This window comes from Burkholderia guangdongensis (assembly GCF_013403875.1).
Taxonomy (GTDB): domain Bacteria; phylum Pseudomonadota; class Gammaproteobacteria; order Burkholderiales; family Burkholderiaceae; genus Burkholderia; species Burkholderia guangdongensis.
The window spans coordinates 56,076-113,154 of record NZ_JACBNX010000008.1 but is presented as its reverse complement, the minus strand read 5'-3'; the positions used below and the strand labels follow the sequence as shown (position 1 = coordinate 113,154).

Below are 57,079 nucleotides of genomic sequence, written 5' to 3'. Positions count from 1 at the left end.
TGATGATTCAACACGGCAATCAGCGCGAGATTGACGACGGGGCCTACCACATCGTCATCAATGCGGATCCGCTGTATGAGGCTGCCGGTAATCCGCCGGCGATCCGCGGTTATGACATCACGTCGATCATTCAGCGCAAAGACGGCATGCCCGTGCATGGCCAGTACAGGATGGACGTGCGACATACTCCCGGCATTGGAATGACGTTGGATCAGGCACTCGATCACGGCCAGCGGTTCGCGGAAGAGATTATCGTTCTCGGCTTTTCACGAAAGATCCCGTGACGCGAATGGGGCCGAAATTGACGGACGCGTCGGACCTGCTGATCAGGCTCGCGTTCCCGCCGCTGCCGCGCGCCTGAACGTCTCGAGCGTGCCGCCGCTCGCTGCGGCTTCATTTCGCCGCCGAACTCGTTCTGACCACGCCCCCTGATGCATGATTGAACATGTCGTCCATCAGGTTCGCGACGACGCCGTCGGCGCTCGGAAACTGATGCAGCGGCGAATTGTTCCAGTGACCGGACGCGATCAATTGGCCGCCCGGCGCGGTGTAGAAGTGGATATCAACCGCCTTCAAGTACATGACGATGTCCCACCACCACTGGTCAGTGTAGGTGACCGTGAAATCGACGCCTTGAGTGTTCTTGTCGCAACCGGGAGCCGTCAGCACCGAGACGCCATGGTTCTCGAGGTTCTGCTGAATACGGGCGTCCATGTCAACGGAATTGCCGCCGTGGTTGACGAAGCAGGCCTTCGTCATTGGCACGCCGTTCGCCTGCGCGCCCTGCATGACGGACTGGCTGGTCGAACAGCCGGCGAGAAGGGCGAGCGCTGCTAGAGCGCATCCTGAGGTGATGGTTCGCATGGTCTCTTTCTTGTGGTTGATGTGCCTGGATAACGGCAATTCTCCGGCGGATTTTACGGGTAACGGCCGGCAACGCGCTCACGTTGGCGCCGCATTACACCCTGGCGGTCGGCTCGACGCCGTACACCTCGGTTGTGGTGCCGTACTCGATCCGGCCGCCGCATCGAGGTCAGCCTGGTGTGGGGTGGAAAGTCCGATAGAATGCGGACCATGATGTGGCGGTCGGGAAATCTTCCGGCTAGCAAAGAATGGTCGGCTCCGATAGCCAACCACTGCGCAGTCGACCAGACGGTATCGCTGGCGATACGAATATGACCATCTCTCGGAGAGCGAAGCTCCAAGCGGGCTCTTCATTCTTGTTGACGATCGAGCGGGGAGTGAGCAGGAGGAAAATCGCCGGGCTTGGGCGTGGAGAAACTGCATGAGCGACAATCCGGCTTCCCTGACGCCGCCGCCGGCAGGTTATGCCGACTGGCTGGCGGAGTTGAGAACTCGCATCCACGCTGCCCGGCAGCGTACGTCGCTGGCGGTCAACCAGGAACTGGTGCTGCTGTATTGGAGACTTGGCCGTGACATTTTGCAGCGGCAGGCCGAACAGGGGTGGGGTGCCAAGGTCATCGATCGGTTGGCGCATGACCTGCGTCGTGCCTTCCCGGACATGAAGGGGCTGTCGCCGCGTAACCTCAAATACATGCGTGCTTTTGCCGAGGCCTGGCCGGATGCCGAATTTGTGCAAGGGGTGCTTGCACAATTGCCTTGGTACCACCAGTTGGCCCTGCTGGATAAATTGCCCGGCCCCGAGACCCGGCGCTGGTACGCGGCCAAAGCCATCGAGCATGGCTGGTCACGCAACGTGCTGGTGATGCAGATCGAAAGCCGCTTGCTGGAACGCAGCGGCCAGGCCGTCACCAACTTTCCGGTCACCTTGCCTGCGCCGCAGTCCGATCTGGCGCGCGAATCCCTGAAAGACCCGTACCGTTTCGACTTCCTCGGATTGGGCGAGGAGGCGTTGGAGCGCGATATCGAGCACGCGCTGGTCCGGCATGTCACGGAATTCCTGCTGGAGCTGGGCGCAGGATTTGCCTTCGTCGGTCGTCAAGTGTTGTTGAACGTGGGCGGCGATGAGTTCTTTATCGACCTGTTGTTTTACCACGTGAAGTTGCGATGTTACGTGGTGATTGAACTCAAGGCTGGGGAATTCAAACCGGAACATCTGGGGCAACTGGGTTTTTACCTTACCGCTGTGGACAGGCAGGTCAAGGGCGAGCATGACAACCGCAGCCTTGGCCTGCTGTTATGCAAGGGCAAGAACAAGCTGGTGGCCGAATACGCGCTGAGCGACAAGAGTCAGCCGATGGGTATTGCCGAATTCAAGTTGTTACAGGATTTGCCGATCGAGTTGCAGACCAGTCTGCCGAGTATCGAGCAGATCGAGCGTGAATTGGGCGGCCTGGATGACGGGAATGAGTGAGTGGTCGGCATCGAACCCGAGTGCATGGTTTAACGTGGATTCGCCGTCCGCTGGATGTTTACTGTGGTCGGAATGAAAAAACCCGCGAAGCCTTGCAGCTACGCGGGTTTCAGGATGTGTTCGGAACATCCCGGAATATTCTTTGGTGGGCGGTACTGGGATCGAACCAGTGACCCCTGCCGTGTGAAGGCAGTGCTCTACCGCTGAGCTAACCGCCCAAAGAAGCTAAAATTATGTCAGGCTTTTTGGGGCTCGTAAAGTACTTTCTTCAAATTTTTATGCGTCCCCAGCCGATCCCGCATCGAGCGCCGCGCGTAGATACTCGGCGAACCGCAGCCCGACCGGCTCTGCCGGTCCGCTGCGCCTCAGCTCCAGCGTGCGCGATTCGAGTGTCGCGTCGGTGAGCGGCCGAAACGCCAACTGGTCGCTGCGCACCTGCGTCAGCACGCGCGGCACGAGCGCGACGCCCATCCCGAACTCGACCATCGACAGCACCGTCTGCCACAGCCGCGCCTCGTGGCGGATCAGCGGGCTGAAGCCGGCGCTCACGCACTGCGCGATGATCAGGTCGTGATAGTGCGGCGCCGCGTCGCGCGGGAACAGGATGAACGGCTCCTGCGCGAGCGTCGCGAGCGCGACCCGCTCGTGCCGCGCGAGCGGATGCGCGGCCGGCAGGCAGCAGACGAACGGCTCCGCGTAGATCGGCGTCGACTCGACCTCCGGCGGGAAGTGGCCCCAGTGCGCGTAGCCGAGATCGATCTGCCCGCGTTGCAGCGCCTGCACCTGCGCCTGCGTGTTCAGCTCGGCGAGCACGACCTCGACGCCCGCATAGTCGGCTTCGAAGCGCCGCACCGCGTCCGGCAGCCCGCGGTACAGCATCGAATGGACGAAGCCGATCCGCAGCCGCCCGGCAAGGCCGGACGCGGAGCGCACGGTCAGCCGCTCGGCCTCCGCCGCCTGCGACAGCAACCGGCGTGCCTCGCCGAGCAGCACCTCGCCCGCGTTCGTCAGCGAGACCGACTTGCTGGTGCGCGCGAACAACTGCACGCCGAGTGACTCCTCGAACTTGCGGATGTCGAAGCTCAGCGCCGGCTGAGAGATGAACAGCCGTTTCGCCGCACGCCCGAAATGCAGTTCCTCGGCGACCGCCACGAAATACCGCAGTTGCTTCAGTTCCATCGCGCGCCTCCGTCCCGTCGATCTCATCGATAAACACAGCTTATCGTACCGAATAAATCCTGTATTGGACGCTTATCGATCGCCCCTCTACGCTGCATGCACAACGAAGGAGACGAATCGATGACCGACACCGTTCTTGCGCCGCGCACCGGCGCCGACAACATCCCCGACAGCCGCGGCGCGGACTTTTTCGCTGCCGATCCGGATCTGGGCGCGCTGCTGAAGCTGCATCTGGGCGACGCGCACTATGCGGCGCTCGAGCCGCAACTGCGCGCGCTCGGCGCGCGCGTGTCGGGCGAGCTCGACGAGCTGGCCGCATGCGCGGACAAGCATCCGCCGCAGCTCGAGCACCGCACCCGGCGCGGCGAGTCGCTGCAGCGGATCGACAAGCATCCGGCGTACGTCGCGCTCGAGCGTGTCGCGTTCGGCGAGCTCGGGCTCGCGTCGCTGAGCCATCAGCCCGAGCCGGCGGCGCCGCTCGTCAAGTACGCGCTGACGTTCCTGTTCGTGCAGGCCGAATTCGGGCTCTGCTGCCCGGTCAGCATGACCGACTCGCTGACCCGCACGCTGCGCCGCTTCGGCGATCCGGAGCTGGTCGCGCGTTATCTGCCGATGCTCGCGTCGCGCGATCCGGACGAACTCTTTCAGGGCGCGATGTTCATGACCGAGCAGGCGGCCGGCTCCGACGTCGCGCGGATCGCGACGCGCGCCGCGCGCGAGACCGACGCCGACGGCAACGCCGTCTGGCGCCTCTACGGCGACAAGTGGTTCTGCTCGAACGCGGACGCCGATCTCGCGATGGTGCTTGCGCGGCCTGACGGCACGCCGGCCGGGATCAAGGGGCTCGCGCTGTTCCTGCTGCCGAAGACGCTGCCGGACGGCACGCGCAACCGCTACCGGATCGTGCGCCTGAAGGACAAGCTCGGCACCCGCTCGATGGCGAGCGGCGAGATCACGCTGGAAGGCGCGCAAGCCTACCTGATCGGCGAGGTGGGCCGCGGCTTCCACCAGATGGCGGACATGATCAACATGTCGCGGCTGTCGAACGGCGTGCGCGCGGCGGGGCTGATGCGGCGCGCGATGAACGAGGCGCTTCACATCGTCGCGCATCGCGAGGCGTTCGGCCGTCGGCTGATCGACATGCCGCTGATGCAGCGTCAGCTGATGAAGATGCTGCTGCCGACCGAGGCCGCGCGCTCGTTCTTCATGCAGATCGCGCTGCTGCTGCCGAAGGCGGACGCGGGCGACGAGGCGGCCGCGCGCTGCGTGCGGATCCTGACGCCGCTGATCAAGTTCCGCGCGTGCCGCGATGCGCGCCGCGTGACCGGCGACGCGATGGAGGTGCGCGGCGGCATCGGTTACATCGAGGAGTGGAGCGACGCGCGGCTCTTGCGCGACGCGCATCTCGGCTCGATCTGGGAAGGCACGAGCAACATCGTCGCGCTCGACGTCGCACGCGCCGCGCAGCGCGAGCAGGCGCTCGACGCGCTGCGCACGTTCCTCGGCGACAAGCTCGGCGCGGCGCCGCTGCCGGATGCGAGCCGCGCGGCGTTGCGGCGCGTGTTCGCGCGTGCGTGCGACGCGCTCATGCAGGTCGCCGAAGCCGGTGACGACGCGCTCGTGCGTCAGGCCAGCTCGGCGCTGTACTACGCGAGCGCCGCGATCCTGATGGCATGCGAGGGCGTGCAGCTCGCGCCGGACTACCGCCGTCTCGCGCTTGCGCATCTGATCCTGCGCTACAAGCTGCTGCCGGCCGATCCGCTCGCGGTCGTGCCGCACGCGAACGATGCGGCGGTGTTCGACGCACTGCTGCATGACCGCCCGGTGTCGCTCGACGCGGCGCTCGGCCTGCTGCCGGAGGGCGCGCAATGAACGCGCCGCATGAGCACGTGCCGGCGGGTGCGCTGGCCGGCCTGAAGGTCGTCGATCTGAGCCGCGTGCTCGGCGGCCCGTACTGTACGCAGGCGCTCGCCGATCATGGCGCGCACGTGATCAAGGTCGAGCCGCCGGACGGCGACGAAACGCGCGGCTGGGGGCCGCCGTTTCTCGGTGACACCGCGTGGTACTTCGTCGGCGTGAACCGGAACAAGACGGGGATCGCGCTCGACCTGTCGCGCGACGAAGGGCGCGCGATCCTGTGGCGGCTGCTCGAGGATGCCGACGTGCTCGTCGAGAACTTCAAGCCCGGCACGCTCGCGCGCTGGGGAATGGACTACGAGCGCGATCTGCGTCCGCGTTTTCCGCGGCTGATCCACTGCGCGGTGACCGGCTTCGGCGCCGACGGCCCGCTCGGCGGCCGGCCCGGCTACGATGCGGTGATCCAGGCGATGGCGGGGCTGATGAGCGTGAACGGCGAGCGCGACGGCGACGCGACGCGAATCGGCCTGCCGATCGTCGACATGGTCACGGGCCTGAACGCGCTCGCCGGCATCCTGCTCGCGCTCGCGGAGCGCGAGAAGAGCGGGCACGGCCAGTCGGTCGACGTCGCGCTGTACGACTGCGGCGTGTCGCTGCTGCATCCGCATCTGCCGAACTTCTTCGGCTCGGGCCGCGTGCCGGCGCGCAGCGGCAACGCGCATCCGAACATCACGCCGTACGACAGCTACCGCACCGCGACCGCGCCGATTTTTCTCGCGGTCGGCAACGACCGGCAGTTCGCGCGTCTCTGCGCGCACCTCGGTGCGCCAGAACTCGCAAACGATCCGCGCTTCGCCGACAACCGCAGCCGCTGCGCGCACCGCGCGGAACTGAAGGCGGCGCTCGAGGCGCGGCTCGCCGCGCACGCGTGCGAGCCGCTCGCGCGCGAGCTGATCGACGCGGGCGTGCCGTGCGGGCCGGTGCGGACCGTCGACGAGGTCGTCCGCGATCCTCACACGCTGCACCGGAACCTGCTCGTCGAGCGCGACGGTTATCGCGGCACCGCGTCGCCGATCAAGCTGTCGCGCACGCCGGCGACGTACCGCTCGGCACCGCCGGCGCTCGGCGCCGACACGCGCGCGGTGCTCGATCGGCTCGGCGTCGATCCGGCGCTGCAGCAGCAACTGCTCGACGCCGGCGTGCTGAAGGCGCCCGGCTGATTCCGCCGACAAGAAGCGACCGGCAAGAAACCACCGGCAAGAAACCGCCAACAACAAGCTGCCGGCCGGCGGCGATACCGGCCCCCGGACAACGCGTGCGTCAGTCGCGCGACCGGGACAACATTGGAGACATCGATGAACGATCCGCAATCCCGTGCCGGCGGCCGCCGGCAGCCCGCCCGCGCCGCGCTGGCCGCCTTCGTCGGCACGACGATCGAGTGGTATGACTTCTACATCTACGCGACCGCGTCCGCGCTGATTTTCGGCAAGCTGTTCTTCCCGTCGCACGAGCCGTTCTACAGCACGCTCGCGTCGTTCGGCACGTTCGCGGTCGGGTTCTTCGCGCGGCCGTTCGGCGGGCTCGTGTTCGGCCATCTCGGCGACCGGATCGGACGCAAGAAGGCGCTCGTCGCGACGCTCGCGATCATGGGTCTCGGCACGGTCGGCATCGGCTTTCTGCCGACCTACGCGAGCGCCGGCGTGTTCGCGCCGTGCGCGCTCGTCGCGCTGCGCGTCGCGCAGGGGATCGCGATCGGCGGCGAGTGGGGCGGCGCGGTGCTGATGGCGAGCGAGCACGCGCCCGCGGGTCGGCGCACGTTCCTCGCGTCGTTCGCGCAGCTCGGCAGCCCGGCCGGGCTGATCCTCGCGCTGCTCGCGTTCCGTCTCGCCGCCGGCCGCGCGCCGGACGCGTTCCTCGCGTGGGGCTGGCGCGTGCCGTTTCTCGCGAGCGCGGTGCTGCTGGTCGTCGGCCTGCTGATCCGCGCGGGCGTGAGCGAGTCGCCGGAGTTCGAGGCGGTGAAGGCCGCGCATCGCACCGCGCGCGTGCCGGTCGTCGAGGTCGTGCAGCGCGCGTGGCGCACGGTGCTGCTGTGCCTCGGCGCGAACGTGATCGGCGTCGCCGGCGCGTGGTTCGTGAATACGTTCATGCTGAGCTACACGACCGAGACGCTCGGCCTGAATCGCTCGATGGTGCTCGACTGCCTGTTCGTCGTCGCATTCATCCAGCTGTTCACGCAGCTCGCGTCCGGCTGGTTCGCGCAGCGCGTCGGCGCCGAGCGCTTTCTGAAGTGGGCCGCCGCGCTCGCGATGCTGTCGCCGTATCCGATGTTCGTGCTCGTGTCGACGGGCCGGCCGGCCGCGATCGTCGCCGGCACCGCGATCGCGGTGATGTGCATGTCGAGCTCGTATGCGGTGATGGCCGGCTTCATGTCGAACGCGTTCGACGTGCGCGTGCGCTACTCGGCGATCTCGCTGTCGTACCAGCTCTGCGCGGCACTCGCCGGTGGCCTGACCCCGCTCATCGGCACGCTGCTCGCGCACCGCTTCGCCGGGCAGTGGTGGCCGCTCGCCGCGTTCTACAGCGCGCTCGCGGCGGTCACGCTCGTCTGCATCGCGACGCTCGCGCGCGGCCGCCGCGCGAGCGCGCCCGCGCAGGCCGCGGCGCTTGCCGATTGATCTGGCCGATCGGTCTCGCCGGTCACGCTCCGCCGTCGGCCTCGGCCGCGCCCGCGCCCGCGCCCACCGGCGGGCCGCGCAAAAGAAAACGGCATCGCGTGTCGCACGCGATGCCGTTTTTTCCATCCGCGAGCGCGCGGACGGGCGCGTCAGGTTTCCGACGGCGGCACGTAGCCGGCCGCCTGATCCGCGCCGTCGCCGAAGAAGTACTTCTCGGTCTGCTTCAGCAGATACTGGCGCGCGCGCGGGTCGGCCATGTTCAGGCGGTTTTCGTTGATCAGCATCGTCTGCTGCTTGAGCCAGCCTTGCCACGCCTCCTTCGAGACGCTTTCATAGATGCGCTTGCCGAGTTCGCCCGGCAGCGGCGGAAAATCGAGCCCCTCGGCTTCCTTGCCGAGTTTCGCGCATTGAACCATTCGAGCCATCGTGGACTTCTCCTGTAATCGTCGGGGGAGGGCGGCGGCCGCTCAGAGCTGCTTCATCAGCACGAGCGACTTGCGCTGCCAGTTATAGAGTTTGCGGCGGTCTTCGGGCAGATCGTCGACGGTCACCTTCACGAAGCCGCGCTTCAGGAACCAGTGCTCGGTGCGCGTCGTCAGCACGAAGATCCGCGTGAGCCCGCGCGCACGCGCGCGCTGCTCGATCCGCTTCAACAGGCGCTCGCCATCGCCGGAGCCCTGCGCCTCGGGCGCGACCGTCAGGCACGCCATCTCGCCGATCCGCTCCTGCTGATACGGATACAGCGCCGCGCAGCCGAACAGCACGCCATCGTGCTCGATCACCGAGAAGTGGTCGATGTCGCGCTCGATCTGGTGGCGGCCGCGCCGCACGAGCGTGCCGTCCGATTCGAGCGGCTCGATCAGCATCAGGATGCCGCCGACGTCGTCCGGCGTCGCTTCGCGCAGGCTCTCGAGGTTCTCGTACGAGACCATCGTGCCGACGCCATCGTGCAGGAACAGCTCGAGCAGCACGCTGCCGTCGAGCGCGTGCGGAATCAGGTGCGCGCGGGTGACGCCGCCGCGGCACGCGCGGATCGCGTGCTTGAGGTAGAACGCGTCGTCGCCCTGCAGCTCGCCCGAGTCGAGCAGATCGGCGGCCGCGTCGAGCGACAGCTCGGTCACGAGGTCGCCCGCTTCGTCGACGAGGCCGGGGCCTTCGGTCAGGAAGATGATCTTGTCCGCGCGCAGCGCGATCGCGGCGGCCGACGCGACGTCCTCCATCGACAGGTTGAACGCCTCGCCGGTCGGCGAGAAGCCGAGCGGCGACAGCAGCACGAGCTTGCGGCTCGCGAGCGAGTGGCGGATCGATTCGGCGTCGATCTTGCGCACGACGCCCGTATGCGCGAAATCCACGCCGTCGACGATGCCGACCGGCCGGGCGGTCACGAAGTTGCCGGACACGACGCTGATGTGCGCGTGCGCCATCGGCGTGTTCGGCAGGCCCTGGCTGATCGCGGCCTCGATGTCGAGACGCACTTCGCCGGCCGCTTCCTTCGCGGATTCGAGCGCGCGCGCGTCGGTGATGCGCAGCCCGTGCGAGAACTCGGATTCGACGCCGTGCAGTCTCAGTTGCTCTTCGACCTGCGGCCGCGAGCCGTGCACGAGCACGATCTGGATGCCCATCGCCTGCAACAGCGCGATGTCGGCGACGAGCGCGTTGAGCAGGCCTTCCTGTACGACTTCGCCACCGAACGCGACGACGAAGGTCTTGTTGTGGAACGCGTGGATGTACGGCGCGACGGAGCGCATCCAGTCGACGAACTGCGCGTGGCCGACGGTCAGATCGTCGGCCGGCGCCGGTGCCGCGGTGCCGGACTGGGCGGGGGGGAGGTCGGTTTGGGAATTCATGGGCGGGATTATAATGCGCCCCCATGTCGAATGTACCTAAAAGTCCCGCCGCGCCGCGGGCCGACGCGCGCTCGAAAGCGCACCCGGACGGTGCACGCGCGCAGCCGGCGAAGCCCGCGACGCCGGACCCGCGCGCGCCGCGCGCCGAACGTGTGCCGAACCCCGGGCGTACGCCGAACCCTGAACGTACGCCGAACCCCGGACGTACGCCGAACCCTGAACGTGCGCCGAATCCCGGGCGTGCGCCGAACCCTGAACGTGCGCCCAGGCCGGCCCCGAATCCCGTCCCGCCGATCACGTTCCCCGAAAGCCTGCCCGTGTCGGGAAAGCGCGACGAAATCGCGCGCGCGATCGCCGGTCATCAGGTTGTCATCGTCTGCGGCGAGACCGGCTCCGGCAAGACCACGCAGCTCCCGAAAATCTGTCTCGCGCTCGGCCGCGGCCTCGGCGCCGGCGGCACCGGCCTGATCGGCCACACGCAGCCGCGCCGGCTCGCCGCGTCGTCGACCGGGCGGCGCATCGCCGAGGAGCTCGGCACGCCGTTCGGCGAAGTCGTCGGCTACAAGGTGCGCTTCACCGACAATCTCGCGCGCGGCGCGTCGGTCAAACTGATGACGGATGGCATCCTGCTCGCGGAGACGCAGGCCGATCCGCTGCTGCGCGCGTACGACACGCTGATCATCGACGAGGCGCACGAGCGCAGCCTGAACATCGACTTCCTGCTCGGCTACCTGAAGCAGATCCTGCCGAAGCGCCCGGACCTGAAGCTGATCGTCACGTCGGCGACGATCGACGCCGACCGCTTCGCGCGCCACTTCGGCACCGACGACAAACCCGCGCCGGTGATCGAGGTCAGCGGCCGGCTGTATCCGGTCGAGATGCGCTACCGGCCGGTCGCCGAGGATCGTCCGGCCGTCAAAAACGCGGAAGGCACCGCGAGCCGAGACCGTGTGAAGACCGCGCGCGAGGCCGAGCGCGACCTGATGGACGCGATCGTCGACGCGGTCGACGAGCTGTGCCGCGAAGGCCCCGGCGACGTGCTCGTGTTCCTGCCCGGCGAGCGCGAGATCCGCGACGCGGCCGAGGCGCTGCGCAAGCACCATCCGCCGCACACGGAAATCCTGCCGCTGTTCGCGCGGCTGTCGGCCGCCGAGCAGGACAAGGTGTTCAAGGCGTCGAACGCGCGCCGGATCGTGCTCGCGACGAACGTCGCCGAGACGTCGCTGACCGTGCCCGGCATCCGCTACGTCGTCGATACCGGCCTCGCGCGCGTGAAGCGCTATTCGTACCGGAACAAGGTCGAGCAACTGCAGGTCGAGGCGGTGTCGCAGGCGGCCGCGAACCAGCGCGCGGGCCGCTGCGGCCGCGTCGCGGACGGCGTCTGCATTCGGTTGTACGAAGAAAGCGATTACGTCGCGCGGCCGCGCTTCACCGATCCGGAAATCCTGCGCTCGTCGCTCGCGTCGGTGATTCTGCGGATGAAATCGCTGCATCTGTCGGCGATCGAATCGTTCCCGTTCCTCGAGCCGCCGCCGGGCCGCGCGATCGCGGACGGTTATCAACTACTGAACGAGCTCGGTGCGGTCGACGACGACAACGAACTGACGCCGCTCGGCCGCGAGCTCGCGCGGCTGCCGCTCGATCCGCGCGTCGGCCGGATGATCCTGGCCGCGCGCGACCAGCAGTCGCTACGCGAGGTGCTGATCATCGCGAGCGCGCTGTCGGTGCAGGATCCGCGCGACCGGCCGCTCGAGGCTCAGGAGCAGGCGGACCAGGCGCATCGCCGCTTCGCGGACGAGCGTTCCGAATTCATGCAGTGGCCGCGGATCTGGGCGTGGTTCGAGGACGCGGTCGCGCACAAGAAGTCGAATCGTCAGCTCGTCGACGCGTGCCGGCAGAACTTCCTGTCGCACCTGCGGCTGCGCGAGTGGCGCGACGTGCATTCGCAGCTGCTGACCGTCGTGCGCGAGCACGGCTGGCGGCTCAACGATGCGGAGGCGACGTTCGAGCAGATCCATCTCGCGCTGTTGACCGGCCTGCTCGGCAACCTCGGGCTGAAGGCCGACGACGAGCCGTACTTTCTCGGCGCGCGCGGGATCAAGTTCCATCTGTGGCCCGGCTCGTCGCTCGCGAAGAAGGCGGGGCGCTGGGTGATGGCGGCCGAGCTCGTCGAGACGAGCCGCCTGTACGCGCGCGGGATCGCGAAGATCGAGCCCGAGTGGGTCGAGAAGGTCGGCGCGCATCTGCTGAAGCAATCGCTGTCGGAGCCGCACTGGGAGAAGCGCCCCGCGCAGGTCAGCGCGTTCGAGCGCGCGACGCTGTACGGGCTCACGATCTACGCGCGGCGGCGCGTCGCGTTCGGCCGGCAGGATCCGGCGCGCGCGCGCGAGCTGTTCATCCGCGGCGCGCTGGTCGACGGCGAGTTCGACACGAAGCTCGCGTTTTTCGCGCACAACCGCAAGCTGCTCGCGGACATCGAGCAGCTCGAGCACAAGTCGCGCCGGCAGGACGTGCTCGTCGACGACGAGCTGATCTTCGCGTTCTACGATCAGGCGCTTCCCGACGGCATCCACACCGGCGCCGCGTTCGAGCGCTGGTATCGCGACGAGGTGAAGAAGAGCGGGCAGCCGGAGGACAAGCTGCGCCTGCTGTACCTGTCGCGCGACGACCTGATGCGCCACGAGGCGGCCGGCGTGACGACCGAGCTGTTCCCGAAGCGCGCGACGATGGCGGGTGTCGAGATGGCGCTCGCGTACCACTTCGAGCCCGGCGCGCCGCGCGACGGCGTGACGCTCGCGGTGCCGCTGTTCGCGCTGAACCAGGTCGACGCGCGCCGCTGCGAATGGCTCGTGCCGGGGATGCTGAAGGAGAAGGTGCAGTTGCTGCTGAAGTCGCTGCCGCAGAAGCTGCGCCGTCATTGCGTGCCGTTGCCGGACTACGCGGCGGGCTTCGTCGATAGAATGGGGCGCGAGCGCTTCGGCGGCGGCGGGCTCGTCGAGGCGCTGATCGCCGACGTGCGGGCAGAGACGCAGATCGCGATGAAGACGAGTGACTTCAAGCTCGAGACGTTGCCCGCGCACCTGTTCATGAACTTCAAGGTGATCGACGAGCACGGCCGCCAGCTCGCGATGGGGCGCAATCTCGCGCAGTTGCGCGCGGAGCTCGGCGCGCAGGCGCAGCAGCAGTTCCAGAAGATCGCGGCGGCGTCGACGATGGTCGCGGCCGGCCTGGGTGCGGGCGACGATGCCGGCGACGGGTCGTTTGCCGCGCAGCGCGACGGCGGCGCGTCGGTGGGCGCGGCGAACGGCGGCACGAACGGCGGCACGAACGGGGGCACGAACGGGGGCACGAACGGGCGCGCGAACCGTGACATGAAGGGCGCGGCCCCCGGCCGCGCGAAAGGCGGTCCGGCCCCGCAAACCTCCGTGCAAACGGCCGCGACGTCCGACGCCGGCGCGACCGCGCTGTACGAGAACCTGACGACGTGGAACTTCGGCAAGCTGCCTGAGCTGCTCGAGATCCGCCGGCGCGGCCAGACGCTGTTCGGTTATCCGGCGCTCGTCGATCGCGGCACGCACTGCGACGTCGAGGTGTTCGATTCGCCGGAGGAAGCCGCGCGGATTCATCGCGCGGGGCTGCGGCGCCTGTTCGCGCTGCAGCTGAAGGAGCCGATCAAGTATCTGGAGAAGAACCTGCCGGGGCTGCGCGAGATGGCGATGCAGTACATGTCGCTCGGCACGCAGGACGAGCTGCGCGACCAGCTGATCGACACCGCGCTCGACCGCGCGTGCCTGCAGGATCCGCTTCCCGTCGATGACGCGAGCTTCCACGCGCGCCGCGACGAGGGCAAGAGCCGCCTGAACCTGCTCGCGCAGGAGATCGCGCGTCTCGTCGGACAGATCCTCGCCGAATATGCGGGGCTCGCGAAGAAGCTCGCGCAGGCAAAGCCGTTCGCGGCCGCGCACGCGGATCTGCAGCAGCAGCTCGCGGCGCTCGTCGGCAAGCGTTTCGTGATCGATACCCCATATTCGCAGCTCGCGCACTTCCCGCGCTACCTGAAGGGGATCGCGCTGCGGATCGACAAGCTGAAGGCCGACGCCGCGCGCGATGCGCGCCAGTTCGCCGACCTGCAGCCGCTCGCGCAGCAGTACCAGCGCGCGCTGTCGCAGCGTGGCGGCGTGGCCGATCCGCGGCTCGCGGAGTTCCGCTGGCTGCTGGAGGAACTACGGATCTCGCTGTTCGCGCAGGAGCTGCGCACGCCGATGCCGGTGTCGGTGAAGCGTCTGCACAAGGTCTGGGAGTCGATGCAGCGCTGACGGGTCGCGTCAAGATGGCACAGCCGTGGAAACCGTCAACCGGGAGCCCGGTCGGACGTTTACAATAACGCCTGTTCCTCGATGCGAATCTCCATGCGCCATTTCCTCTCTCTCGGCCGAGCGCTTGCGCTGGCCGCCGCTGTGCTGGCGCCCGCCGCGCACGCGAATAACGTGATCGTCCTCAATTCGGCCGAAGCGACGCTGTCGCTGATCGATCAGCAGACCCACCAGGTCGTCGCCACGATGCCGACCGGCAAGGAGCCGCATCACCTGATGGCGACGCCGGACGGCTCGTCGCTGATCGTCGCGAATTCGGTGTCGAACAGCCTGATGTTCCTCGATCCGAAGACGGGCAAGCTGCAGCGCACCGTCGAGGGGATCGAGGATCCGTACCAGCTCGGCTTCTCGCCCGACCACAAGTGGTTCGTGTCCGCGGGCCTGCGGCTGGACCGCGTCGACATCTACCATTATGACGGCCACGATCTGACGCTCGCGAAGCGCGTGCCGCTCGCGACGATGCCGAGCCACCTCGCGTTCTCGAACGACAACAAGACGGTTTACGTGACGCTTCAGGTGTCGGGCGAGCTCGCGGCGATCGACCTCGCGACGCAGACGGTCAAGTGGAAAATGCCGGTCGGCAAGACGCCGGCGGGCCTGTGGTTCACGCCGGGCAACAAGTACCTGCTGATCGGGATGACGGGCGCCGATTACGTCGCGGTCGTCGATCCGGTCAAGCGCGAGGTCGTGAAGACGATCCATACCGGCAAGGGTGCGCACAACTTCCGCTCGCTCGCGGACGGCACGCACGTCGCGGTCACGAACCGGGTCGCGAGCACGATCAGCATCATCGACGAGAACACGCTGACGAACGTCGGCGACATCACCGGCCTGTTGCCGGGCCCCGACGACATGGAGCTGTCGGCCGACAAGAAGACGCTGTGGGTCACGTTCCGCTTCGCGAAGAAGGTCGGCGTGATCGATCTGCCGTCGCGCAAGCTGATCCAGACGATTTCGGTCGGCCGCTCGCCGCACGGGATCTACTTCTACGATCGTGCGCCGTGGACGGCGCCGAACGGCGCGTGACGCGCGAAGGGGCCGGATCGTGTTCCACCTGATCGCCGCCGCGCTCGACGGGTTCGTGTCGAACCTGCAGACGTGGCTGTACGTCGACGTCGTGCAGCCGCTGCTGTTCAAGTTCAACCTGATGGACTACGACGAGGACACGTACGACGCGCTGTACTGGGTGATCGTCGGCGCGCTGCAGGTGGTCGCGATGGTCGCGCTGCTGCGTCCGCTCGAGGCGCTGCTGCCGGTCGAGCGGTGGCGCGACCGCCGCGCGGTGCGTGTCGACGTGCTGTACACGCTGATCTCGAAGCTCGGCATCTTCACGCTGTTCTTCTTCTTCACGTTCCAGCCGCTGTTCGACAATTTCCAGGCATGGCTGCACCTGCGCGGCGTCGACAACTTCAACCTCGATTACATCTGGCCCGGCGTCACGTCGAAGCCGCTCGTCACGTTCGCGATCTACGTGATCGTGCTCGATTTCGCCGGCTACTGGTATCACCGCTGGCAGCACAAGATCGGCATCTGGTGGGAGCTGCACGCGGTTCATCACAGCCAGCGGCAGATGTCGCTGTGGTGCGACGACCGCAACCATCTGCTCGACGACGTGATCCAGGCGTCGTTCTTCGCGGCGATCGCGCTCGTGATCGGCGTGCCGCCGTCGCAGTTCGTCGTGCTGACCGCGCTGACGAACTTCCTGCAGAGCATCCAGCACCTGAACGCGCGCGTGTCGTTCGGCCGGCTCGGCGAGCGGCTGCTCGTGAGCCCGATGTTCCATCGCCGCCACCACGCGGTCGGCTACGGCCACGAAGGCACGAAGTACGGCTGCAACTTCGGCGTGCTGTTTCCGTGGTGGGACATGCTGTTCGGCACCGCGTCGTGGAACCGCACGGTCGAACCGACCGGGATCCGCGAGCAGATCGAAGGCGTGTCGTACGGCGACGGCTTCTGGGCGCAGCACGCGCTCGCGTTCGCGCGGATCTTTCGCCGGCTGTTCCCGTCGAAGAAGGGCGGCGCGGCATCGGCCTGATGCGTTCGCGCGGTTGCCGCCGCCGATCGCGGCCCGCGTGCGCATGCGTGTGAGCATGAGCGCGTCCGGGCCGCGTGGTTTATCCTTTCCCCATTTTCCTCGTCGAGACGGGCCCGCATGAACGACCTGCTGCGCTCCTTCGTCCGCGCGTTCGCGAGTGCGTTGCACCCGCGGATGCTGTGGCTCACCTTCATGCCGTTCATCGTGGCCGCGGTCGGCTGGGGCGTGCTGCTCTGGCTCACGTGGCAGCGGCTCGTCGACGGCGCGCGCGCCGCGCTCGACGGCTTCGCGCTGACCGCGATGCTGTACCGGATGTTCGACGCGATCGGCCTGCCGCAACTGCACGCGGTCGTCGCGCCGTTCGTCGTCGTGTCGCTCGCGATTCCGCTGATCGTGCTGACCGTGCTGCTGCTGATCGCGACGCTGTCGATGCCGGCCGTCGTCAAGCATCTGGCCGGGCGCCAGTTCGCGGCGCTCGAGGCGAAGCGCGGCGGCACCTGGTTCGGCAGCGCGTTCAATGCGCTGTGGGCCGCGCTCGCGGCGGTCGTGCTGCTCGTCGTCACGGTGCCGCTGTGGCTGATTCCGCCGTTCTTCGCGCTGCTGCCGCCGCTGATCTGGGGCTGGCTCACGTATCGCGTGATGACCTACGACGCGCTCGCGCAGCACGCGAGCCGCGACGAGCGCGCGGCGGTGCTGAGCCGGCATCGCTGGCCGCTGCTCGGCATCGGAATCGCGACGGGGCTGCTCGGCACGGTGCCGACGTTCGTCTGGGTGTCGTCGGTCTGGACGATGGTGCTGTTTCCGTTCGTCGCGGCCGCGATGATCTGGGTCTACGCTTTCATCCTGGTGTTCTCCGCGCTGTGGTTCGGGCACTACTGCCTGCGCGCGCTGGAGGACCTGCGCGCGGCGCCGCGCGCGACGACGATCGACATGGGGCACGCATGAGCATCGGCATCATCATCATCGGCGACGAGATCCTGTCCGGCCGCCGTCAGGACAAGCATCTGGCGAAGCTCATCGCGCTGCTCGGCGCGCGCGGGCTCGCGCTCGACTGGGCCGAGTATGTCGGCGACGATCCGGCGCGGATCACCGCGACGCTCAAACGCACGTTCGCGTCGCACGACATCGTGTTCTCGACCGGCGGGATCGGCGCGACGCCGGACGACCATACGCGCCAGTGCGCGGCCGCCGCGCTCGGCGTGCCGCTCGAGCTGCATCCGGACGCGAAGGTGCTGATCCAGGAGCGGATCCGCGAAGTGCACGCCGATACCCACACCAATTCGTCGACGCCCGTCGACTACGATTCGGCGGACAACCAGCACCGGCTGAACATGGGCGTGTTCCCGCGCGGCGCGTCGATCATCCCGAACGGCTACAACAAGATTCCGGGCTTCTCGGTCGGCGATCACCATTTCGTGCCGGGCTTCCCGGTGATGGCGTGGCCGATGATCGAGTGGGTGCTCGACACGCGCTACGCGCATCTGCACCACGCGACGCCGCATGCGGAGCGCTCGCTCTTCGTGTTCGAACTGCCGGAATCGACGCTGACGCCGCTGATGGAGAAGATCGAGCACGATTTCCCGGGCGTGCGCGTGTTCAGCCTGCCGAGCGTCGGCGATGCGGAGCGGGGCGGCATCTACGCGCGCCGCCATATCGATCTCGGCGTGAAGGGCGAGCCTGAGGCGGTCGCGGCCGCGTTCGTGAAGCTGCGCGAAGGCGTGCATCTGCTCGGCGGCGACATCGTCGAGCCCGACGCGCCGCGCGGCTGAACGGCCGATTCTCTCCGCGAAATCCGCGAAAAACGCAACGGGCCGCACAACGCGGCCCGTCATCCACCTGTCATCCGGATGTCATCGCGCGGCTCGACGATGACGCGACGCGTGGCTACGCGCCGATCCACGGCAGCTTGTGCCGGCACCAGCCGTCGACCGTCTTCCGGTGGCCTTCGCCGTCCTTGCCGCCCTCGAAGCCTTCGAGCAGGTCGTACGCTTTCGTGAAGCCGGCCTGCATGGCCGCGACCGCGGCGAGCTTCGAGCGCGCGGCGCTGCGGCACAGGAACAGGATCGGCGTGCCGGGTTGCATGGCGGCCTGCAGTTGCGCGATGAAGTCGGGATTCGGCACGCCGCCCGGGTAGCGCGTCCATTCGATGTGCACGTACTGGCCGTCGCCGACCAGCGGGCGGCCGACCCAGTCGAGCTCGGCGCGCGTGCGCACGTCGACGAGGCGCGCGGACGGGTCGAGCTGCAGCAGTTCGAACGCCTCGGCCGGCAGCAGCGCGCCGGCGTAGTTCAGCGAGCCTTGCGCGCGGCGTTCGTCGGCCTTCGCGTAAAGCTGTTCGAGCGTGGTCATTGCAGGAGGTCTCCGTATCGATCAAACGAACATTCTAGCGCGGCGCCCGCCACCCGCCGACCGGCCCGGCGACGACGCGACGCGCACACGCAAGCCCGGAAAAGGTGCAAAATGACGCGCTCGCCCCAATACGGGGCTTTCCCGGTGCGGGGCGGCAGTGATTGCACCAACATTGTGCGTCAGTCGGCTTGCCCGTCGCGCGCGAAGCGCCGGAATTGCGCGGCGAAGCCCCGTCCCGGCGTGCATCAGCGCGGCCTGCGCCGATCTGGCGCATGCATGGCATGGAAGCTGCTATATAGATTCGGTCGAATCGGTGCGCGGTTCGCTGGCGCGCCGACCAGCTCGATAAAGGAGGCGGTCCCAGTCCGCCTGTATTTGTTCAATCAGGAGAAGAGGTTATGACTAAAACCGTCGGCGACGTGATGCAGCTCGTGAAGGATGAGGATGTCAAATTTATCGATTTCCGCTTCACGGATACGCGCGGCAAGGAGCAGCACGTGTCGGTGCCGGTGTCGGCGTTTGGCGACGACAAGTTCGAGAGCGGCCATGCGTTCGACGGCTCGTCGATCGCCGGCTGGAAGGGCATCGAAGCATCGGACATGCTGCTGATGCCGGATCCGAACGCCGCGTTCATCGACCCGTTCTATGAGGAATCGACGCTCGTCCTGACCTGCGACGTCGTCGAGCCGGCCGACGGCAAGGGCTACGAGCGCGATCCGCGCTCGCTCGCGAAGCGCGCCGAAGCGTACCTGAAGAGCACGGGCCTGGGCGACACGGCCTACTTCGGTCCGGAGCCGGAATTCTTCATTTTCGACTCGGTGCAGTGGAACACCGACATGTCGGGCACGTTCGTGAAGATCAACTCGGAAGAAGCGCCGTGGTCGTCGGCGAAGGAATTCGAAGGCGGCAACACGGGCCACCGTCCGGGCACGAAGGGCGGCTACTTCCCGGTCGCGCCGGTCGACTCGTTCCAGGACATGCGTTCGGAAATGTGCCTGCTGCTCGAGCAGATCGGCATTCCGGTCGAAGTGCACCACCACGAAGTCGCGGGCCAGGGCCAGAACGAAATCGGCACGAAGTTCTCGACGCTCGTCGAGCGCGCCGACTGGACGATCTGGTCGAAGTACATCATCCAGAACGTCGCGCACTCGTACGGCAAGACGGCGACGTTCATGCCGAAGCCCGTCGTCGGCGACAACGGCTCGGGCATGCACGTGCACCAGTCGATCTGGAAGGACGGTCAGAACCTGTTCGCGGGCAACGGCTACGCCGGCCTGTCGGAGCTCGCGCTGTACTACATCGGCGGGATCATCAAGCACGCGCGCGCGCTGAACGCGATCACGAACCCGGGTACGAACTCGTACAAGCGTCTCGTCCCGCACTTCGAGGCACCGGTCAAGCTCGCGTACTCGGCGCGCAACCGTTCGGCGTCGATCCGGATTCCGCACGTGTCGAATCCGAAGGGCCGCCGTATCGAGACGCGCTTCCCGGATCCGCTGGCGAACCCGTACCTGTGCTTCTCCGCGCTGATGATGGCGGGTCTCGACGGCATTCAGAACAAGATCCATCCGGGCGAAGCCGCGGACAAGAACCTGTACGACCTGCCGCCGGAAGAGGATGCAAAGATCCCGACCGTCTGCGCGGGCCTCGACCAGGCGCTCGAAGCGCTCGACAAGGATCGCGAGTTCCTGACGCGCGGCGGCGTGTTCACCGACGGCCTGATCGATGCGTACCTCGGCCTGAAGGAGCAGGAACTGGCGAAGTTCCGCATGACGACGCATCCGGTCGAGTTCGAGATGTACTACTCGCTGTAAGCGGCGATGGCGCTTCGACGCATCCGCGACCGAAGCGCCGCCGTTCCGGCGAGCCTGCGCCGTGCGTGCGCGACGCAGGCAGCGGACACTGAAAGGGGACGGCGCCCAGCCGTCCCTTTTTTGTTCCACGAATATTTTGGGGCGCGTGTCGAGCGCGATATGCACGCAAGATGGTCCTGAAGAATCTGATCAAGGCGAGGTTGGGCCAGCCCGAGCGTCTGACGGAAGACGAGCGGCTCGCGCGGTCCGGTCTGCTGGCCGGGCTCGAGGCGTTGCCGACGGTCGTGCTCGTGCTCGACCGCAAGACGCTCGAGATCGCATTCGCGAACCCGTCCGCGGAGGCGATGCTCGCGATCTCGCGCCGGCAGCTCGCGCAGCGGCCGTGGGGCGAGATCTTCCCGAACGCGAGCGAGCTCGCGGCGACGATCACCGCGATCGGCGAGGAGCGCTTCCACGCGACGCATCTCGACACCGTGCTCGACCGGCCCGGCCGCGAGCCGCTGCACGTGCACGCGATCGTCGGCTTCCTCGAGACCGCTCAGGACTTCGTGCTCGTCGAGCTGTTCGAGAACGAACGGCAGTCGCGTACCGACCGCGAGGAACGGATCCACGACCTGACCGCGGTCAACAAGCAGCTGATCCGCAACCTCGCGCACGAGATCAAGAATCCGCTCGGCGGCATCCGCGGCGCCGCGCAGTTGCTCGAGTTCGAGCTCGGCGAGCGCGAGCGCGGCGAGCTGCGCGAGTACACGCAGGTGATCATCAAGGAGTCCGACCGGCTGCAGACGCTCGTCGATCGGCTGCTCGAGCCGCACCGGCATCCGCACATCGTCGGCGACGTGAACATCCACGAGGTCTGCGAGCGCGTGCGCGCGGTGATGCTCGCGGAGTTTCCGCGTGGGCTGTCGATCGAGCGCGACTACGACGTCAGCGTGCCCGACCTGCGCGGCGACAAGGAACAGCTGATCCAGGCGCTGTTGAACATCGTGCGCAATGCCGCGCAGGCGCTGCGTGAGCGGATCGCGCAGGGCGACGCGCGGATCGCGCTGCGCACGCGGATCGCGCGCAAGGTCACGATCGCGAAACGGCTGTACAAGCTGGCACTGGACTTGCGTGTGATCGACAACGGGCCCGGCATCCCCGACGAGATTCGCGACCGGATCTTCTATCCGCTCGTGTCCGGGCGCGAGGACGGCAGCGGCCTCGGCTTGACGCTCGCGCAGACGTTCGTGCAGCAGCACGACGGGATGATCGAGGTCGAGAGCCGGCCCGGGCGCACCGAGTTTCAGATTTTGCTGCCGCTGGACCATTGAGCGGCCCACCGCTTTACCGATACTTCTGACCGACCTATGAAGCCGATCTGGATAGTAGACGACGACCAATCGATCCGCTGGGTGCTCGAAAAGGCGCTCGCCCGCGAGAGCTTCGCGACGAAGAGCTTTTCGAACGTGCGCGACGCGCTCGCCGCGCTCGACCATGAGACGCCGCAGGTGCTCGTGTCCGACATCCGGATGCCGGGTGGCTCGGGCCTCGAGCTGTTGCAGGCGATGCACGACCGGCTGCCGGGGCTGCCGGTGATCATCATGACCGCGTTCTCCGATCTCGACAGCGCGGTTGCGGCGTTCCAGGGCGGCGCGTTCGAATATCTCGCGAAGCCGTTCGACGTCGACAAGGCGGTCGAGCTGATCCGCCGCGCGGTCGAGGAGAGCCTGCGCGGCGGCGCGCCGGCCGACGACCGCGTCGCCGAGGCGCCCGAGATGCTCGGCCAGGCCCCCGCGATGCAGGACATGTTCCGCGCGATCGGCCGGCTGTCGCACTCGGCCGCGACGGTGCTGATCACCGGCGAATCGGGCACCGGCAAGGAGCTCGTCGCGCGCGCGCTGCATCGGCATAGCCCGCGTGCGAACGGGCCGTTCATCGCGCTGAACACAGCGGCGATTCCGAAGGATCTGCTGGAATCCGAACTGTTCGGCCACGAGCGCGGCGCGTTCACCGGCGCGCAAACCACGCGCCAGGGCCGCTTCGAGCAGGCGGAGAACGGCACGCTGTTCCTCGACGAAATCGGCGATATGCCGTTCGACCTGCAGACGCGACTGTTGCGCGTGCTGTCGGACGGCCAGTTCTATCGCGTCGGCGGGCACAGCCCGCTGCGCGCGAACGTCCGGGTGATCGCGGCGACGCACCAGAATCTCGAATCGCGCGTGCGGCAGGGGCTGTTTCGCGAGGATCTGTATCACCGGCTCAACGTGATCCGCCTGCGGCTGCCGCCGCTGCGCGAGCGGTCCGAGGACATTGCGCTGCTCACGCGGCACTTCCTGCAGAAGAGCGCGCGCGATCTCGGCGTCGAGCCGAAGCGCGTGTCGGACGACGCGCTCGCGTACCTGACGTCGCTGTCGTTTCCCGGCAACGTGCGGCAGCTCGAGAACCTTGCGAACTGGCTGACGGTGATGGCGCCCGCGCAGACGGTCGAGATCAAGGATCTGCCGCCGGATCTCGTGCCGCTGGGGGCCGCCGGGTCAGGTACGCCGGGCATGCCGGGCGCGGCGACGGCCGAGTTGGCCGATGCGGCGGGCGCGGGCACGGACGCGGCGTCGGCGGGTTCGCCGGCCTTCGGCGTCGGTGGCGCGCCGGTTGCGGCCGCCGGGGCTGTAACCGGCGCGGCACCGAACAGCGGCGCTGCCGGCGGCTATCCGATGTGGGAGCACGGACTGCGCACCGAAGTCGCGCGGCTGTTGCGCGAGAACTCGGCCGACGTGATGGACGAGCTCGCGCGCCGCTTCGAGGCCGCGGTGATTCGCGAGGCGCTCGATTTCACGCGCGGGCGGAAGGTCGAGGCGGCGGAACGGCTCGGCATCGGCCGCAACACGATCACGCGCAAGATCCAGGAGCTGCATCTGGAGTCGTAAGTGCGCGGTGAGCGTGCGGTGAGTGTGTCGCACGGAGCAAGAAGAACGGGGCGCCTGTGGCGCCCCGTTTTGCGTGAATCCGCCGGATCAGACAGCCGGCGGATCGATTTGCGCGACGACCGGCGTATGGTCGGACGGCTGCTCCCACGTGCGCGGCGTGCGGTCGACTTCGCATGACGAGCAGGCGTCGGCGAGCGGAGGCGACAGCAGGATATGGTCGATCCGCAGGCCCGCATTGCGGCGGAACGCGAACATCCGGTAGTCCCACCACGTGAAGGTTTTTTCAGGCTGCTCGAAACGGCGGAACGCGTCGACGAGCCCGAGCCCGACGAGCTGCGCGAAATGCGCGCGCTCCTGCGGCGACACGAGATTCTGGCCTTCCCATTTCGCGGGATCGTGGACGTCGCGGTCTTCGGGCGCGATGTTGTAGTCGCCGAGCAGCGCGAGCTTCGGGTAGCGCGCGAGTTCGTCGCGCAGCCACGCGTTCAGCGCGTCGAGCCACTGCATCTTGTACGTGAATTTGTCGGAATCGAGCGCCTGGCCGTTCGGGAAGTACGCGGAGATGATCCGCGCGCCGGCGATCGTCACCGCGATCACGCGTTGCTGCGGATCGTCGAAGCCGGGGATGTTGCGCACGACGTCCGTTTCTTCGTACGGCAGCGTGTCGCGCGCGAGGATCGCGACGCCGTTGTAGGTCTTCTGGCCCGCGAACCAGCAGCGATAGCCGGCCGCTTCGAGATCGGCGCGCGGGAATTTCTCGTCGGGGAGCTTCAGCTCCTGCAGACACAGCACGTCGGTCTGGCTCTGCGCGAGCCAGTCGAGCACGTGCTGCTTGCGGACGTTGAGCGAGTTGACGTTCCAGGTGGCGATTTTCATGGACGGAAGGGAAGTGTGCGGAAGGCCGCCATCTTACCGCGCGCGATGAAAAAACCGTGGGATGCAGAAAACGGAGAAAAGTATTGACGTGAGTGCTTAACAACCCTATACTTTTATTTCTCTGACGCGGGGTGGAGCAGTCTGGCAGCTCGTCGGGCTCATAACCCGAAGGTCGTAGGTTCAAATCCTACCCCCGCAACCAAGCATTACGTAAAAAGCCCTGATTTCACGCTGAAATCAGGGCTTTTTGCTTTCCGGGCGGTGCTACGCGCGTTGCGAAAACCGAGGCCGATCAGCGACGCATTCCGCCCTGACTTCGATAGTTTTGCTCATATGTCTCCTTTCGGCATGGCACGAGAATCCCACCGTTTGGTGCGGGCCGCCTGGTAAAGCATGGCAAGCGTGATCGGTTCACGTTGGAATGTGTGGGGTTTTCGCATGACCCACCGCTGGAACAGCGAATACAGCAGTCCCTCACCTTCCATAAGAAAGTAACGGTGAAAATCGAAGTCGCCCGGATCGACCTCGAACCGTTCAAAAAAATGACCCATGAGATCGTTGGCTTCGTCGCCGGTCTGGCCAAGGTCTTCCCGGAGCCTTGTGTTATGGGTCAAGGGTTTCGACGGGCCAAGGCCAACCTCCGTCCGCACGAACGCTGTCACCGCGTCCCAGGATACGTTCTCCATCAGAGCACCCGGTCCTCGGGCTTGGCCAATCGGTTGTATTTGACAACCGTGTTGCGGACGATCATGAACGCGTCGCGTGCGAGCAGCACCCACCCTAACCCGGGCACCGCCCGACCGACGAACACGCTCAGCTTGCGGGTCAAAATGATGCGGAAGGACTTGATGCTTTCCAGCGTGAGTGTTGGAAGGACGCGCCGCTTCAACTGGAAACGGAAGAGCGAGCGCGCCATGACGGAGGCAACGGACGTTCCTTTAGTTGCTCCGGCAAACTTTCCGCGTGTTGGGAGGATTGGCCAGCCGGATAGAACCAGGACAACGCCCTCGATGTCGTTGATTCCAATCTGCTCGCACGTTTCCTGTGCTGCGATGAAAAAGAACAGTTCAGCCGGCGTCAGATCCGAGTGGCCAGCATACATGTAGGTGTTCGCCATATTTATTCATATGAAATAGGACGGCGCGGCCATTCTAGCAGGCGCAAGTTCGCGCCGACTACGACTGCAACAAAGCAGGCGCTTGTCTCGATTACTGGGTTTTTGTACAGTATCGACACCGTGAACGCGACCCTCGTCCCCTCTGCCGATCCGTCCGCGCCGCTTCCGAGCGACGCGCCGCCGCCGCCGCGCGCGCGCAAGATCATCCATTGCGATTGCGACTGCTTCTACGCGTCGGTCGAAATGCGCGACGATCCGTCGCTGCGCGGCCGTCCGCTCGCGGTCGGCGGCCGCCCGGACCAGCGCGGCGTGATCGCGACCTGCAACTACGACGCGCGTCGGTTCGGCGTACATTCGGCAATGTCGTCCGCACTCGCGATGCGCAAGTGTCCCGATCTTCTGATCCTGCCGCCCGCGATGGACAAGTACCGCGCCGCGTCGCGGCTGATCATGGCGATCTACCGCGACTACACGCCCGACGTCGAGCCGCTGTCGCTCGACGAGGCGTATCTCGACGTGAGCCGCACCGAACGCTGCCAGGGCAGCGCGACGTTGATCGCGCGCGAGATCCGCGAGCGCGTGCGCGACACGGTCGGCGTGACGGTGTCGGCGGGCGTTGCGCCGAACAAGTTCATCGCGAAGATCGCGTCCGACTGGAACAAGCCGGACGGCCTGTTCGTCGTGCGGCCGCACGAGGTCGACGCGTTCGTCGCCGCGCTGCCGGTGCGCAAGCTGCACGGTGTCGGCAAGGTCACCGCGGCGCGGCTAGAGAAGCTCGGCATCGAAACTTGCGCGCAGTTGCGCACGTGGTCGCTGTTCGATCTGCATCACGCGTTCGGCGCGTTCGGGCGGCGCCTGTTCGAACTGTCGCGCGGGATCGACGATCGGCCTGTCGACGCCGACCAGGAGCGCAAATCGGTCAGCGTCGAGACGACCTACGTGACCGACCTGACGACGCTCGATCAATGCGCGGCCGAGATTCGCAAGCTGACCGGCCAGCTCGACGCGCGGATCGCGCGCGCGGGCGCCGCGCGGTCGATCCGCAAGCTGTACGTGAAAATCCGCTTCGCCGATTTCCGGCGCACGACGGTCGAATGCGTGGCCGACGCGACGAGCGTCGATACCGCGCTCGTGCTGCTCGCGAAGGGCTTCGCGCGGCGCGCGCAGCCGGTGCGGCTGCTCGGCGTCGGCGTGCGGATCGACGAGGATACGCCCGAGCGGCACGGGCAGATCGCGCTGTTCGAGGAGCCCGAACCGCCGGGGAGATAACAAAAGCACCGCCGAATTCAGCTGCAATTCGCGAGTATCAATTCGCCAACTGCAACTCGCGGTGCTTTTCCCGATGCCGGCGCGAAGCGGGCGGGCTCAGTGCGCGGGCGCGGCCATCCCGCTGTGACGCAGCAGCGCGTCGATCTCCGGTTCCCGGCCGCGGAACGCCTTGAAGGAGTCCATTGCCGGCCGGCTGCCGCCGACCTCGAGGATCTCGCGGCGATAGCGTGTGCCGGTCGCCACGTCGAGCACGCTGCCGCTCGCCTTCGCGGCTTCCTCGAACGCCGCGTACGCGTCCGCCGACAGCACCTCGGCCCACTTGTAGCTGTAGTAGCCGGCGGCATACCCGCCCGCGAAGATGTGGCTGAACGTGTTCGGCCAGCGCGAGAACGGCGCCTGCGGGATCACGTGGAAGCGCTCGTTGATCTCGCGCGCGAAGTCGTTCACGCCGAGCGCGCCGGCCGGATCGAAGTCGACGTGCAGCAGCATGTCGAACATCGAGAACACGATCTGCCGCAGCGTGCCGAGCCCGCTCTGGAAGTTCTTCGCGGCGAGCATCTTGTCGAACAGCTCGCGCGGCAGCGGCAACCCGGTGTCGACGTGCGACGACATCGACGTCAACACGTCCCACTCCCAGCAGAAGTTCTCCATGAACTGCGACGGCAGCTCGACCGCGTCCCACTCGACGCCGTTGATGCCGGACACGCCGAGCTCGTCGACGCGCGTCAGCATGTGATGCAGCCCGTGGCCGAACTCGTGGAACAGCGTGATCACCTCGTCGTGCGTGAAGCATGCGGGCTTGCCGCCGACCGGTGCGGAGAAGTTGCAGGTCAGGTATGCGACCGGCGTCTGCACGTCGCCGCCGCGCTTCGCGCGCGAGCGCGCGTCGTCCATCCATGCGCCGCCGCGCTTGCCTTCGCGCGCGTACAGGTCGAGATAGAACTGCGCGACGAGCGAGCCGTCGCGGTTCTCGACGCGGAAGAAGCGCACGTCCGGGTGCCAGACCGGCGCGTCGTCGGGCTTGATCCGCACGCCGAACAGCGTTTCGGTGACGGTGAACAGGCCCTTCAGCACGGCCGGTTCCGGGAAATACTGCTTGACCTCGTTCTCCGAGAACGCGTAGCGCTGCTCGCGCAGCTTCTCCGCCGCATAGGCGACGTCCCACGGCGCGAGTTCGGCGAGGCCGAGCTCGTTCGCGGCGAACGCGCGCAGCTCGTCCCAGTCCTGTTCCGCATGCGGACGCGCGCGCACCGCGAGATCCTCGAGGAACGCGATGACCTGCGCGGGCGATTCGGCCATCTTCGGCGCGAGCGACACCTCCGCGAAGTTCCGGTAGCCGAGCATCTGCGCTTCCTCGCGACGCAGCTTCAGTTCGTCGGCGACGATCCCGGTGTTGTTCCAGTCGATCTTGCCGCCGCCGTACTGCGGGCCGAGCTCCGACGCGCGCGTCGTGTACGCGCGGTACAGCGTCTCGCGCATCGCGCGATTGTTCGCGTACTGCAGCACCGGGAAGTACGATGGGAAGTGCAGCGTGAATTTCCAGCCGTCCTTGCCATCCTTCTGCGCGGCTTCGCGCGCGGCCTCGATCGCGTCGGCGGGCAGCCCGGCGAGCTCGTCCTCGCTGGGCGCGAAGTACGCGTAACCGTTCGTCGCGTCGAGCACGTGATCGGAGAACGCTTTCGACAGCGCCGCCTGCCGCTCCTGCAGCTCGGCGAAACGCGGCTTCTGGTCTTCGGGCAGCTCGGCGCCCGACAGGCGGAAGTCGCGCAGCGCGTTGTCGAGGATCTTCTTGCGCTCGACGGTGAGCGTCGCGTATTCGGCGCTTGCGGCGATCGCCTTGTACTTCTCGTACAGCGCGAGATTCTGGCCGACGCTCGACCAGAATTCGGTCACGCGCGGCAGGTTCTCGCCGTAAGCGACGCGCAGCTCGGCGGTGTCGGCCACCGCGTTCAGATGGCCGACGACGCCCCACGCGCGGCCGAGCGGCTCCGTCGCGCGTTCGACCGTCTCGACGACGTCGCCCCACGTCGCCGGCGTGCCGGGCGCGCTGGCGGCGTCGACCGCGCGGTTCGCGGCGTCGAGCAGCGCGTCCAGCGCGGGCGTTACGTGGTCGGGACGGATTTCGCCGAAGCGGGGCAGGCCCGAGAAATCGAGAAGCGGATTGGTGTTGGCGCTGGCGGACATAGGACTCCCTGTCTTGTGGCGTGTTGGGCCGGGATGGTAAGGCGAGCGGGCGCCGTGGCGCCCGATACCGACATTATTGGGGCGCATCGCGCGGTTTCCAATCGATAGTTTCTAACGGCGCGATTGGGGCGCGCGTGAGGATCGGGGCCGGCGTGCGGTGGCGGGCTGCCGCGTCGCGCGCGATCGAGGACGGGATCGCGCGCGTGGCGCGTGGAAGAGGGTGATGGCGGGGCGCGATGTGGGCCGCTATGTGGACAGAGACGCGGGCCGATATGCAGGCTGCGATACGGGTTGCGATACGGGCTGAAATGCGGGCTGAAATGCGGGCCGAGATGCGAACCGACATGCGGGATACGACCTGCGCCGATGCGTGCCTACCGGACGCATGCGGTCGGCCCGCGCGCCGGCGGGCGGAAAGGCTCAGGCCGCAGCCGCCCGCTCGGCCGCTTCGATCGTATTGATCAGCAGCATCGTGATCGTCATCGGGCCGACGCCGCCCGGCACCGGCGTGATGTGGCCGGCGACTTCCTTCACGCCCTCGAAGTCGACGTCGCCGCACAGCTTGCCGGCGTCGTCGCGGTTCATGCCGACGTCGATCACGGTCGCCCCCGGCTTCACCATGTCGGCGGTCACGATGTTGCGCTTGCCGACCGCGGCGACCACGATGTCGGCTTCACGCGTGTGCGCGGCAAGATCGCGCGTCTTGCTATGGCAGATCGTGACGGTCGCGCCCGCTTCGAGCAGCATCATCGCCATCGGCTTGCCGACGATGTTCGAGCGGCCGATCACGACCGCGTTCGCGCCCGACAGCGCAATGCCGTGCGCTTCGAACATCTTCATCACGCCGTACGGCGTGCACGGACGGAACAGCGGCTTGCCGGTCATCAGCGCGCCGGCGTTCGCGACGTGAAAGCCGTCGACGTCCTTGCCGGGCGCGATCGCCTCGATCACCTTGTGGCTGTCGATGTGCTTCGGCAGCGGCAACTGCACGAGAATCCCGTGGATCTTCGGATCGCGGTTCAGCGCATCGATGCGCGCGAGCAGGTCGGCCTCGGACAGCGTCGCCGGATAGCGATCCTTCAGCGAGAAGAAGCCGTTGTCCTCGCACGCCTTGATCTTGTTGCGTACGTAGACTTCGCTCGCCGGGTTGTCGCCGACGAGAATCACGGCGAGGCCGGGCTGGTGGCCGCGCGCGGTCAGCGCGGCGGCGCGTGCGGCGGCTTCGGCGCGCAGGGTCTTCGAAAGGGCGTTGCCGTCGATCAGAAGGGCTGTCATCGTGGGGTTCTGCTAGCAGGTTGGGAGGCGGGGCGTGCGGCGCCGAGGTTGCGTCGCAGCAAAACACGGAATTATACCGTTCGCTTGTCGCCGTCCGACGGGGAATGCGCATGAAGCGCCATCGGCGCCGCCGGGGAGGCGGCGCAACGGGCGTGGGCGACCGGACCGGCGGTGCGGATCGGGCCGGGCGCTTGAGCCGGATGAGTGGCCCGAATGTTTGGCCCGAATGTTTGGCCCAGACGGCACCGTGCCCGACGTCGAACCGGCCGGCAGGCGCCGGCCCGCCGGCCCGTGGCGGCGCTTACGCCTGCTTCTTCGACAGCGCGAGGCGCAGCAGGTCGGCGACCGTGTTGACGTTGAGCTTTTCCATGATGTTCGCGCGGTGCGCCTCGACCGTCTTGATGCTGATGCCGAGATCGTCGGCGATCTGCTTGTTCAGGCGGCCGGCGATGATCCGCTCGAGCACCTGCTGCTCGCGCGCGGTCAGCTTCGACAGGCGCTCGCTCGCCGCGCGCTGCTCCTGGACGCTCTTGCTCTCGCTGCGGGCCTTGTCGAGCATCCGCTCGACGAGCTTGCGCAGCTCCGCCTCGTCGAACGGTTTCTCGATAAAGTCCATCGCGCCTTTCTTCATCGTCGACACGGCCATCGGCACGTCGCCATGGCCCGTCACGAAGATGATCGGCAGCGCGGCATTGTCGGCGATCAGGCGTTCCTGCAACTCGAGCCCGCTCATCCCCGACATTCGCACGTCGAGAATCAGGCACGCAATCTGGCCGGCCTGCTGCGTCGGCTGATAGGCATCGATGAACTGCTCGGCGCTCGAGAAGCATTGCACGCGATAGCCGTTCGCCTCCAGCAGCCAGCGCAGCGAATCGCGCACGGCCTCGTCGTCGTCGACAACAAAGACGGTTTCCTGAGTGGTGGTGACAGGGCTATTCATAGTTCTCCCGTAACAGTTGTGATGCCGATGGCTCAGACCCCCCACGGCCGAGATCCTCGGGTTCCCCAATGGGCAGACTGCAGTGGAACGTCGCGCCGGAAATCCGGCCGTCCGGCTCGACGTTGTTCACCACCCACAGACGCCCGCGATGCGATTCGATGATCGACCGGCAGATGTTCAACCCCATCCCCATGCCGTCCGATTTGGTACTGTAAAAGGGCTCGAACAAGCGCTCGGCGGTCGCTTCGTCGACGCCCGGCCCCTGATCGATCACGCGGATGTCGACGAAGCCCGAGTCGATGGTCGCGGTCACGCGGATCGTGCCGTCCACGGACGGCAGCTTCACGTCGGCCATCGCCTCGGCGGCGTTTTTCATCAGGTTCACGAGCACCTGCTCGATCAATACGGGGTCGACATAAATGATAGGCATTCTTGCGAGGATTTCCGTGACGATCCGGATCCGTCGCTTTCTCGCCTCGATTTCCGCGAGCCCGATCGCGTCCGCGACGATGTCCGCGACGCGCGCCGGCTGCCGTTTCGGCTCGCTGCGCTTCACGAACTCGCGAATCCGCTTCACGATCATCCCGGCGCGCAGCGCCTGCTGCGCGGTCTTCTCGAGCGCCGGCTGCAGCGTCTCGGGCGTGCCGCGGCCGCTCTTCACGAGCGCGAGCGTGCCCGAGCAGTAGTTGTTGATCGCGGCGAGCGGCTGGTTCAATTCGTGCGCGATCGACGACGCCATCTCGCCCATCGTCATCAGCCGGCTCGTGAACTGCAGCTTCTCCTCCTGCTGGTGCGCGAGCTCCTGCGCCTTCTTGCGCGTCGTGATGTCGGTCGCGATCTGCATCTGCGCGAGGTGGCCGTCGACCCACTGGATGTACTGGCGGCGCACCTCGAACCACTTCTGGATGCTGTCGACGTACACCTCCTGCGCGTCCGCGCTGCCGTCCGTCAGCACGGCGGCGGGCAGGCCCGCGAACGTGTCGACCTTGTCGATCGAGTCGAACGACGTCTGCGTGCGGTCGAAGCCGCCGCCGGACAGCTCGAGGTGGCCGTCCGGGCGAATCCCGAACAGATGGCGGTAGTAGCGGTTCGCGAACAGCAGCTCGGCCTTGTCCGACGCGAGCACCGACACCGCCGCGTCGAGGCTTTCGAGCACGGTCGTGAAGCGCTCGTGCGCGGCGGCGAGCTCCTCGCGCGCGCGTTTCGGCTCGGTGATGTCGGTCATCGACGACATCCAGCCGGTCTGCCGGCCCGAACTGTCGATCAGCGGCGATACGTAAAGCCGCGCGTGGAACAGCGTGCCGTTCTTGCGCCGCACGCGCAGCTCGAAGCCGGAGCTCGGCGCCTTGCCGCGCAGCGTCATGTCGAGCTGGCGCTGCATTTCCGGGTACGCGTCGCGCGGCCAGTACGGGAACGGCGCGGTCTTGCCGACGAGATCGCTCTCGTCCCAGCCGGTCATCCGGCAGAACGCCGGGTTCACGTGCGTGATGCGGCCGTGCATGTCGAGCACGCGCATGCCGATCAGCACCGAATTCTCCATCGCGCGGCGGAAGAACGCCTCCGCGTACAGCGCCTGCTGCGCCTCGAAACGCTGCCGCGTGTGCTTCCACAGGCTCCAGAGGCTCCACAGCACGAAGCACGACAGCCCCGCGACGAGCCAGACGAGCGTATTGTTCGTCAGGTTCGTCAGCTGCGGGAACGCATACACGCGCACGGTCAGCCCCTGGCCGGGCGGGTCGAGCGGCAGGTCGTAGTGCGAGTCGCGCGGCAGGCGCGGCCGCGACGACGTCGACGACAGCTCGCGGTTGTTCGCGTCGGTGATCGAGATCTTGTACTTCGACGACAGCTCGGCCGGGATGTCGTGCTTCAGGATCCCCTCGACCGAGAACACGGCCGCGATCGAGCCGAGGTAGTCGCGGTCGCGGACCACGGGCGTCTGCAGCGTCAGGTAGCCGTTGCCGAAGTCGTCGTAGAGGAGCGGGGAGTAGACCTGGCGGCGCGTGTCGCGGGCTTGCGCATATTGGCTGCGGATCGCATCCTGCATCTGCGCGTCGTTCGGCCGGTTGAGCCGCTGGCCGAGCGCGGGCGGCTGCAGGTTCGGCCAGCGCTGCGTGCCGGGCGCGGTGTACCAGTTCAGGTAGAGGATCTCGGGGTGCGTCTGCATCACGTCCGCGACGGCCATCTGGAAGCCGTGCTGGTCGAGGCGGCCCGATGCGAGATCGCGCGACAGCGCCTGCAATTGCTCCTGCGCGCCCGTCATCGACAGGCGGATCTGCTGCTGCGCCCACGCGACGTTGCGGAACAGCGTGTCCTCTTGCTGCTGCTGTTCGCGGCGGTTCAGGCTCCATAGAATGAGGCTCATCACCACCAGGAAAACGAGGATCGACAGAAGCGGCGTGAGCAAATACGAATTGGACCACCACGGTCCGTGGTGCCAGCGGGCCGGCTGCGAGTCCGCCGATGGGCCGGACTTTCGCGCCGAGCGTGCGAAAAGCCGATCGGTCAACATGGCAGGATTGTAGCGCAGCGCAATTAAGGGAAAACCTATACGGGACGGGTTGAACGGAAACGAATTTGTCGGACGACCTGACAACGGCATGCCAGATTTCGAGGGTGCGCCGCGCTTATTTTTTGTATAGTAAAAAATGATCTCATAATTCGAAAATTTTGTTGCGCCGGGACGCGAGCCCTCATTACAATCCGCAGGAGCTTGCCGCTGACGGCCGACCGGGCTTGTCCGCGACGCGTGCCACCTCATACCCTCACATCATTCCAGGACCCAGGAGACGAGAATGTCCGCTGTACCGAACGAAGTGATGAAATATGTCGCCGCCGAACGTGACGACGATCCTCAGGAAACCGTCGAATGGCTCGAGTCGCTGGACGGCGTGATCTCCTCGGTGGGCACGGGTCGCGCCCACTACCTGATTGAAAAGCAGATCGAATTCGCGCGCCTGCGTGGCGAGCATCTGCCGTTCTCCGCGAACACCCCGTACATCAACACGATTCCGGTCGAAGCCCAGGCGAAGATTCCGGGCGACCAGGAAATCGAGCACAAGATCCGCTCGTACACGCGCTGGAACGCACTCGCGATGGTGCTGCGCGCGGGCAAGGACACGAACGTCGGCGGCCATATCGCGTCGTTCGCGTCGGCCGCGACGCTCTATGACGTCGGCTACAACCACTTCTGGCACGCGCCGTCCGCCGAGCACGGCGGCGATCTCGTGTTCGTGCAGGGCCACTCGTCGCCGGGCGTGTACTCGCGCGCGTTCCTGCTCGGCCGCCTCACCGAAAACCAGCTCGACAATTTCCGCCAGGAAGTCGGCGGCGAGGGGATCTCGTCGTATCCGCACCCGTGGCTGATGCCGGACTTCTGGCAGTTCCCGACCGTGTCGATGGGCCTGGGCCCGATCATGGCGATCTACCAGGCGCGCTTCATGAAGTACCTCGAGGCGCGCGGCTTCGCGAAGACGGCCGGCCGCAAGGTCTGGGCGTTCCTCGGCGACGGCGAGACCGACGAGCCGGAATCGCTCGGCGCGATCGGGATGGCGAGCCGCGAGAAGCTCGACAACCTCGTGTTCGTGATCAACTGCAACCTGCAGCGTCTGGACGGCCCGGTGCGCGGCAACGGCAAGATCATTCAGGAACTCGAATCGGAGTTCCGCGGCGCCGGCTGGAACGTGATCAAGGTGATCTGGGGCAGCCGCTGGGATGCCCTCTTCGCGCGCGACAAGACGGGTGCACTGATGCGCCGGATGATGGACGTCGTCGACGGCGAATACCAGACGTACAAGTCGGAATCGGGCGCGTTCGTGCGCGAGCACTTCTTCAACACGCCTGAACTGAAGGCGCTCGTCTCGGACTGGTCCGACGACGACATCTGGAACCTGAACCGTGGCGGCCACGATCCGCACAAGATCTACGCGGCGTTCACGGAGGCGAGCAACTCGAAGGGCGCGCCGACCGTCATCCTCGCGAAGACCATCAAGGGCTACGGGATGGGCGAGTCCGGTCAGGCGATGAACATCACGCACCAGCAGAAGAAGCTGCCGGTCGACCAGTTGAAGCGGTTCCGCGACCAGTTCCGCCTGCCGATCTCGGACGAGCAGATCGCCGACGTGCCGTACCTGAAGTTCGAGGAAGGCTCGAAGGAGCTCGAGTACATGCGCAAGCAGCGCATGGATCTCGGCGGCTACCTGCCGCAGCGCCGCGAGAAGGCCGAGTCGCTGCCGGTGCCGGCGCTCGAAGCGTTCGATCCGCTGCTCAAGGGCACGGGCGAGGGCCGCGAGATCTCGACGACGATGGCGTTCGTGCGGATCCTGAACATCCTGCTGAAAGACAAGGCGCTCGGCAAGCGTGTCGTGCCGATCGTGCCGGACGAGTCGCGCACGTTCGGGATGGAGGGCCTCTTCCGCCAGATCGGTATCTGGAACCAGGAAGGCCAGAAGTACATTCCGGAAGATTCCGACCAGCTGATGTTCTACAAGGAATCGACGACCGGCCAGATCCTGCAGGAAGGCATCAACGAAGCGGGCGGCATGTGCGACTGGATCGCGGCGGCGACGTCGTACTCGACGCACGGCGAGATCATGGTGCCGTTCTACATCTTCTACTCGATGTTCGGCTTCCAGCGGATCGGCGACCTCGCGTGGGCCGCGGGCGATATGCGTTCGCGCGGCTTCCTGCTCGGCGGCACCGCGGGCCGCACGACGCTGAACGGCGAAGGCCTGCAGCACGAAGACGGCCACTCGCTGCTGTGGGCGGCGTCGGTGCCGAACTGCGTGAGCTACGACCCGACGTTCGGCTACGAGCTGGCGGTGATCGTCCAGGACGGCCTGCGCCGGATGGTGCAGGACCAGGAGGACGTGTACTACTACATCACGGTGATGAACGAGAACTACGAGCACCCGGCGATTCCGCAGGGCGACCACGTGGCGGCCGACATCATCAAGGGCATGTATTCGTTCCGCAAGGCCGACGCCGACAAGAAGGCGCCGCGTGTGCAGCTGCTCGGCGCGGGCACGATCTTCAACGAAGTGATCGCCGCCGCCGACATGCTGAAGAACGAGTGGGGCGTCGCCGCCGACCTGTGGAGCGTGCCGAGCTTCACCGAGCTCGCGCGCGAAGGCCATGAAGTCGAGCGCTGGAACCTGCTGCACCCGACCGAGGAGCGCCGCCTGTCGCACGTGCAGAAGTGCCTGAAGGATACGCAGGGCCCGGTCATCGCGTCGACCGACTACGTCCGCGCGCTGACGGACCAGATCCGCGGCCAGATCGATCGCAAGTTCGTCGTGCTCGGCACGGACGGCTTCGGCCGCTCGGACACGCGCGAACGTCTGCGCCACTTCTTCGAAGTCGACCGTTACTGGGTCACCGTCGCGGCGCTGAACGCGCTCGCCGACGAAGGCAAGATCGACCGCAAGGTCGTCGCCGACGCGATCGCGAAGTACAACCTCGATCCGTCGAAGCCCAACCCGATGACCGTTTAACGCCCCCTGCGCCGAGTGATGCCGTGGCCCGCCCCCGCGAGGGGCGGGCGCGGCCCTGGAGACACGAAAAGATGAGTCAAGCGATCGAAGTGAAAGTGCCGGATATCGGCGATTACAAGGATGTGCCCGTCATCGAGGTGCTGGTGAAGGCGGGCGATACGGTCGAGCCCGAGCAGTCGCTCGTGACGCTCGAATCGGACAAGGCGACGATGGACGTGCCGAGCCCGTCGGCCGGCACGGTGAAGGAAGTGAAGGTGAAGGTCGGCGACGCGGTGTCGGAAGGCACGCTGATCATCCTGCTCGAAGGCGGCGGCGCGGCCGCGCAGCCGAACGGTGCTGCGGCGGCGGCGCCCGCTGCGGCGGCGGCTCCGGCTCCGGCTGCGGCAGCAGCGGCCCCGGCAGCGGCCGGCGGCGGCACGCTCGAGGTGAAGGTGCCGGATATCGGCGACTACACGGACGTGCCGGTGATCGAGATCGCCGTGAAGGTCGGCGACACGGTCGAGAAGGAGCAGTCGCTCGTCACGCTCGAATCGGACAAGGCGACGATGGACGTGCCGAGCCCGGCCGCCGGCGTCGTGAAGGAACTGAAGGTGAAGATCGGTGATACGGTGTCCGAAGGGACGCTGATCGTCGTGCTCGAAGCCGCTGGTGCGGCGGCTGCCGCGCCGGCCGCGGCGCCTGCTCCGGCACCGGCCGCCGCTGCGCCGGCCGCGGCGCCCGCGCCTGCGCCGAAGGCTGCACCGGCTCCGGCAGCGGCACCGGCCGCTGCATCGGCGCCGGCCGGCGAGTACCGCGCGAGCCACGCGTCGCCGTCGGTGCGCAAGTTCGCGCGCGAACTCGGCGTCGACGTGGCGCGTGTCGCGGGCACCGGGCCGAAGGGCCGCATCACGAAGGAAGACGTGACGAACTTCGTGAAGGGCGTGATGACGGGCCAGCGTGCGGCGCCGGGCGCTGCCGCGGCACCGGCGGGTGGCGGCGAGCTGAATCTGCTGCCGTGGCCGAAGGTCGACTTCTCGAAGTTCGGCCCGTTCGAGGCGAAGCCGCTGTCGCGGATCAAGAAGATCTCCGGCGCGAACCTGCATCGCAACTGGGTGATGATCCCGCACGTCACGAACAACGACGAAGCGGACATCACGGAGCTCGAAGCGCTGCGCGTGAAGCTGAACAAGGAGAACGAGAAGGCGGGCGTGAAGTTCACGATGCTCGCGTTCGTGATCAAGGCGGCTGTCGCCGCGCTGAAGAAATTCCCGACGTTCAACGCGAGCCTCGACGGCGACAACCTCGTCTTCAAGCAGTACTACCACATCGGGTTCGCCGCCGACACGCCGAACGGTCTCGTCGTGCCGGTGATCCGCGACGCGGACAAGAAGGGGCTCGTCGACATCGCGAAGGAAATGACCGATCTGTCGAAGGCGGCGCGCGAAGGCAAGCTGAAGCCGGATCAGATGCAGGGCGGGTGCTTCTCGATCTCGTCGCTCGGCGGGATCGGCGGCACGAACTTCACGCCGATCATCAATGCGCCGGAAGTGGCGATTCTCGGGTTGTCGCGCAGCGCGATGAAGCCGGTGTGGGACGGCAAGCAGTTCGTGCCGCGTCTCACGATGCCGCTGTCGCTGTCGTATGACCATCGCGTGATCGACGGCGCGGAAGCCGCGCGGTTCAATGCGTATCTCGCCGCGATTCTTGGCGATTTCCGGCGTGTGATTCTTTGATGAGCGAAGGGGCTCGCGGGGGCGTGGGTTTTGTTGTGGTGCTCATGCCTCTTCGTTGAACTTGTTTTCTTATCGGTCTGCATGTGTCGCCCCTGCGCGGGGCGGCGGTCACTTTTCTTTGTCTTCCAAAGAAAAGTAACCAAAAGAAAGGCGCGTCCTTGGGCGGACGGCAAAGGTGGTGCTGCCCAGGACCCCGTTCTCCAGTCAGGCCGTAGTTCAATGCGCGGGTTTCTTTCCCTCTGTCTGTAGAGCCCAAACAAGAAGGGGACGTAAATGAGTCTCATCGAAGTCAAAGTGCCCGATATCGGCGACTTCAGCGGCGTCGATGTCATCGAAGTCAACGTCAAACCCGGCGACGTGATCGAAAAAGAGCAGACGCTCATCACGCTCGAATCGGATAAAGCATCGATGGAAGTGCCGAGCGACGTCGCCGGCACGGTGAAGGAAATCAAGGTCAAGGCCGGCGACAAGGTCTCCGAAGGCACGGTCATCGCAATCGTCGAAGCCGCCGCAGGCGCAGCCGCGCCCGCCGCGAAGCCCGCCGAAGCGCCGAAGGCCGCCGCGCCGGCGCCGGCCGCAGCCGCGCCCGCACCGCAAGCCGGCAGCTATGCCGGCGGCGCGGACATCGAGTGCGACATGCTCGTGCTCGGCGCCGGCCCCGGCGGCTACTCGGCCGCGTTCCGCTCGGCCGACCTCGGCATGAAAACCGTCCTCGTCGAACGCTATTCGACGCTCGGCGGCGTGTGCCTGAACGTCGGCTGCATCCCGTCGAAGGCGCTGCTGCATACCGCGCTCGTGATCGACGAAGCGGAAGCGCTCGAATCGCACGGCATCAAGTTCGGCAAGCCCGAAGTCGATCTCGACACGCTGCGCGGCTTCAAGGAAGGCGTCGTCAAGAAGCTGACCGGCGGCCTCGCCGGCATGGCGAAGGCGCGCAAGGTCGAAGTCGTCACCGGCGTCGGCGCGTTCGTCGATCCGCATCACATGGAAGTGCAGGGCGAAGGCGGCAAGAAGGTCGTCAGGTTCAAGCATGCGATCATCGCGGCCGGCTCGCAGGCGGTGAAGCTGCCGTTCTTCCCGGAAGATCCGCGTATCGTCGATTCGACCGGCGCGCTCGAACTGCGCCAGCTGCCGAAGCGGATGCTCGTGGTCGGCGGCGGGATCATCGGCCTCGAAATGGCGACGGTCTACTCGACGCTCGGCGCCGAGATCGACGTCGTCGAAATGCTCGATGGCCTGATGCAGGGCGCGGACCGTGACCTCGTGAAGGTCTGGGAGAAGTACAACGCGAAGCGCTTCGGCAACGTGATGTTGAAGACGAAGACGGTCGGTGCGGAAGCGAAGGCCGACGGCATCTATGTGAAGTTCGAAGGCGAGAAGGCGCCGGCGGAGCCGCAGCGCTACGACCTGGTGCTCGTCGCGGTCGGCCGCAGCCCGAACGGCAAGAAGATCGGCGCGGACAAGGCCGGCGTCGCCGTGACGGATCGCGGCTTCATCGACGTCGACAAGCAGATGCGCACGAACGTGCCGCACATCTTCGCGATCGGCGACGTCGTCGGCCAGCCGATGCTCGCGCACAAGGCGGTGCACGAAGGTCACGTGGCGGCGGAAGCGGCGCACGGCGAGAAGGCGTATTTCGACGCGATCCAGATTCCGTCGGTCGCGTACACCGATCCGGAAGTCGCGTGGGCCGGCAAGACGGAAGAGCAGTGCAAGGCCGAAGGGATCAAGTTCGGCAAGGCGGTGTTCCCGTGGGCCGCGTCGGGCCGCGCGATCGCGAACGGCCGCGACGAAGGCTTCACGAAGCTGATCTTCGACGAAGAAACGCATCGCGTGATCGGCGGTGGCATCGTCGGTCTGAACGCGGGCGACCTGATCAGCGAAGTGTGCCTCGCGGTCGAGATGGGCGCGGACGCCGAGGATATCGGCAAGACGATCCATCCGCACCCGACGCTCGGCGAATCGGTCGGGATGGCGGCCGAGCTGTACGAAGGCGTGTGCACGGACCTGCCGCCGCAACGGAAGAAGTAAGCGCGGCCGCGGCCGGCGCATGCATCATGCGTCGGCCGCATCTTGCGAGAACGGCGTTTCCCCTCGATCGGGGAAACGCCGTTTTTTTGTATCGATGCGTCCGTCGTGCGGGTGATGGAACGCGAAGCCAAAAAAAAAACCGCGCAGCGCGCGGTTTTTTCGAAGCGAGAGACGCTTGCTTACGCAGTCTTCGTCGACGCGGTGCGGCGAGCGGCGGCGGCGGTAGCAGCCTTCGTCGCGACGGCAGCAGCGGCGTTGAAGTTCGTTTCGGCGATTTCGATCGCTTGCTTCGTGGCCTTCTGAACCGTTTCGTACGTCGTGTTCGCGGCGTTCAGCGCCGACTTCAGCGCGGCGACAGCCGTTTCCGAACCGGCCGGGGCGTTCTTCGCGACATTGTCGACGAGCGCCTGGACCTTGCTTTGCTGGTCCGCGTAGAACGCTTCGGCAACCTTCGCGAATTCAGCTTGCGTCGACGACGCGATTTCATACACGTGACGGCCGTACGACATCGCCTTTTCAGCGATCGGCTGCGTGAGGCTGGCTTGCAGCGCGAGCAGTTCTTGCGCGTCCTTCACCGACAGCAGACGCTGCGCGTTTTCCTGGCTTTCTGCGAGCGTCGACTTCACGACTTGCAGGTTCAGTTCGACCAGCTTCTCAACGCCTTCGAATGCCTTCGTCGTGAGGCTGAACAGGCTTTCGAGGTTGGCTTTGTGGGCAGCGGCGATTTGCTCGGGGGTCAGCAAAGACATGTCTAGCTCCTGAAGAGCGATCTCGACGATCGCATAAAGGTAAGGGGCACTACTCTCGGATACTTCGTTGCGCGCTTTGTGCGTCGCAGCAATGGATGCTATTTTAGGGCGCCCAATGCGCATGTCAAGCACTTTTTGTGCGTCGCACAAATGCAACAATTCTCCGGTAGAACAATGGTTTATGGGTCGGGGCTGGAAACGATTCCAGCAAGTGCGGCACGCGCTGCACCAATCCGGGCGGGGCTGTCGCGCATCAGAATGAGGGCCGGTAAACCGAACAGGGGTGTGGAACGTTGTTCCAGGATTCTTGTCGAAACCGCGCCGTTTCGACGGGCGCCGCGATGTGTCATCGCCGGCGTGCCGCGTGACGGTCCGTCAGGCGTGCCGAGCGCCGGATACGTAGTTTCCCCGCTTTAATTTGCGTTCGAAGTGACGTTATCTCAATTAACCGGTGGGTAATCGGGAGGCGAGCGTGACGAGGCGCGGTCTTCATTGTTTTTTTCGATGAAGACGGGGAGGTCGATCGCTGTTTTCATCGATCGACGCTTACAATCCGGTTTAAAGATGATCGGTAAGTGCCTAATATTGCTTATTTTTTCAGCCTTAACTACACTTGCGGTTACGTCCGCCGCTTTGTCCAGACCCCAATGAAAGCCGAACTGTTTTCCCCGCGCAGAGTATTGCAGAGCATGGCGCTCGGCACGGCCGTCTCGGTCGCCGTCGCGATGCTTGCAACCGCTGCCGCCGTCGCGCCCACCGACGCTTTTGCCGTCACCGCGAAGGCCCATCACGTCACCAAGAAGAAAGCGGCCGCTTCCGCCGAGAAGAAGTCGCTGAAGGTGTCGTCCGCCGACGAAGCGCCGCGCGTGAAGGCGCGCAAGCGCATCACGCTCGCGTCGAATATGCGCGGCCATCACCTCGCGGTGCGCCGGGTCGCGTTCCAGCCCCGCCCGCCGGCGAACCAGGCGTTCGGCCTGCACGACTCGCCCGACGCGCCGGTCGCGTTGCGCTCGAACGTCGCGTTCGTCGTTGACCAGAATACGAACGAGCCGCTCTTCGACAAGAACTCGCACGCGGTCGTGCCGATCGCGTCGATCTCGAAGCTGATGACCGCGATGGTCACGCTCGACTCGAAGCTGCCGCTGACGGACCAGATCGAAGTGTCCGACGAGGATCGCGACTACGACAAGGGCACGGGCTCGCGCCTGTCGGTCGGCTCGGTGCTGTCGCGCGAGGACATGCTGCACATCGCGCTGATGGCGTCGGAGAACCGCGCGGCGGCCGCGCTGTCGCGCTACTACCCGGGCGGCCGCCCGGCGTTCATCGCGGCGATGAACGCGAAGGCGAAGGCGCTGGGCATGACCGACACGCACTTCGAGAATTCGACGGGCCTGTCGAGCGAGAACGTGTCGACCGCGCGCGACCTCGTGAAGATGGTCGAGGCCGCGTACCAGTACCCGATGATCCGCCAGTTCTCGACCGATCAGAGCTACGACGTGTTCACCGGCAAGCGCACGCTCGCGTACCGGAGCACCAACGCGCTGGTGCGCAACCCGACGTGGGACATCGGCCTGCAGAAGACGGGCTTCATCAACGAAGCGGGCGAGTGCCTCGTGATGCAGACGACGATCCACAATCGCGCGATGGTGATGGTGCTGCTCGATTCGTACGGCAAGTACTCGCGCTTCGCGGACGCGTCGCGCCTGCGCAACTGGCTCGATGCCGGCGGCGCCGAGCATCTGACGACCGCGAATACGGGCACCGGCGGCACCTGATAGGCATCCGTCGCGGCCGGTGGCCGCGAACGCCGACGCAAAACGAAAGCCCCGCGATCGCGGGGCTTTTTGCTGACTGACTGCGGTCGACTGACCGCGGCTGACCGACTGCGCCCAGTTGCGCCGGGCCTGCCGGACTGACTTACGCCTGCCGCTGCGCTTCCTGCGCGGTGTCCGGATGGTAGCCGAGCGACTCCGAGATCGTCAGCGCGGTGCGGCTCAACTGGCCGAGCCACGCGTCCTGCAGGCGGTCGGCCGGCGCGGACAGCGACAGCCCGGCGACGAGCTTGCCCGAATCGTCGTAGATGCCGGCCGCGATGCAGCGCACGCCGAGCTCGAGCTCCTCGTTGTCGCGCGCGCAAGCCTGCTGGCGCACGAGCGTCAGCTCGCGCTCGAGCTTCGACAGATCGGTGATGCTGTTCTGCGTATGGCCCGACAGCCCGGTGCGCGTCGCGTACGCGCGCACGCGCGCGGTTTCATCCGCTGCGAGGAACAGCTTGCCGACCGACGTCAGATGCAGCGGCGCGCGGCCGCCGATCGCGCGCACCACCTGCATCCCCGAGCGCTCGGAATACGCGCGCTCGATGTAGACGATCTCGTCGCCCTGCCGCACCGACAGATTCACGGTCTGCCCGGTCAGCCGGTGCAGCTCGCGCATCGGCGTCAGCGCGGCGTCACGCACCGACAGGCGCGCCTTCACGAGGTTGCCGAGCTCGAGCAGCCGCATGCCGAGGCGATACGTGCCGGGGTCGGACCGGTCGACGAGGCGGCACGTGACCATGTCGTTCAGGATCCGGTGCGCGGTGGACGGGTGCAGCTCCGTGCGCTGAGCGAGCTCCTTGAGGCTGACGGGGTCGGTGTGCGACGCGAGCGCGTCGAGGAGCCGCATCATGCGTTCGATCACCTGGATCGACGTTTTGGAATCCGGAGTCGGGTTGCTCATCGTGGGAAATTGGTTGACGCGTCAAGCGGTGGTGTCGTGATTGTATCTCGTATTGTGAAAAAAGCGAACGCCGTTCGAGGATGTCCTCGTTTCCCCCGGCTGGTGGGCGTTTGCGGCCGATCGGCGTTGGTCCCGCCGGCGAAACGGCGGATAATGAGGGCCGTTTTCTCGAAGGAGCGCGTATGCGAGTCGGATTGTTCGTGACCTGCCTGGTCGATCTGATGCGTCCGGAGATCGGGTTTTCGGCGCTGAAGCTGATTCGCGATGCCGGTTTCGAGGTGATCGTGCCGCCCGCGCAGACCTGCTGCGGCCAGCCCGCGTACAACTCCGGCGACCGCGCGCTCGCGCGCGATCTCGCGGAAAAGACGCTGCGCGAGTTCGAGCAGTTCGATTACGTCGTCGCGCCGTCGGGCTCGTGCGGCGGCATGATCCGCACCCATTACGGCGACCTGTTCCGCGACGATCCGGACATGATGGCGCGTTTCGCGCGGTTGCGGCAGAAGGTCTACGAGCTGACCGACTTCCTCGCGAACGTCGCGAAGGTCACGCTCGAGCCCGGCGAATTCAAGGGGCCGGTGACCTATCACGATTCGTGCTCGGGGCTGCGCGAACTCGGCGTGAAGGCGCAGCCGCGTGCACTGCTCGCGCAACGCGGCGTGGCCGTCGACGAGATGAAGGACTGCGAGCACTGCTGCGGCTTCGGCGGCACGTTCGCGGTCAAGTACGGCGACATCTCGGCCGCGATCGCCGACGAGAAGTGCGCGAACATCCGCGCGTCGGGCGCGGGCACCGTCGTGCTCGGCGATCTCGGCTGCATGCTGAACATTGAAGGGCGGTTGCGCCGCACCGGCGACCGCGACACGCGCGTGCTGCACGTCGCGCAAGTGCTGGCGGGCGATTGCTGAGCGCCTGCCTCCGTCACTCTTTATTGCCGATCCCGCGATGGAAATCCAATCGATGCACTTCAAGGCGCGCGCCGGCCAGAAGCTCGCCGATCAGCGCCTGCAGGAAAACCTGAAGAAGCTGTCGACGAAGTTCGTGTCCGCGCGCGCGGACGCGATCACCGAGATCGACTTCCCCGCGACGCGCGCCGAGCTGAAGGCGCGCCGCAACCGCGCGCTCGAGAACCTCGACGTGTGGCTCGACACGTTCGAGCGCGAGGCCGCGCGGCGCGGCACGACGGTGCTGTACGCGGAGACCACGGCGGACGCCGCGCGGCTCGTCGCCGACATCGCGCGCCGCCACGACGTGAAGAAGGTGATCAAGACGAAGTCGATGGTGTCGGAGGAGATGCGGCTGAACGAGGTGCTCGCGCAAATGGGCGTGCAGTCGATCGAGACGGATCTCGGCGAATACATCCTGCAGATCAACGACAACGAGCCGCCGAGCCACATCATCGCGCCCGTCGTGCACAAGGACAAGGACGAGATCGCCGACCTGTTCGCGCGCACGCACCATCGCCCGCGCCTGACCGAGATTCCGGACATGACGCGCGAGGCGCGCGAGATGCTGCGGCCGCAGTTCCTGTCGGCGGACATGGGCGTGACGGGCGGCAATTTCGCGATCGCGGAAACGGGCTCGATCGCGATCGTGACGAACGAGGGCAACGAGGGGATGTGCACGGTGCTGCCGCGCGTGCACGTCGCGGTGACCGGGATCGAGAAGGTGCTGCCGACCCTCGAGGATCTGGCGACCGCGATGCGCCTGCTGCCGCGCTCGGCCACCGGCCAGAAGACGTCGAACTATTTCTCGCTGCTGACGGGCCCGCGCGGGCCGGGCGACGAGGACGGCCCCGAGCACATGTACGTCGTGTTCGTCGACGGCGGCCGCACCGGGTTGATCGGCGGCGCGTTCCAGGAGATGCTGCGCTGCATCCGCTGCGGCGCGTGCATGAATCACTGCCCGGTCTATCAGAAGATCGGCGGGCATACGTACGGCTGGGTGTACCCGGGGCCGATGGGCTCGGTGCTGACGCCGAGCTACGTCGGGCTCGGCAACGCGCTCGATCTGCCGCAGGCGGCGACGCTCTGCGGCGAGTGCGACAGCGTGTGCCCGGTCGGCATTCCGTTGTCGCAGCTGCTGCGCACGCTGCGCGAGAAGCAGGTCGAGCGGCATCTGCGTCCGTGGCGCGAGCGCGCGGCGCTTGCCGCGTGGGGCTGGTTCGCGCGCCACCCGGGCGCGTATGCGCTCGCGACGAAGCTCGCGGTGCGCGTGCTCGAGCGGCTCGGCGATGGCAGTGGCGGCGGCGGAATGCTGCGTCGCCTGCCGATGATGGGTGGGTGGATGGACACGCGCGATCTGCCGGTGCCGAAAGGGCGGACGTTCCGCGAGCTGTACGCGGCGTCGCGCAGTCACCTCGGCTGAATGGAGCGACTGTTTAACCGGGCGCAACACTGAGTTCACTATTCGCGTGTTTATCCCGATAGATGCGATCTATAGAATTCGATCTGTAGTCCCCGGAAGTGGGTTTCGGGGCATCAGGTCAACGAGGTCGCATCATGAAAAAGACGATATCGACATACGGACCGTTGGCGATCATCCTGGCGCTGGCGGCCGCCGCATACTTTCACGCAGCCGCCGGCGCGTCGTCGCGCGGCCCGCTCGCGGCCCCGCAGGCCTCCGCGGAACTGGCGCGCACGGTGTCGTTCGGGCTCGTCGGTGACGTAGCGCAGCCGATGCCGGACGCGTCGCCGCGTGTGGTGGCCGTCGCGCCGAAGGCGCTGTGAACCAGATCGCCGTCGCGTCGCGCGACGGCGGCAGAACGTGCGCCTTTGTATAATGGCGCGTTTCCGTTGTTTCGCGGTCCGCCGCGGACGCTCTCCTATAGTGCGATGACACGCGTTGCGATCTGCTTTGTCTGCCTCGGCAACATCTGCCGGTCGCCCACGGCCGAAGGCGTGATGCGTGACCAGGTTGTCGCCGCCGGGCTGGCGGACCGGATCGACGTCGATTCCGCCGGCACCGGCGACTGGCACGTCGGCGAGCCGCCGGACGGTCGCGCGCAAGCGGCGGCCGGGGCGCGCGGCTACGATCTGTCGGCGCTGCGCGCGCGGCAGGTCGCGGCGGCCGATTTCGAGCGCTTCGACCTGCTGCTCGCGATGGACGACGCGAATCTCGCCGAGCTGCACCGCCGCTGTCCGCCGCAATATCGCGACAAGGTGCGGCTGCTGATGGAGTTCGCGAGCGACGCGTCGACGCGGGAAGTCGCCGACCCTTATTTCGGCGGCGCGCAGGGCTTCGAGCAGGTGCTCGACCAGTGCGAGGACGCGTGCCGCGGGCTGCTCGACGCGCTGCGCGCGCGCACCGCGGGCTGACGGCGGCGCGACTTCCGCGTGACGCCCGCGCGAATCACGTGTGATTCGCGCGTGATGCGTGCGTGATTCGTTAACTGCTCCGCTAATACCCTTCCCAAGACAGGGATACTTGACTAAAACCGTCAAATATTTATACTTGACCAAAATCGTCAAGATTGCCGTCCCCCGACACCATGAGACTCACCACCAAAGGCCGTTTCGCCGTCACGGCGATGATCGACTTGGCACTGCGCCAGGAGCAGGGCCCGGTGACGCTTGCAGGCATCAGCCAGCGCCAGCGGATATCGCTCTCGTATCTCGAGCAGTTGTTCGGCAAGCTGCGCCGGCATGAAATCGTCGAATCCGTGCGTGGCCCGGGCGGCGGCTACAACCTCGCGCGTCGCGCGCAGGACGTGACGGTCGCCGACATCATCATCGCGGTCGACGAGCCGCTCGACGCGACGCAGTGCGGTGGCAAGGGCACCTGCGACGGCTCGAAGCAGCCCGACGGCCACTGCATGACGCACGAGCTTTGGGCGACGCTCAACCAGAAGATGGTCGAATACCTCGATTCCGTGTCGCTGCAGGATCTCGTCGATCAGCAGCGCTCGCGCGAGGGCGCGCCCGCCGTGCTGCGCGACCGCCGCGCGCCGGAGTCCGCCGCCGTCGCGGTCGAGCCGGTGCGTGCGATTCCGCTCGGCCCGAATTCGGTTTTCAACATCGCGAGCTCGTAGCCGCATGAGGCCCCCACAAGATTCCCGGAGCGATAGATGAACGACACGACTCTCCACCTGCCCATCTACATGGATTACAGCGCGACGACGCCGGTCGATCCGCGCGTCGTCGACAAGATGGTGCCGTATCTGCGCGAGCAGTTCGGCAATCCGGCATCGCGCAGCCACGCGTTCGGCTGGGATGCGGAGCGCGCGGTCGAAGAAGCGCGCGAGCAGGTGGCCGCGCTCGTGAACGCGGATCCGCGCGAGATCATCTGGACGTCCGGCGCGACCGAGTCCGACAACCTCGCGATCAAGGGCGCCGCGCACTTCTATCAGGGCAAGGGCAAGCACATCGTCACGGTGAAGACCGAGCACAAGGCCGTGCTCGACCCGTGCCGCGAGCTCGAGCGCGACGGCTTCGAAGTCACGTATCTCGACGTGAAGGCCGATGGCCTCGTCGATCTCGACGCGTTCAAGGCCGCATTGCGTCCGGACACGATCGTCGTGTCGGTGATGCACGTGAACAACGAGATCGGCGTGATCCAGCCGATCGCCGAGATCGGCGAGATCTGCCGCGAGAAGGGCATCATTTTCCACGTCGATGCCGCGCAGGCGACCGGCAAGGTCGAGATCGACCTCGCGAAGCTGAAGGTCGACCTGATGTCGTTCTCCGCGCACAAGACCTACGGCCCGAAGGGCATCGGCGCGCTGTACGTGCGCCGCAAGCCGCGCGTGCGGATCGAAGCGCAGATGCACGGCGGCGGCCACGAGCGCGGGATGCGCTCCGGCACGCTGCCGACGCACCAGATCGTCGGCATGGGCGAAGCGTTCCGCCTCGCGCGCGAAGAGATGGCGACCGAGAACGAGCGGATCCGGATGCTGCGCGACAAGCTGCTGCGCGGCCTGTCGTCGATCGAGGAAACCTATGTGAACGGCGACATGGAACACCGTGTCCCGCATAACCTGAACATCAGCTTCAACTTCGTCGAAGGCGAGTCGCTGATCATGGCGATCAAGGACGTCGCGGTGTCGTCGGGCTCCGCGTGCACGTCGGCGTCGCTCGAGCCGTCGTATGTGCTCCGTGCGCTCGGCCGCAACGACGAGCTCGCGCACAGCTCGATCCGCTTCACCGTCGGCCGCTTCACGACCGAAGCGGAAGTCGACTACGTGATCGATCTGCTGAAGCACCAGATCGGCAAACTGCGCGACCTGTCGCCGCTGTGGGAAATGCATCAGGAAGGCATCGATCTGTCGACGATCGAATGGGCGGCACACTGAATTTCACGCGCGCGGAAAAAGCCGCGCGCGGACGTAACGTACAAGGAGTCTGAGTCATGTCTTACAGCAACAAGGTTCTGGATCACTACGAAAACCCGCGCAACGTCGGCTCGTTCTCGAAGGACGACGATGCGGTCGGCACCGGCATGGTCGGCGCGCCGGCGTGCGGCGATGTGATGAAGCTGCAGATCCGCGTCGGCGCTGACGGCGTGATCGAGGATGCGAAGTTCAAGACCTACGGCTGCGGGTCGGCGATCGCGTCGAGCTCGCTCGTCACCGAGTGGGTGAAGGGCAAGACGCTCGACGAGGCGCTCTCGATCAAGAACACGCAGATCGCCGAGGAGCTCGCGCTGCCGCCGGTCAAGATTCACTGCTCGATCCTCGCGGAAGACGCGATCAAGGCGGCGGTCGCCGACTACAAGAAGCGCCACGACGGCGAGTAACGCAGCAGGGACGCCGCTCGCGCGGCGCGCATCGGGTCAAGCAGGAAGCGTGCGTTTCGACGCCGCGGCAAGGACATCATGGCAATTACACTGACCGAAAAAGCAGCGCAGCACGTCCAGAAGTATCTGGTCCGGCGCGGCAAAGGGCTGGGCCTGCGGCTCGGCGTGCGGACGACCGGGTGCTCCGGCCTCGCGTACAAGCTCGAGTATGTCGACGATCTCGCACCCGAGGATCAGGTGTTCGAGAGTCATGGCGTGAAGGTCGTGGTCGATCCGAAGAGCCTCGCGTACATCGACGGCACCGAGCTCGACTTCGCGCGCGAAGGCCTGAACGAAGGGTTCAAGTTCAACAACCCGAACGTGAAGGACGAGTGCGGGTGCGGCGAATCGTTCCGGATCTGACGCGGGCCTTGCCGCGGAACGCGGACGACAGGCGGCGCAGGCCGCCTTTTTAATGCGCGGCGCTTGGCCGCCGACGAACCAGGATTGGGCGACACGCGATGGTCTCGCTGAAAGACAGCCACTTCGATCTGTTTCATCTGCCTGCGCGGTTCGCGCTCGACGCCGATGCGCTCGACGCCGCCTATCGCACGGTGCAGACGCAGGTGCATCCGGATCGCTTCGCCGCGGCCGGCGACGCGCAAAAGCGCATCGCGATGCAATGGGCGACGCGCACGAACGAGGCGTACCGGACGCTGCGCGATCCGCTGAAGCGTGCGACGTATCTGCTGTTGCTGCGCGGCGTCGACATCGGCGCGGAGAACAACACCGCGATGGAGCCGGCGTTCCTGATGCAGCAGATGGAATGGCGCGAGGCGATCGAGGATGCGGCGGGCGCGCGCAACGTCGATGCGCTCGACGTGCTGCTCGGCGAATTGCGCGACGAGAAGCGTGCGCGCGTCGAGCGCCTCGGCGCGTTGCTCGACAACGGCGCCGATCAGGCCGCCGCCGAAGCGGTGCGCCAACTGATGTTCATCGAGCGCGTCGCGTCGGAAGTGGGCGCGCAGATCGAGCGTCTCGAACATTAACCGCGCGCCTCGCGGCGCGCAGCCAGGCGGAGCGCGAGCTCCCGAACGAACCAAGATGGCTTTACTGCAAATCTCCGAACCGGGCATGGCGCCGGCGCCGCATCAGCGGCGGCTCGCCGTCGGGATCGATCTCGGCACGACGAACTCGCTCGTCGCGGCCGTGCGCAACAGCGTGCCGGAAGTGCTGCCGGACGAAGAAGGGCGCGCGCTGCTGCCGTCCGTCGTCCGCTATCTGGAGAAGGGCGGCCGCCGGATCGGCCACGCGGCGAAGGAAGAAGCCGCGCGCGATCCGCGCAACACGATCGTGTCGGTCAAGCGCTTCATGGGGCGCGGCAAGGCGGAAGTCGAGGGCGCGGCGAACGCGCCGTACGAATTCGTCGACGCGCCGGGGATGGTGCAGATCCGCACCGTCGACGGCGTGAAGAGCCCGGTCGAAGTGTCGGCCGAGATTCTCGCGACGCTGCGCCAGCGCGCGGAGGATTCGCTCGGCGACGAGCTCGTCGGCGCGGTGATCACGGTGCCCGCGTATTTCGACGAAGCGCAGCGCCAGGCGACGAAGGACGCCGCACGGCTCGCGGGGCTGAACGTGCTGCGTCTGCTGAACGAGCCGACCGCGGCCGCGATCGCGTACGGCCTCGACAACGCGGCCGAAGGCCTCTATGCGGTGTACGACCTCGGCGGCGGCACGTTCGACCTGTCGATCCTGAAGCTGACGAAGGGCGTGTTCGAGGTGCTCGCGGCGGGCGGCGATTCCGCGCTCGGCGGCGACGATTTCGATCACGCGCTGTTCGATCACGTGCTCGCGAATGCGGGCATCGACGTGAAGTCGCTCGCGCCGGAAGACGTGCGCCTGCTGCTCGATCGCGTGCGGCTACTGAAGGAAGCGTTGTCGGCGGCGCCGCGGGCGGCGCTCGACGTGACGCTGTCGACGGGCGCGCATCTGAGCCCGACCATTTCGCACGACACGTTCGCGTCGCTCGTCGAGCCGCTCGTGCAGCGCACGCTGACGCCGACCCGCAAGGCGCTGCGCGACGCGCAGGTCGGCCCGGCCGACATCAAGGGCGTCGTGCTGGTCGGCGGCGCGACGCGGATGCCGGTGATCCGCGCGGCGGTCGAGCGGCACTTCGGCCAGCCGCCGCTCGTGAATCTCGATCCGGACCAGGTCGTCGCGCTCGGCGCGGCGATCCAGGCCGACCTGCTCGCCGGCAACCGGGGCGGCGGCGACGACTGGTTGTTGCTCGACGTGATTCCGCTGTCGCTCGGCGTCGAGACGATGGGCGGCCTGACCGAGAAGATCATTCCGCGCAACTCGACGATTCCGATCGCGCGCGCGCAGGAGTTCACGACGTTCAAGGACGGCCAGACCGCGATGGCGATTCACGTCGTGCAGGGCGAGCGCGAGCTCGTCGCCGACTGCCGGTCGCTCGCGCGCTTCGAGCTGCGCGGCATTCCGCCGATGGCGGCCGGCGCCGCGCGGATTCGGGTTACATATCAGGTCGACGCGGACGGGCTGTTGTCGGTGTTCGCGCGCGAGCAGCATTCGGGCGTCGAGGCGTCGGTCGTCGTGAAACCGTCGTACGGCCTCGCCGACGACGACATCGCGAAGATGCTCGAGGAGAGCTTCAAGACCGCCGACATCGACATGCGCGCGCGCGCGCTGCGCGAAGCGCAGGTCGAGGCCGAGCGGCTGATCGAGGCGACCGAGGCCGCGCTCGCGGCCGACGGCGAGCTGCTCGACGACGCGGAGCGTGCGGATGTCGACGCGCGCGTGGCGGCGCTGCGCGCGGTCGCGGCGGGCGACGACGCGGACGCGATCGAGGCGACGACGAAGACGCTGGCCGAAGGCACCGACGAATTCGCCGCACGCCGGATGGACAAGGGCATCCGGCGCGCACTCGCCGGCCGCCGGCTCGACGAGATTTGACCTGCTGGCCTGTGCGCTGCCCGGACAGGGCGGCGCGATGATGGATCGCGCGGTGCACGGCGCCGCGCTTGCTCACTGACGGAACGGATATGCCTCAACTGGTGGTGCTGCCTCACGTCGAACTGTGCCCGGACGGCGCGGTGATCGACGCGACGCCCGGCAAAAGTATTTGCGACAACCTGCTCGACCACGGCATCGAGATCGAGCACGCGTGCGAAAAGTCGTGCGCATGCACGACGTGCCACGTCGTGATTCGCGAGGGCTTCAACACGCTCGACGCGTCCGAGGAGGACGAGGACGACCTGCTCGACAAGGCGTGGGGCCTCGAGCCGACGTCGCGGCTGTCGTGCCAGGCGATCGTGAAGGACGATACGGATCTGGTGGTCGAGATTCCGAAGTACTCGATCAACCACGCGAAGGAAAATCACTGACCCATTGATCGGGAGGACGGCTGATGAAATGGACCGATTCCCGCGAGATCGCGATCGCGCTCGCGGACAAGCATCCGGACGTCGATCCGAAGACGCTACACTTCGTTGAATTGCGTGAATGGGTGCTCGCGCTCGACGGTTTCGACGACGATCCGAAGCATTCGGGTGAGAAGATTCTCGAGGCGATTCAGGCGTACTGGATCGACGAATCGGATTTCGACGACGAAGACTGAGCGGCGCGTGGTATACGCTGGCGCAGTGACAAAAAAACGGCTCGTGAGCGATTCACGAGCCGTTTTTGCTGGGTGCGGCCGGCAGGTTATGCGCCGACGAGCGAGCCGTTCTCGATCCGCACGCGCTGGCCCTGGCCGAACGGCGGCGGGTTGCGGTACGTGAACGTGCGCGTCGCGCCGTCCTGCATCTGCACCTGCACCTGATAGTCGGTTTCCGCGCGGACCTGCTTCTCGACCTGGTTGCCGGCCAGGCCGCCGCCGAGCGCGCCGAGAACCGTCATCGCGGCCCGGCCGTTGCCGTGGCCGAACTGGTTGCCGAGGAAGCCGCCGGCGGCTGCGCCGCCAACCGCGCCGATGCCGGTGCTCTGGCCCGGCGTGCGGATCGGCGTGACCGCGACGATCGTCCCGCAGCTCTGGCAGTACGCCGGCTGCGCGGGCGGCTGGTTGTAGCCTTGCTGCGCGTATTGCGGCGGCTGCGGCACCGGCTCGTGGTGATGGTGGACCACGCGGTGTTCCACCGGGCGTGGCTCGGTGCGCACGATCGGCGCCGGTTGTGAGACCGACGGCGCGACCGGTTGCGCGGCCTGCTGCTGCGCCTGCGCGGCGAGCGCGGCGTTCGCGGGCGCGGACGTGTCGATGGCCGGCTGCGACGCGATCATCGCGGCCTGCGTCTGGCCGTTCTGCGCGTCGCTGCTCGACGCTTTCGGGAACAGGCCGGTCACGGCCGCGGTCGCCGCGAGGCTCGCGACGATGACGGCACCCGCCGCCGTCGCGACGAGCGGGTGGAGGCGTTTGCGTTCAGGGGTGGTCGGAATCTGGTTGTCCATTTTTTTCTCCTTGCGCACGGCACGGTCGTGCGTTCTTGTGCAAAAGGAGTGTCGTTCAAGCGCCGGGACCACGGCGTATCAGTTTGTAACCGTTCCTGCGCGCCAATTGTCAAGCGATCTTCAGAAAAAATTGCCGAGGCCGTGGCGAGGCGGTCATGCGGGGAGGGCGGGGGCGCGGCCGGCGAGCGCCGGCGGGCAGAATTTACGTGCGGTTACAAACGGCGGGCGCTTGTCCCGCATCTCGCGCGCATCGCGCGCCGCAAACCGCGCGAGATGCGGCTTGCGGCGTGCGGCGCAGCGAGGATCAGCGAACGTCAGTCTTCGCGGCGCAGGTGCGGGAACAGCAGCACGTCGCGGATCGTCGGGCTGTCGGTCAGCAGCATCACGAGGCGGTCGATGCCGATCCCGCAGCCGCCCGTCGGAGGCATCCCGTATTCGAGGGCGCGGATGTAATCGGCGTCGAAGAACATCGCTTCCTCGTCGCCGGCGTCCTTCTGCTCGACCTGCTTGCGGAAGCGCGCGGCCTGGTCTTCCGGATCGTTCAGCTCCGAGAAGCCGTTCGCGATCTCGCGGCCCGTCATGAACAGCTCGAAGCGCTCGGTGATGCCCGGCACCGTGTCCGATGCGCGTGCGAGCGGCGACACTTCGACCGGGTAGTCGATGATGTACGTCGGCTCCCACAGTTGCGCTTCGGCGGTTTCCTCGAACAGCGCGAGCTGCAGCGCGCCGATCCCCGCGTTCAGGAACGCCGGCTGCGTGACGTCCACGCCGAAACGCTTCAGTTCGCTGCGCACGTATGCATCGTCGGAGAGCTGGCCGTCCGTGTACTGCGGCGCGTATTTCTGGATCGCCTGCGTGATCGTCAGCCGATGGAACGGCTTCGCGAGATCGAGCTCGCGGCCCTGATACGTGATCGTCGCGGTGCCGAGCGCGTCGATCGCGGCCTGGCGGATCAGCTGCTCGGTGAAGTCCATCAGCCAGCGGTAGTCGGTGTACGCGGCGTAGAACTCCATCATCGTGAATTCCGGATTGTGGCGCGGCGACACGCCCTCGTTACGGAAATTCCGGTTGATCTCGAACACGCGCTCGAAGCCGCCGACGACCAGCCGCTTCAGATACAGCTCCGGCGCGATCCGCAGGAACATCTGCATGTCGAGCGCGTTGTGGTGCGTGACGAACGGCTTCGCGGCAGCGCCCCCCGGGATCGGGTGCAGCATCGGCGTCTCGACTTCCATGAAGTCGGCGTCGCTCATGAAGTTGCGGATCGACGCGATCGTCTTCGTGCGCGCGCGGAACGTGTCGCGCGTCTCCGGCGTGACGATCAGGTCGACGTAACGCTGGCGATAGCGCATTTCCTGGTCGGCGAGGCCGTGGAACTTGTCCGGCAGCGGACGCAGCGCCTTCGACAGCAGGCGCAGCTCCTTGCACATCACCGACAGCTCGCCCTTGTTCGTGCGGAACAGCACGCCGCGCGCGGCGACGATGTCGCCCAGGTCCCACTTCTTGAACGCGTCGTACGTGTCGGTGCCGACGTCGTTCGGCGTCACGAAGAACTGGATCTGGCCCGAGCCGTCCTGCACCGTCGCGAAGCTCGCCTTGCCCATCACGCGCTTGAGCATCATCCGGCCCGCGATCGCGACCTCGACCTGTTTCGCCTCGAGCCCTTCCTTGTCGGTGTCGGCGAACTGCGATTGCAGGTCGGCCGCGTGGTGGGTCGGGCGGAAGTCGTTCGGGTAGGCGACGCCTTGCGCGCGCAACGCGTTCAGTTTTTCGCGGCGCTCGGCGATGATCTGGTTGTCGTCCGCCGCGACGGCGGGTTGCGTTTGGGTCGGTTCGGTCATGGTGATCGGATTCGGTGTGGGTGCGGCAATGCGAACGGAACGGAGCGGCGCGGCGTCGCGGGGGCGACGGCCGCGCCGAGGCGCTTACACGCCCTGTTTCAGGCTCGCGCTGATGAAGTCGTCGAGATCGCCGTCGAGCACCGCTTTCGTGTTGCTCATTTCGACGCTCGTGCGCAGATCCTTCACGCGGCTCTGGTCGAGCACGTACGAGCGGATCTGGTGGCCCCAGCCCACGTCCGTCTTGCTCGATTCGAGCTTGTCTTGCTCGGCCTGGCGCTTGCGCAGCTCGGCTTCGTACAGGCGCGACTTCAGCATCGCCATCGCTTCCGCGCGGTTGCGGTGCTGCGAGCGGTCGTTCTGGCACTGCACGACGATGCCGGTCGGCATGTGCGTGATCCGCACCGCCGAGTCGGTCTTGTTGATGTGCTGGCCGCCGGCGCCCGATGCGCGGTACGTGTCGATCCGCAGGTCGGCCGGGTTGACCTCGACTTCGATCGAGTCGTCGATCTCCGGATACACGAACACCGACGAGAACGACGTGTGGCGGCCGCCCGACGAGTCGAACGGCGACTTGCGCACGAGGCGGTGGATGCCGGTTTCGGTGCGCAGGTAGCCGTACGCGTATTCGCCGCTGACCTTGATCGTCGCGTTCTTGATGCCGGCGACGTCGCCGTCGGACTCTTCGAGCACTTCGGCCTTGAAGCCCTTGCGCTCGCAGTAGCGCAGGTACTGGCGCAGCAGCATCGACGCCCAGTCGCACGCCTCGGTGCCGCCGGCGCCGGCCTGGATGTCGATGAAGCAGTTGTTCGGGTCGGCCGGGTTCGAGAACATCCGGCGGAATTCGATGTCGGCGACGCGGGCCTCGAGCTTCGCGGCGTCTTCCTCGCTCGCGACGAGGGTGTCCTCGTCGCCTTCCTCGCGCGCGAGCTCGAACAGGTCGACTGCGTCGCCGAGGTCGCTATCCAGCGCCGTCAGCGTCGTCACGACGCCTTCGAGCAGCTTCTTTTCGCGGCCGAGCGCCTGGGCGTTCTTCGAATCGTTCCAGACGTTCGGATCTTCGAGTTCCTTGTTGACTTCGGCTAGACGCGCAGACTTGGCGTCGTAGTCAAAGATACCCCCGAAGCTCGCCTGCACGCTTTTGCAGGTCGAGCAGGGAGCTTTCGATCGCGTTCAGACGTTCCGCTTCCATGATCGTTCGCTATTCCGGCTTCGTAAAAAAGCGGAATTATAGCCGATCGGGGCGGCCGGTCGGCGGCGGCGGACGGGGGCGGAGCGCCCGCCGTCGCCTGCCGTCGCCCGGTATCAGGCCTGCGCCGCGTGCTCGACGATCAGCTG

The 57,079-nt window shown here is 66.6% G+C and carries 48 protein-coding genes, 2 tRNA genes and 1 pseudogene (3 of these 51 cut by a window edge); 32 read left to right on the top strand and 19 right to left on the bottom strand.

Features of this window, described 5'->3' with window-relative positions; all coding sequences use genetic code 11:
- Positions 1-34, top strand: partial view of an SOS response-associated peptidase family protein gene (locus HZI36_RS09825; protein ID WP_179402460.1) — the final stretch only. Its footprint begins 581 nt before the window's first position; only the last 34 of its 615 coding nucleotides appear in the window; its start codon lies beyond the left edge, outside the window; the stop codon is at positions 32-34.
- Positions 1-284, top strand: partial view of a hypothetical protein gene (locus tag HZI36_RS09820; protein WP_179402459.1) — the 3' portion only. It extends 1 nt beyond the left edge of the window; only the last 284 of its 285 coding nucleotides appear in the window; its start codon straddles the left edge of the window (only 2 of its three bases are visible, at positions 1-2); it ends in the stop codon at positions 282-284. Before HZI36_RS09825 ends, HZI36_RS09820 begins: the two co-directional genes overlap by 35 nt.
- 109 nt (positions 285-393) lie before the next feature.
- Here the strand turns inward: HZI36_RS09820 and HZI36_RS09815 are convergent, their stop codons facing one another.
- Positions 394-864, bottom strand: a complete 471-nt coding sequence (locus tag HZI36_RS09815) for a hypothetical protein (RefSeq protein ID WP_179402458.1) — start codon at positions 862-864, stop codon at positions 394-396.
- Between the two features lie 421 nt (positions 865-1,285).
- Here HZI36_RS09815 and HZI36_RS09810 point away from each other — a divergent pair, with 421 nt between their 5' ends.
- Complete coding sequence (locus HZI36_RS09810) at positions 1,286-2,335, top strand: PDDEXK nuclease domain-containing protein (RefSeq protein WP_179402457.1); 1,050 nt, start codon at positions 1,286-1,288, stop codon at positions 2,333-2,335.
- Between the two features lie 143 nt (positions 2,336-2,478).
- Here HZI36_RS09810 and HZI36_RS09805 read toward each other — a convergent pair.
- Positions 2,479-2,553, bottom strand: a tRNA-Val gene (locus HZI36_RS09805).
- Between the two features lie 58 nt (positions 2,554-2,611).
- Positions 2,612-3,514, bottom strand: a complete 903-nt coding sequence (locus HZI36_RS09800; RefSeq protein ID WP_179402456.1) for a LysR family transcriptional regulator — start codon at positions 3,512-3,514, stop codon at positions 2,612-2,614.
- Between the two features lie 120 nt (positions 3,515-3,634).
- Here HZI36_RS09800 and HZI36_RS09795 point away from each other — a divergent pair, with 120 nt between their 5' ends.
- The 3 genes from HZI36_RS09795 to HZI36_RS09785 all read left to right on the top strand — a co-directional run bounded on the left by HZI36_RS09795 (position 3,635) and on the right by HZI36_RS09785 (position 8,046).
- The gene (locus HZI36_RS09795) at positions 3,635-5,386 is read left to right on the top strand and encodes an acyl-CoA dehydrogenase family protein (protein ID WP_179402455.1); all 1,752 of its coding nucleotides are present in this window, start codon (positions 3,635-3,637) and stop codon (positions 5,384-5,386) included.
- A complete protein-coding gene (locus tag HZI36_RS09790; RefSeq protein WP_179402454.1) occupies positions 5,383-6,591 on the top strand; it encodes a CaiB/BaiF CoA transferase family protein in 1,209 nt (402 codons plus the stop codon). Before HZI36_RS09795 ends, HZI36_RS09790 begins: the two co-directional genes overlap by 4 nt.
- Before the next feature lie 135 nt (positions 6,592-6,726).
- Complete coding sequence (locus HZI36_RS09785) at positions 6,727-8,046, top strand: MFS transporter (RefSeq protein ID WP_179402453.1); 1,320 nt, start codon at positions 6,727-6,729, stop codon at positions 8,044-8,046.
- 149 nt (positions 8,047-8,195) lie between these two features.
- Here HZI36_RS09785 and HZI36_RS09780 read toward each other — a convergent pair whose 3' ends face one another.
- Positions 8,196-8,471: an oxidative damage protection protein gene (locus tag HZI36_RS09780; protein ID WP_179402452.1), complete on the bottom strand. Its 276-nt coding sequence runs from the start codon at positions 8,469-8,471 to the stop codon at positions 8,196-8,198.
- Positions 8,472-8,513: 42 nt separating this feature from the next.
- Positions 8,514-9,893, bottom strand: a complete 1,380-nt coding sequence (gene argA, locus HZI36_RS09775) for an amino-acid N-acetyltransferase (protein ID WP_179402451.1) — start codon at positions 9,891-9,893, stop codon at positions 8,514-8,516.
- 23 nt (positions 9,894-9,916) lie between these two features.
- On the opposite strand from argA, the gene hrpA reads away from it, so the two are divergent.
- The 5 genes from hrpA to HZI36_RS09750 all read left to right on the top strand — a co-directional run bounded on the left by hrpA (position 9,917) and on the right by HZI36_RS09750 (position 18,070).
- Positions 9,917-14,209: an ATP-dependent RNA helicase HrpA gene (hrpA, locus tag HZI36_RS09770; RefSeq protein WP_179402450.1), complete on the top strand. Its 4,293-nt coding sequence runs from the start codon at positions 9,917-9,919 to the stop codon at positions 14,207-14,209.
- Positions 14,210-14,302: 93 nt separating this feature from the next.
- Positions 14,303-15,292 carry a YVTN family beta-propeller repeat protein gene (locus HZI36_RS09765; protein WP_179402449.1) on the top strand — a complete coding sequence of 330 codons (990 nt, stop codon included), beginning with the start codon at positions 14,303-14,305 and terminating at the stop codon, positions 15,290-15,292.
- 19 nt (positions 15,293-15,311) lie between these two features.
- On the top strand, positions 15,312-16,301 hold the full coding sequence (locus HZI36_RS09760) for a sterol desaturase family protein (protein WP_179402448.1): 990 nt from the start codon (positions 15,312-15,314) through the stop codon (positions 16,299-16,301).
- Positions 16,302-16,418: 117 nt separating this feature from the next.
- Positions 16,419-17,246 carry an EI24 domain-containing protein gene (locus HZI36_RS09755; protein WP_179402447.1) on the top strand — a complete coding sequence of 276 codons (828 nt, stop codon included), beginning with the start codon at positions 16,419-16,421 and terminating at the stop codon, positions 17,244-17,246.
- A complete protein-coding gene (locus HZI36_RS09750; protein WP_179402446.1) occupies positions 17,243-18,070 on the top strand; it encodes a competence/damage-inducible protein A in 828 nt (275 codons plus the stop codon). Before HZI36_RS09755 ends, HZI36_RS09750 begins: the two co-directional genes overlap by 4 nt.
- 115 nt (positions 18,071-18,185) lie before the next feature.
- On the opposite strand, the gene HZI36_RS09745 is transcribed toward HZI36_RS09750, so the two are convergent.
- On the bottom strand, positions 18,186-18,650 hold the full coding sequence (locus HZI36_RS09745; RefSeq protein ID WP_179402445.1) for a rhodanese-like domain-containing protein: 465 nt from the start codon (positions 18,648-18,650) through the stop codon (positions 18,186-18,188).
- Positions 18,651-19,048: 398 nt separating this feature from the next.
- Here HZI36_RS09745 and glnA point away from each other — a divergent pair, with 398 nt between their 5' ends.
- From glnA to ntrC, 3 genes are all read left to right on the top strand, one after another.
- Positions 19,049-20,464 carry a type I glutamate--ammonia ligase gene (glnA, locus tag HZI36_RS09740; protein ID WP_179402444.1) on the top strand — a complete coding sequence of 472 codons (1,416 nt, stop codon included), beginning with the start codon at positions 19,049-19,051 and terminating at the stop codon, positions 20,462-20,464.
- A gap of 170 nt (positions 20,465-20,634) precedes the next feature.
- Positions 20,635-21,777, top strand: a complete 1,143-nt coding sequence (gene glnL / locus HZI36_RS09735) for a nitrogen regulation protein NR(II) (protein WP_179402443.1) — start codon at positions 20,635-20,637, stop codon at positions 21,775-21,777.
- A 36-nt stretch (positions 21,778-21,813) separates the two neighbouring features.
- Positions 21,814-23,370: a nitrogen regulation protein NR(I) gene (gene ntrC / locus HZI36_RS09730; RefSeq protein WP_179402442.1), complete on the top strand. Its 1,557-nt coding sequence runs from the start codon at positions 21,814-21,816 to the stop codon at positions 23,368-23,370.
- A gap of 87 nt (positions 23,371-23,457) precedes the next feature.
- On the opposite strand, the gene xth is transcribed toward ntrC, so the two are convergent.
- The gene (gene xth / locus HZI36_RS09725) at positions 23,458-24,246 is read right to left on the bottom strand and encodes an exodeoxyribonuclease III (protein ID WP_179402441.1); all 789 of its coding nucleotides are present in this window, start codon (positions 24,244-24,246) and stop codon (positions 23,458-23,460) included.
- A gap of 125 nt (positions 24,247-24,371) precedes the next feature.
- Here xth and HZI36_RS09720 point away from each other — a divergent pair.
- Positions 24,372-24,448 (top strand) — tRNA-Met (locus tag HZI36_RS09720).
- Between the two features lie 127 nt (positions 24,449-24,575).
- Here HZI36_RS09720 and HZI36_RS09715 read toward each other — a convergent pair.
- Both HZI36_RS09715 and HZI36_RS09710 read right to left on the bottom strand, forming a co-directional pair.
- A complete protein-coding gene (locus tag HZI36_RS09715; RefSeq protein ID WP_179402440.1) occupies positions 24,576-24,932 on the bottom strand; it encodes a DUF1493 family protein in 357 nt (118 codons plus the stop codon).
- Positions 24,932-25,363, bottom strand: a complete 432-nt coding sequence (locus tag HZI36_RS09710) for an STM2901 family protein (RefSeq protein WP_218883776.1) — start codon at positions 25,361-25,363, stop codon at positions 24,932-24,934. Before HZI36_RS09710 ends, HZI36_RS09715 begins: the two co-directional genes overlap by 1 nt.
- Before the next feature lie 90 nt (positions 25,364-25,453).
- On the opposite strand from HZI36_RS09710, the gene dinB reads away from it, so the two are divergent.
- Positions 25,454-26,632, top strand: a complete 1,179-nt coding sequence (gene dinB / locus HZI36_RS09705; RefSeq protein WP_179402510.1) for a DNA polymerase IV — start codon at positions 25,454-25,456, stop codon at positions 26,630-26,632.
- Positions 26,633-26,728: 96 nt separating this feature from the next.
- On the opposite strand, the gene HZI36_RS09700 is transcribed toward dinB, so the two are convergent.
- The 4 genes and pseudogenes from HZI36_RS09700 to fixL all read right to left on the bottom strand — a co-directional run bounded on the left by HZI36_RS09700 (position 26,729) and on the right by fixL (position 33,540).
- Positions 26,729-28,816: a M3 family metallopeptidase gene (locus tag HZI36_RS09700; protein ID WP_179402439.1), complete on the bottom strand. Its 2,088-nt coding sequence runs from the start codon at positions 28,814-28,816 to the stop codon at positions 26,729-26,731.
- 420 nt (positions 28,817-29,236) lie between these two features.
- Positions 29,237-30,091 carry a bifunctional methylenetetrahydrofolate dehydrogenase/methenyltetrahydrofolate cyclohydrolase FolD gene (gene folD, locus HZI36_RS09695; RefSeq protein ID WP_179402438.1) on the bottom strand — a complete coding sequence of 285 codons (855 nt, stop codon included), beginning with the start codon at positions 30,089-30,091 and terminating at the stop codon, positions 29,237-29,239.
- Between the two features lie 301 nt (positions 30,092-30,392).
- Positions 30,393-31,031: an oxygen response regulator transcription factor FixJ gene (fixJ, locus tag HZI36_RS09690; protein ID WP_179402437.1), complete on the bottom strand. Its 639-nt coding sequence runs from the start codon at positions 31,029-31,031 to the stop codon at positions 30,393-30,395.
- Positions 31,028-33,540, bottom strand: a pseudogene (gene fixL, locus HZI36_RS09685) (oxygen sensor histidine kinase FixL). Before fixL ends, fixJ begins: the two are co-directional and overlap by 4 nt.
- A 283-nt stretch (positions 33,541-33,823) precedes the next feature.
- Between fixL and aceE the strand changes: the two are divergent.
- The 3 genes from aceE to lpdA all read left to right on the top strand — a co-directional run bounded on the left by aceE (position 33,824) and on the right by lpdA (position 40,263).
- Positions 33,824-36,520 carry a pyruvate dehydrogenase (acetyl-transferring), homodimeric type gene (aceE, locus tag HZI36_RS09680; RefSeq protein ID WP_179402435.1) on the top strand — a complete coding sequence of 899 codons (2,697 nt, stop codon included), beginning with the start codon at positions 33,824-33,826 and terminating at the stop codon, positions 36,518-36,520.
- A 71-nt stretch (positions 36,521-36,591) separates the two neighbouring features.
- Positions 36,592-38,232, top strand: a complete 1,641-nt coding sequence (gene aceF, locus HZI36_RS09675) for a dihydrolipoyllysine-residue acetyltransferase (RefSeq protein ID WP_179402434.1) — start codon at positions 36,592-36,594, stop codon at positions 38,230-38,232.
- Positions 38,233-38,505: 273 nt separating this feature from the next.
- A complete protein-coding gene (gene lpdA / locus HZI36_RS09670) occupies positions 38,506-40,263 on the top strand; it encodes a dihydrolipoyl dehydrogenase (RefSeq protein ID WP_179402433.1) in 1,758 nt (585 codons plus the stop codon).
- 179 nt (positions 40,264-40,442) lie between these two features.
- On the opposite strand, the gene HZI36_RS09665 is transcribed toward lpdA, so the two are convergent.
- The gene (locus HZI36_RS09665; RefSeq protein WP_179402432.1) at positions 40,443-41,012 is read right to left on the bottom strand and encodes a phasin family protein; all 570 of its coding nucleotides are present in this window, start codon (positions 41,010-41,012) and stop codon (positions 40,443-40,445) included.
- 647 nt (positions 41,013-41,659) lie between these two features.
- On the opposite strand from HZI36_RS09665, the gene pbpG reads away from it, so the two are divergent.
- On the top strand, positions 41,660-42,787 hold the full coding sequence (gene pbpG / locus HZI36_RS09660; protein ID WP_179402431.1) for a D-alanyl-D-alanine endopeptidase: 1,128 nt from the start codon (positions 41,660-41,662) through the stop codon (positions 42,785-42,787).
- Positions 42,788-42,929: 142 nt separating this feature from the next.
- Here pbpG and HZI36_RS09655 read toward each other — a convergent pair whose 3' ends face one another.
- Positions 42,930-43,730 carry an IclR family transcriptional regulator gene (locus tag HZI36_RS09655; RefSeq protein WP_179402430.1) on the bottom strand — a complete coding sequence of 267 codons (801 nt, stop codon included), beginning with the start codon at positions 43,728-43,730 and terminating at the stop codon, positions 42,930-42,932.
- Between the two features lie 182 nt (positions 43,731-43,912).
- Here HZI36_RS09655 and HZI36_RS09650 point away from each other — a divergent pair, with 182 nt between their 5' ends.
- The 12 genes from HZI36_RS09650 to iscX all read left to right on the top strand — a co-directional run bounded on the left by HZI36_RS09650 (position 43,913) and on the right by iscX (position 53,076).
- Positions 43,913-44,635, top strand: coding sequence for a (Fe-S)-binding protein (locus HZI36_RS09650; RefSeq protein ID WP_179402429.1), 723 nt, complete (start codon positions 43,913-43,915; stop codon positions 44,633-44,635).
- Between the two features lie 37 nt (positions 44,636-44,672).
- Positions 44,673-46,094 carry a lactate utilization protein B gene (locus HZI36_RS09645; protein WP_179402428.1) on the top strand — a complete coding sequence of 474 codons (1,422 nt, stop codon included), beginning with the start codon at positions 44,673-44,675 and terminating at the stop codon, positions 46,092-46,094.
- A 134-nt stretch (positions 46,095-46,228) separates the two neighbouring features.
- Entirely contained in the window at positions 46,229-46,456 is a 228-nt protein-coding gene (locus tag HZI36_RS09640) for a hypothetical protein (protein WP_179402427.1), read from the top strand.
- 105 nt (positions 46,457-46,561) lie between these two features.
- Positions 46,562-47,044, top strand: coding sequence for a low molecular weight protein-tyrosine-phosphatase (locus HZI36_RS09635; protein WP_179402426.1), 483 nt, complete (start codon positions 46,562-46,564; stop codon positions 47,042-47,044).
- Positions 47,045-47,217: 173 nt separating this feature from the next.
- Positions 47,218-47,757, top strand: coding sequence for a Fe-S cluster assembly transcriptional regulator IscR (iscR, locus tag HZI36_RS09630; RefSeq protein ID WP_179402425.1), 540 nt, complete (start codon positions 47,218-47,220; stop codon positions 47,755-47,757).
- A 36-nt stretch (positions 47,758-47,793) separates the two neighbouring features.
- Positions 47,794-49,017 carry an IscS subfamily cysteine desulfurase gene (locus HZI36_RS09625; protein ID WP_179402424.1) on the top strand — a complete coding sequence of 408 codons (1,224 nt, stop codon included), beginning with the start codon at positions 47,794-47,796 and terminating at the stop codon, positions 49,015-49,017.
- A gap of 56 nt (positions 49,018-49,073) precedes the next feature.
- Complete coding sequence (iscU, locus tag HZI36_RS09620; protein WP_179402423.1) at positions 49,074-49,460, top strand: Fe-S cluster assembly scaffold IscU; 387 nt, start codon at positions 49,074-49,076, stop codon at positions 49,458-49,460.
- Positions 49,461-49,538: 78 nt separating this feature from the next.
- Positions 49,539-49,862 (top strand): iron-sulfur cluster assembly protein IscA, encoded by a 324-nt coding sequence (iscA, locus tag HZI36_RS09615; RefSeq protein ID WP_179402422.1) that lies wholly within the window; start codon positions 49,539-49,541, stop codon positions 49,860-49,862.
- Positions 49,863-49,960: 98 nt separating this feature from the next.
- Complete coding sequence (gene hscB, locus HZI36_RS09610; RefSeq protein WP_179402421.1) at positions 49,961-50,488, top strand: Fe-S protein assembly co-chaperone HscB; 528 nt, start codon at positions 49,961-49,963, stop codon at positions 50,486-50,488.
- 55 nt (positions 50,489-50,543) lie between these two features.
- Positions 50,544-52,412 carry a Fe-S protein assembly chaperone HscA gene (gene hscA / locus HZI36_RS09605; protein WP_179402420.1) on the top strand — a complete coding sequence of 623 codons (1,869 nt, stop codon included), beginning with the start codon at positions 50,544-50,546 and terminating at the stop codon, positions 52,410-52,412.
- A gap of 89 nt (positions 52,413-52,501) precedes the next feature.
- Entirely contained in the window at positions 52,502-52,843 is a 342-nt protein-coding gene (fdx, locus tag HZI36_RS09600; protein WP_179402419.1) for an ISC system 2Fe-2S type ferredoxin, read from the top strand.
- Positions 52,844-52,866: 23 nt separating this feature from the next.
- Positions 52,867-53,076: a Fe-S cluster assembly protein IscX gene (gene iscX / locus HZI36_RS09595; protein WP_179402418.1), complete on the top strand. Its 210-nt coding sequence runs from the start codon at positions 52,867-52,869 to the stop codon at positions 53,074-53,076.
- Positions 53,077-53,162: 86 nt separating this feature from the next.
- On the opposite strand, the gene HZI36_RS09590 is transcribed toward iscX, so the two are convergent.
- The 4 genes from HZI36_RS09590 to recJ form a co-directional block, all read right to left on the bottom strand.
- Positions 53,163-53,903 (bottom strand): glycine zipper 2TM domain-containing protein, encoded by a 741-nt coding sequence (locus tag HZI36_RS09590; protein WP_179402417.1) that lies wholly within the window; start codon positions 53,901-53,903, stop codon positions 53,163-53,165.
- A gap of 314 nt (positions 53,904-54,217) precedes the next feature.
- The gene (lysS, locus tag HZI36_RS09585) at positions 54,218-55,744 is read right to left on the bottom strand and encodes a lysine--tRNA ligase (protein WP_179402416.1); all 1,527 of its coding nucleotides are present in this window, start codon (positions 55,742-55,744) and stop codon (positions 54,218-54,220) included.
- Positions 55,745-55,828: 84 nt separating this feature from the next.
- Positions 55,829-56,933, bottom strand: a protein-coding gene (prfB, locus tag HZI36_RS09580) for a peptide chain release factor 2 (protein WP_179402415.1) whose coding sequence is annotated in 2 segments (ribosomal slippage) — positions 55,829-56,860 and positions 56,862-56,933 — 1,104 coding nt in all. Because the reading frame shifts where the segments join, the coding sequence is not laid out codon by codon here.
- A 113-nt stretch (positions 56,934-57,046) separates the two neighbouring features.
- Positions 57,047-57,079, bottom strand: partial view of a single-stranded-DNA-specific exonuclease RecJ gene (gene recJ, locus HZI36_RS09575; RefSeq protein ID WP_179402414.1) — the end only. The gene runs 1,668 nt beyond the window's last position; the window shows 33 of its 1,701 coding nt (coding positions 1,669-1,701); its start codon lies off the right edge, out of view — the gene reads right to left on this strand; the stop codon is at positions 57,047-57,049.

Bases quoted from the DNA above. Each gene is read 5' to 3' on its own strand.
- xth (WP_179402441.1), bottom strand. From the start codon at position 24,246: ATGAAAATCGCCACCTGGAACGTCAACTCGCTCAACGTCCGCAAGCAG.
- HZI36_RS09790 (WP_179402454.1), top strand. From the start codon at position 5,383: ATGAACGCGCCGCATGAGCACGTGCCGGCGGGTGCGCTGGCCGGCCTG.
- hscA (WP_179402420.1), top strand. From the start codon at position 50,544: ATGGCTTTACTGCAAATCTCCGAACCGGGCATGGCGCCGGCGCCGCAT.
- lysS (WP_179402416.1), bottom strand. From the start codon at position 55,744: ATGACCGAACCGACCCAAACGCAACCCGCCGTCGCGGCGGACGACAAC.
- lpdA (WP_179402433.1), top strand. From the start codon at position 38,506: ATGAGTCTCATCGAAGTCAAAGTGCCCGATATCGGCGACTTCAGCGGC.
- HZI36_RS09755 (WP_179402447.1), top strand. From the start codon at position 16,419: ATGAACGACCTGCTGCGCTCCTTCGTCCGCGCGTTCGCGAGTGCGTTG.
- HZI36_RS09765 (WP_179402449.1), top strand. From the start codon at position 14,303: ATGCGCCATTTCCTCTCTCTCGGCCGAGCGCTTGCGCTGGCCGCCGCT.
- HZI36_RS09655 (WP_179402430.1), bottom strand. From the start codon at position 43,730: ATGAGCAACCCGACTCCGGATTCCAAAACGTCGATCCAGGTGATCGAA.
- HZI36_RS09645 (WP_179402428.1), top strand. From the start codon at position 44,673: ATGGAAATCCAATCGATGCACTTCAAGGCGCGCGCCGGCCAGAAGCTC.
- HZI36_RS09815 (WP_179402458.1), bottom strand. From the start codon at position 864: ATGCGAACCATCACCTCAGGATGCGCTCTAGCAGCGCTCGCCCTTCTC.
- iscA (WP_179402422.1), top strand. From the start codon at position 49,539: ATGGCAATTACACTGACCGAAAAAGCAGCGCAGCACGTCCAGAAGTAT.
- hrpA (WP_179402450.1), top strand. From the start codon at position 9,917: ATGTCGAATGTACCTAAAAGTCCCGCCGCGCCGCGGGCCGACGCGCGC.
- HZI36_RS09785 (WP_179402453.1), top strand. From the start codon at position 6,727: ATGAACGATCCGCAATCCCGTGCCGGCGGCCGCCGGCAGCCCGCCCGC.
- aceE (WP_179402435.1), top strand. From the start codon at position 33,824: ATGTCCGCTGTACCGAACGAAGTGATGAAATATGTCGCCGCCGAACGT.
- folD (WP_179402438.1), bottom strand. From the start codon at position 30,091: ATGACAGCCCTTCTGATCGACGGCAACGCCCTTTCGAAGACCCTGCGC.
- HZI36_RS09795 (WP_179402455.1), top strand. From the start codon at position 3,635: ATGACCGACACCGTTCTTGCGCCGCGCACCGGCGCCGACAACATCCCC.
- HZI36_RS09590 (WP_179402417.1), bottom strand. From the start codon at position 53,903: ATGGACAACCAGATTCCGACCACCCCTGAACGCAAACGCCTCCACCCG.
- aceF (WP_179402434.1), top strand. From the start codon at position 36,592: ATGAGTCAAGCGATCGAAGTGAAAGTGCCGGATATCGGCGATTACAAG.
- fixJ (WP_179402437.1), bottom strand. From the start codon at position 31,031: ATGAATAGCCCTGTCACCACCACTCAGGAAACCGTCTTTGTTGTCGAC.
- HZI36_RS09625 (WP_179402424.1), top strand. From the start codon at position 47,794: ATGAACGACACGACTCTCCACCTGCCCATCTACATGGATTACAGCGCG.
- pbpG (WP_179402431.1), top strand. From the start codon at position 41,660: ATGAAAGCCGAACTGTTTTCCCCGCGCAGAGTATTGCAGAGCATGGCG.
- HZI36_RS09745 (WP_179402445.1), bottom strand. From the start codon at position 18,650: ATGACCACGCTCGAACAGCTTTACGCGAAGGCCGACGAACGCCGCGCG.
- ntrC (WP_179402442.1), top strand. From the start codon at position 21,814: ATGAAGCCGATCTGGATAGTAGACGACGACCAATCGATCCGCTGGGTG.
- HZI36_RS09650 (WP_179402429.1), top strand. From the start codon at position 43,913: ATGCGAGTCGGATTGTTCGTGACCTGCCTGGTCGATCTGATGCGTCCG.
- fdx (WP_179402419.1), top strand. From the start codon at position 52,502: ATGCCTCAACTGGTGGTGCTGCCTCACGTCGAACTGTGCCCGGACGGC.
- glnL (WP_179402443.1), top strand. From the start codon at position 20,635: ATGGTCCTGAAGAATCTGATCAAGGCGAGGTTGGGCCAGCCCGAGCGT.
- HZI36_RS09665 (WP_179402432.1), bottom strand. From the start codon at position 41,012: ATGTCTTTGCTGACCCCCGAGCAAATCGCCGCTGCCCACAAAGCCAAC.
- glnA (WP_179402444.1), top strand. From the start codon at position 19,049: ATGACTAAAACCGTCGGCGACGTGATGCAGCTCGTGAAGGATGAGGAT.
- HZI36_RS09710 (WP_218883776.1), bottom strand. From the start codon at position 25,363: ATGGCGAACACCTACATGTATGCTGGCCACTCGGATCTGACGCCGGCT.
- hscB (WP_179402421.1), top strand. From the start codon at position 49,961: ATGGTCTCGCTGAAAGACAGCCACTTCGATCTGTTTCATCTGCCTGCG.
- HZI36_RS09635 (WP_179402426.1), top strand. From the start codon at position 46,562: ATGACACGCGTTGCGATCTGCTTTGTCTGCCTCGGCAACATCTGCCGG.
- HZI36_RS09750 (WP_179402446.1), top strand. From the start codon at position 17,243: ATGAGCATCGGCATCATCATCATCGGCGACGAGATCCTGTCCGGCCGC.
- HZI36_RS09700 (WP_179402439.1), bottom strand. From the start codon at position 28,816: ATGTCCGCCAGCGCCAACACCAATCCGCTTCTCGATTTCTCGGGCCTG.
- HZI36_RS09810 (WP_179402457.1), top strand. From the start codon at position 1,286: ATGAGCGACAATCCGGCTTCCCTGACGCCGCCGCCGGCAGGTTATGCC.
- iscR (WP_179402425.1), top strand. From the start codon at position 47,218: ATGAGACTCACCACCAAAGGCCGTTTCGCCGTCACGGCGATGATCGAC.
- iscX (WP_179402418.1), top strand. From the start codon at position 52,867: ATGAAATGGACCGATTCCCGCGAGATCGCGATCGCGCTCGCGGACAAG.
- HZI36_RS09800 (WP_179402456.1), bottom strand. From the start codon at position 3,514: ATGGAACTGAAGCAACTGCGGTATTTCGTGGCGGTCGCCGAGGAACTG.
- argA (WP_179402451.1), bottom strand. From the start codon at position 9,893: ATGAATTCCCAAACCGACCTCCCCCCCGCCCAGTCCGGCACCGCGGCA.
- HZI36_RS09780 (WP_179402452.1), bottom strand. From the start codon at position 8,471: ATGGCTCGAATGGTTCAATGCGCGAAACTCGGCAAGGAAGCCGAGGGG.
- HZI36_RS09715 (WP_179402440.1), bottom strand. From the start codon at position 24,932: ATGGAGAACGTATCCTGGGACGCGGTGACAGCGTTCGTGCGGACGGAG.
- iscU (WP_179402423.1), top strand. From the start codon at position 49,074: ATGTCTTACAGCAACAAGGTTCTGGATCACTACGAAAACCCGCGCAAC.
- HZI36_RS09640 (WP_179402427.1), top strand. From the start codon at position 46,229: ATGAAAAAGACGATATCGACATACGGACCGTTGGCGATCATCCTGGCG.